Here is a 56,688-nt window from a genome sequence, read left to right on the forward strand (position 1 = left end):
TGGGCGTACCGCCGCCGGGACGTCACCGGGGCCTGACCTCTCGTCAGGACCGCTCGCGTCGCGTGTGAGCCGGCGCCCCACCAGGCATGCCCCGAGCCCCCGTGCCCAGAGGCCACCGCCGGCCAACTCGCCATGTTCCACATCCCTGATCGAGGAGGTACCCCTGACATGTCATGGGCACGAAGCATCGCCGCGGGCCTGACGACCCTCGGTGTGCTCACCGCGGGCCTGTCATCCGTCACCGCGCCCGGAGCGTCCGCCGCACCCGCTGGGCAGACCGGACAGAGCCGCATAGCGAAGGCCGGCCTCGCCGACGCCGTCCCCGGCAGCTATATCGTCACCCTCAAGGATTCGGTCGCTCGCGCCAACTCCGCAGCAGGCCAGGCGGTAGCCCGGAAGCACGGCGCGACCGTGAAGCGCACCTACCACCAGGCCGTCAACGGTTACTCGGTCCAGGCCTCCGAGCCGCAGGCCGAGCGACTTGCCGGGGACCCCGCGGTCGCGTCGGTCTCGGTCGACCGCGCCTTCCGCGTCAGCGGCACCCAGCCCCGCCCGCCGTCCTGGGGTCTTGACCGGATCGACCAGCGGAACCTCCCGCTGAGCCGGAGTTACACCTACCCGGGCAGCGCCGGATCCGGCGTGACCGCGTACATCATCGACAGCGGGGTGCGCATCACCCACCAGGACTTCGGCGGGCGGGCCTCCTACGGCTACGACGCCATCGACAACGACCATGTCGCCCAGGACGGAAACGGTCACGGCACCCACGTCGCCGCCATCGCCGCGGGCAGCCGCTACGGCGTCGCCAAGAAGGCGAAGATCGTCGCGGTGCGAGTGCTCGACGACGCCGGTTCCGGCACCACCGAACAGATCGTCGCGGGCATCGACTGGGTGACCCAGCACGCGATCAAGCCCGCCGTCGCCAACATGTCGCTCAGCGGCGGCGCGGACGCGGTGGTCGACCAGGCCGTCAAGAAGTCCATCGCCTCCGGAGTGACGTACACCGTCGCGGCGGGCAACGACGGCCAGGACGCATCCCTGCACTCCCCGGCCCGTGTCCCCGAGGCCATCACCGTGGGCGCCACCACCGAGCGCGACTCCCGCGACAGCCTCTCCAACTATGGTGCGGCGCTCGATCTGTTCGCCCCGGGGGAGTTCATCGCCTCGGCCTGGAACGCCAGCGACACCGCCACCATCAGCGACTCCGGTACGTCCATGGCAGCCCCGCACGTGGCCGGAGCCGCTGCCCTCTACCTGGCCGACCATCCAAGGGCGCGGCCCGGCCAGGTCGCCTCGGCACTGACTGCCTCGGCTTCGACCGGGCTCGTCACCAGGCCTGGTTCCGGCTCGCCCAACCGGCTCCTCAACATCGGGCGCTGACGCCACCGCCGCCCGCACACCCCTTGCCTGACGATGCGTCAGCTATGACGATGGGGCCACCAAGACATTTGACGGATCGTCAGATCAGGGTGGAGGCGGGCGTACGGTGCCGATACTGCCGAACGGGCGACTGGTGTACGGGATGCAGCTCCCCGTCCAGTCGCAGAGCACCATCTACGCGGAGCGGTGGGAGGCCGACGCGGGCCCGGCGGACCTGGCCGAGATCGCGCGGGTGGCCGAGCGCTCCGGCTTCGCCTATCTGGCCAGCTGCGATCACGTCGCCATTCCCCGTCGGCTCGCGGGGCCGATGAGCACCATCTGGTACGACCCGGTCGCCACCCTCTCCTTCCTCGCCGGGGTCACCCAGCGGGTCCGGCTGATGAGCCACGTGGCCGTCGTCGGGCTCCGGCACCCCCTCGTCACCGCCAAGCAGTACGCGACCCTGGACCACCTCAGCGGCGGGCGGCTGATCCTGGGGGTCGGGGCCGGGCACGTACGGGAGGAATTCGAGGCGGTCGGGGCCGACTTCGAGCGGCGGGGGCCCGTGCTCGACGAGACCATCGATGCGCTGCGGGCCGCGCTCGGGCCGGAGGAGTACCCGTCCTTCCAGGGCGAGCGGTTCGCCTTCAGCGGGCTCGGGCAGCGGCCCCGGCCGGCCCAGGTGCGCGTACCGATCTGGGTGGGCGGGTCGTCCCCTGCGGCGGTCCGCCGGGCCGCCCTGCGCGGGGACGGCTGGCTGCCCCAGGGGGATGCGAGGAGTGAACTCCCCTCCCAGATAGCCAAGTTGAAGGGCATTCGGGAGGACGCCGGGATCGTCGACCCGATCACCATCGGCGCGATCACCGAGGCGCTGTACGTCGGTGAGCCCGGCTGGGAGACCGGGCGGCGCACCCTCGTCGGGAAGCCGGAGGCCCTCGCCGAGTCGCTGCGCGCGTACCGGGCGATGGGCGTCGATCAGATCCAGGTGCGGTTCCGGTGCCGGGGGCGCGATGAGCTCACCGACCAGATGGCCGCGTTCGGGGCCGATGTCGGGCCCCACCTCAATGACTAGGACACCTCAATGACCAGGACACCTCTACGGCTGGGAGTACGGCATGGGCAAGCTTGATGGGCGGGTCGTCTTCATCACCGGAGGGGCGCGCGGGCAGGGCGAGCAGGAGGCCCGGCTGTTCGTGGCCGAGGGGGCCAGGGTCGTCATCGCCGATGTGCTCGACGAGCAAGGGGAGGCGCTGGCACAGGAGTTGGCGAAGCAGTCGGGGGAGGACGCTGCCCGCTTCGTGCATCTCGATGTGAGCCGGGAGGAGGAGTGGGTGGCCGCCGTCCGCGCCGCCAAGGATGCCTTCGGGAAGATCGACGGGCTGGTCAACAACGCGGGGATTCTGCGTTTCAACGCGCTCGTCGACACCCCGCTGGACGAGTTCATGCAGGTCGTGCAGGTCAACCAGGTCGGCTGTTTCCTCGGGATCAAGACCGTGGCGCCCGAGATAGGTGCCGCGGGCGGCGGCACCATCGTCAACACCGCCTCGTACACGGCGATGACCGGCATGAGCGCGGTCGGCACGTACGCCGCCACCAAGCACGCCATCCTCGGGCTGACCCGGGTCGCCTCGATGGAGCTCGCGCACCTGAAGATCCGGGTCAACGCGGTGTGCCCGGGGGCCATCGACACCGCGATGTCCAACCCCGCCCAGCTGGACCCGACGGCGGACGCCTCGGAGACCTCCGCGGCCCTCGACGAGCTCTACCGCAAGCTGGTGCCGCTCGGCCGGGTCGGCAGGCCCGAGGAGGTGGCCGCGCTCGCCCTGTTCCTGTCCACCGAGGACTCCTCCTACATCACGGGGCAGCCGTTCGTCATCGACGGGGGGTGGCTGGCCGGGGTGTCGCTGTTCTGAGGCCGGAGCCCTGCCTGACTGTGCGTCAGGTATTGACGGTCCCTGCGGCCGGTGGAACAGTCGAGCCCGTCACAATCTGACGATGCGTCAGAAACTCGTGATATCTCATGAAGGAGAAGTCCCTTGGAATTCGGACTCTTTGTGCAGGGATACGTGCCGGCAGCACGGTCCGCGGTCGACCCCATGGCGGAGCACAAGGCGCTGATGGAGGAGACGAAGTACGTCATCCAGGCCGACAAGTCCGGCTTCAAGTACGCCTGGGCCTCCGAGCACCACTTCCTGGAGGAGTACTCGCACCTCTCGGCCAACGAGGTCTTCCTCGGCTACCTCGCCCACGCCACCGAGCGCATCCACCTCGGCTCGGGCATCTTCAACCCGCTGGCCCAGGTGAACCACCCGGTGAAGGTCGCCGAGAAGGTGGCCATGCTCGACCATCTCTCCGAAGGGCGCTTCGAGTTCGGCAGCGGGCGCGGCGCCGGGTCGCACGAGATCCTGGGGTTCATACCGGGCGTCACCGACATGAACTACACCAAGGAAATCTGGGAAGAGACCATCGCGGAGTTCCCCAAGATGTGGCTCCAGGACGAGTACCAGGGCTTCCAGGGCAAGCACTGGTCGCTGCCGCCGCGCAAGATCCTCCCCAAGCCGTACGGCAAGTCGCACCCGGCCATGTGGTACGCCGCCGGGTCCCCCTCCTCGTACGCCATGGCGGCGAAGAAGGGGCTCGGGGTGCTCGGCTTCTCCGTGCAGAAGGTCTCCGACATGGAGTGGGTCCTGGAGCAGTACAAGACGGCCATCCAGGAGGCCCAGCCGGTCGGTGACTTCGTCAACGACAACGTGATGGTGACGTCGACGGCGATCTGTGCGCCTACGCATGACGAGGCGGTCCAGATCGCTGTGAACGGTGGGCTCAATCGGCTTCAGTCGCTCGTGTTCCGGTACCACGACACCTTCCCCCGGCCCGAGGGGATTCCGGAGTGGCCGGAGACCCTGCCGGAGTACAACGCGGAGATCATCGAGCTGCTCATCGCCGAGGAGCTGATGATCTGCGGCGACCCGGACGAGGTCACCGCGCAGTGCAAGCGGTGGGAGCAGGCGGGGGCGGACCAGCTGTCGTTCGGGCTGCCGATCGGGGTGCCGTTCGAGGACACGCTGCAGACGATTCGGCTGATCGGGGAGCATGTGATTCCGAAGATCGACACGGATCCGGTCCACCGGTCTTCCCGCTTCCGAGCAGCGGCGGGGGGCTGACGCCCCCGGGCCCTGGGCGGGTGGGCCCGGCGGTCGCTGCTGGGGCTCCGCCCCAGACCCCGGATGGCCCCACCCCGCCCCTTCCCGAAACCCGCCGGGGGTGAGATGTCTGGGTGCGGCCCGGTGGTCGTGTCCTGGGGCTCTGCCCCAGACCCCGTTCGCGCCTGAAGGGCGCTCGTCCTCAATCGCCGGACGGGCTGAAGATGCCAGTACTGGTCGGCACCAGTCCTGTTAGGGGCGCGGGGAACTGCGCGAGCAACCACGCACGGCCCGCAGGCGAAGGCGGGTTTGGGGGGTGCGGGGGCGAAGCCCCCGATGGGGTCTGGGGCGGAGCCCCAGGGCTGGACCTTTCCCATCCCCGTCACGGGCGGGCGGGCAACCCGTGGGGTCTGGGGCGGAGCCCCAGAAAGCCAGCCCATTCCACGCTGAGCAACGGGCGGGTGGGTGGGCAAACCCCCCGGGGTCCGGGGCGGAGCCCCAGGAGGGCCCGGGCCATCCGATCCCGCGCATACGGGGGGCGGGTGGGCACCCCCCCCCGGGGGCCCGCCCCAGCCCAGGGGGTGCTGGGGGCAGAGGCCCCCGGGCTGAAAGACGCGGGGTGGTGTCTTCCCGGACCGCCGCCCCGTAACCGGCCCCGGCCGGAGGCCATTCGCGGCGGCCCCCGGCCGGGGCAGCCCCGCGTACGCCGACAACGGGGGCGGGGCCCTGCGTACCCAGAACCGCCCCCGGCAAGACGAAGCCGCCCCGCACCCAGGAAAGGGACCCCATGCTCGACCACCTGATCAAGGGCGCCACCCTCGTGGACGGCACCGGCGCCCCCGCCCGGCCCGCCGACGTCGGCATAAGGGGCGGCCGGATCGCCGTCATCGCGGACCCCGGCACCGTGGCGGAGGCCGCCGCGAGCACCGAGGACGCCACCGGGCTCGTACTCGCCCCCGGGTTCGTCGATCCGCACACCCACTACGACGCCCAGCTCTTCTGGGACCCGTACGCCACGCCGTCGATGAACCACGGCGTCACCACCGTCGCCGGCGGCAACTGCGGATTCACCCTCGCCCCGCTCAACCCCGACCGCCCCGAGGACGCCGACTACACCCGCCGCATGATGTCCAAGGTCGAGGGCATGTCCCTCAAAGCCCTTGAGGAAGGCGTCAGTTGGGGCTGGGCGAGCTTCGGCGACTACCTCTCGTCCCTGGACGGCCGCATCGCCGTCAACGCCGGATTCATGGTCGGCCACTGCGCCCTGCGCCGCCACGTCATGGGCCCGGACGCGGTCGGCGGGCAGCCCACCCCCGAGCAGCTCGACGCCATGCTCGCCCTGCTCCACGACGCCATGGACGCCGGGGCCTGGGGGCTCTCCACCACGCAGTCCTCCACCCACTCCGACGGCGACGGAAAGCCCGTCGCCTCCCGGCACGCCCTGCCCGCCGAACTCCTCGCGCTCAGCAAGGCAGTCGGGGAGCACGAGGGCACGCAGCTGGAAGCGATCGTCGCCGGGTGCCTCGACCAGTTCGCGGACGACGAGATCGACCTGCTCGTCGAGATGAGCGCCGCCGCCGGGCGTCCGCTCAACTGGAACGTCCTCACCATCGACGCCGCCGTACCCGAACGCGTACCCCGCCAGCTCGTACCGAGTGAGCGCGCCCGCAAGGCCGGTGGCCGGATCGTCGCGCTGACCATGCCGATCCTCACGCCCATGAACATGTCGCTCGGCACCTTCTGCGCCCTCAACCTCATCCCCGGCTGGGGCGACATCCTCGCCCTGCCCGTCCCCGAACGCATCGAGCGGCTGCGCGACACGGACGTACGGGCCGAGATGCTGCGCCGCGCCGACAGCAAGGAGGCCGGGATCTTCCGCCGCCTCGCCAACTTCGGGCGGTACGTCATCGGCGACACCTACAGCCCCGAGAACGAGGGCCTGTCGGGGCGGGTCGTCGGCGACATCGCCGCCGAGCGCGGGCTCGACCCGTTCCACTGCCTCGTCGAGATCTGCGCCAACGACCGGCTGCGTACCGTGCTCTGGCCCATGCCGACCGACAACGACCCCGCCACCTGGGCGCTGCGCCGCGAGACGTGGGAGCACGAGGACGTCCTGCTCGGCGGATCCGACGCCGGGGCGCACCTCGACCGGATGTGCGGCGCCCCGTACACCACGCGCTTCCTCGGGGACTGCCTGCGCGGCCGCAAGCTCGTCCCCCTTGAGCGGGCCGTGCAGATGCTGACCGACGATCCTGCCCGGCTGTTCGGACTCCGTGAGCGCGGCCGGATCGAGGAGGGCTTCCACGCCGACCTCGTCCTCTTCGACCCCGAACGCATCGAGGCCGGCCCCGCCACCCTCGTGCACGACCTGCCCGGCGACAGCCCCCGGCTCGACTCCAAGGCGATCGGCATCGTCTCGGTCCGGGTCAACGGCATCGAGACCCTCCGCGACGACCGGGTGACGGGGGCCGTGCCCGGCACGGTGCTCCGTTCCGGCCGCGACACCAGGACGGTGAACACCAAGTGAGTCAATCTCAACTGCCCGGCCCTGAGCGGAAGTTGTTCATCGGTGGCGATTGGGTCGAGCCCGACGGCGGGCACTACCCCGTGCTCGACCCCGCCACCGAGGAGGTCGTCGGGCTCGCGCCCGAGGCCAGCCGCGAGCAGGTGTACCGGGCGGCCGCCGCCGCGCGTGAGGCCTTCGCCTCCTGGTCGCGTACGCGCCCCGAGGAGCGGGCCGCGATCCTCGACCGGGCGGCCGACCTCATGCAGCGCGACTTCGCCCCGAACGCGGAACTCGCCCGCGCCGAGACCGGCGCCACCACCGCCACCGCGCGCGGCATGCAGGTGGGGGTGGGGGTCTCCCGGTTCCGCCGGTACGCGAAGGGCGCCCTGGAGCCGGTGGAGGAAGCCCTCGTACCGCAGATCAACGAAGCGGGACCCATGGGCAGGGCCGGGGTCTTCGGCGCGCTCGCCGTGCGACAGCCGGTCGGCGTCGTCACGTGCGTCACCTCCTACAACAACCCCTGGGCCAACCCGGCCGGCAAGGTCGCACCCGCGCTCGCCATGGGCAACACGGTCGTGGTGAAACCCGCCCCGCAGGACCCGCTGTCGGTGTTCAAGATGGCCGAGGCGCTGGCGGAGGCGGGGGTGCCGCGCGGGGTGGTGAACGTCGTCACCGGGTCCGCGCCGGCCGTCGGCGAGGCGGCGGTCGACTCGCCGGACGTGGACATGGTCAGCTTCACCGGCTCCACCGCCGTCGGACAGCGCATCGCCGAGGTGTGCGGCCGCGACATGAAGCGGCAGCTGATGGAGCTGGGCGGCAAGGGCGCGGCGCTCGTCTTCGACGACGCCGACCTCGACTCGGCGGTCATGGGCATCGGCACGACCTTCGCCTTCTACAGCGGCCAGATCTGCACCGCGCCCACCCGCGTCCTGGTGCAGCGCGCGGTCCACGACCAGCTGATCGAGAAGCTCAAGGGGTACGCGGGCTTCCTGAAGGTCGGCGATCCGACGGCGCGGGACACGGTGGTCGGCCCGGTGATCTCGGCCGCCCACCGGGACCGCATCGAGTCGTACGTGGAGCTGGGCAGGAAGGAGGGGGCGACGGTCGTGGCAGGAGGCGAACGCCCGACGCGCGACCGGGGGTTCTATGTCGCGCCCACCCTCCTCGCGGACTGCACCAACGACATGCGGGTCGCCCGGGAGGAGATCTTCGGCCCGGTCGTCGTGGTCATCCCCTTCGACGACGAGGAGGAGGGCATCGCGCTGGCCAACGACAGCGAATACGGCCTGCTCGACTACGTCTGGTCCGGGGACGTGGCCCGCGCCTTCCGCGTCGCACGGCGGCTGCGCGCGGGCGGGGTCGGCGTGAACACGATCGGCCGCAACATGGAGGCGCCGTTCGGCGGCTTCAAGAAGAGCGGGGTGGGCCGGGACGTCGGCTCGTACGCCCTGCACGCGTACAGCGAGCTCCAGTCGATCGTCTGGCCGGGCTAGCCGGCTACTTCTCGCTCGGCTGCTTCTTGCCCGGCTACTTCGGGGACAGCTACTTCGGGGACAGCTCGGCCATCTTGTTCCAGCCCTGGCCGGGCACCTCGACGTTGATGATCTCGGGGGTGGCGGCGATGGCGCCGGCCATCGACTCCATGCCCGCGCGGAAGTGGTCGGAGTCGACGTGCGCCGCCCCCGCGGCGGCGTCGGCGAAGCCTTCGAGGAGGGTGTACTGGGTGGGGTCGTCCACGCTGCGGGACCAGTCGTAGAACAGGTTGCCGGGCTCGGCACGGGTGCCACGGGTGAAGTCGTCGACGATGGCGAGCCAGTTGTCGGCGTGCTCGGGACGGACGGTGAACCTGACGGCGATGAAGATCATGCCTCTACGGTGCGGGGCGGGCGGGGCCGGTGCAAGCGGGGATGCGGCCGATTCCGGCTCCCTCGGAATCCGGGCCGGACCTGTCGCAGCCGGGCCGCTCAGGCCCCCGGCACCAGCTCGGCAGCCGCCCGGGCCACGGCGCCCCGGATCGCCCGGTGCCGCTTACGGAACTCGGCGGTGGCGAGCGACACCGACACGGCGTGCACGCTCCCGTCCGCGCGCGGCCCCGGCAGGGCCACGGCGAGACAGGTGTACGCCGGATCGGCCTCCCCCATGGACACGGCGAACCCCTGCCCGCGGACCCGGGTGAGCTCCGCCTCGAACCGCTCGGCGGCGGTGATCGTACGGTCGGTGAACCTGGCCATGCCGTGCTCGTCGAGGTAGCGCCGGCGCACCGGCCGGGGGAGCCCGGCGAGCAGCGCCTTGCCGTGCGCGGTGGCGTGGGCGCGGACCTCGGGGCCGGGGGTGAAGGGGTTGGCGGTGTCGGTGACGGGGGCGGTGCTGTCGACCACGGTGATCAGCCCGCCGCGGTAGGCCGTGTAGTACGCCTCGGCCCCGGTCGCCCGGCGCAGCCGCCCGAGCAGCTCACCGACGCCGGGGTCGAGCCGCAGATGCCGCTGGAAGGCCCGGTGCAGAACGGGCACGCGCGGCCCGGGAACGTACCCCTGGGAGGTCCGCGTGAGATGCCCGCGCGCGGTGAGCGCCCCGAGCAGGTGATAGACGGTCGACAACGAACACCCGACCCCCCGCGCGAGCTCCTTGGCCCCCACCGGCCGGGGCGCATCGGCCACGGCATCGAGAATCGCGAGCGCACGGTCGACGGACTGGGGGGTGCTGCTGGTCATGGGGCGAGGGTACGGGCGCCGGTCACTCCCGGGGGAATTCGTCCGTGGAGAAGACGAGGCCGACGACCGTGTCCGTCAGGTCGAGCTCGTCGCCGAAGGTCACCCGGAGCTCGCTGACGTAGTCACCCTTCTTGGGCTGGGTGTAGACGTGGCACCTGCCCTGGTACGGGTCGGCGATCAGGTAGACGGGGATCTCGGCCTTCGCGTACGCGATCCGCTTGGGAAGGTAGTCGTTGTGGCCGGTGCCCTTCGAGATGACCTCGGCTACGAACTCGACGTCGTTGTGGACGAAGCGCCGCGCGCCGTGCTCGACCGACGCCTCGGACACGAGGGTGATGTCGGAGCAGAAGCCGTTGAGGTGCCCGGGATAGTCGATCCGGACATCAGAGAGGATTCGTTTCCGGGGGAACTTCTTCCTCATTTGTTCAACAATGTCCAAGGTGATGTCCCAGTGGATGCTCCGCTGCGGCGTCATGAAGATGTCCCCCTCGACAATGTCGATCCGGTAACCGTCGGGGGCGGTCTTCTCCAGCCACTCGAACAGCGTGTCGAGCGTGTGCTCGCTGTCCCTGTGCTCGGCCATCTCGATCCTGTCGTCGGTCCTGTCGTCCGTGATCCGGTCGTCGACAACGGTCGTCGTGGCACTCCTCCCCGGCCGTCTCTCGAACGAAAACGGCCGCGCAGTACAACGATAAGCACGGACGCGGGGCCACGTCCGGTTACCGGGCGTCCAAGAACACCGGATTCGTAAATGCCGCCAGCGGCCCCGGCAGCCCCGGGACGATCGGGGCGTGGCGGACCTCGGCCCGGATGTACGTCGCGTACTGCGGGGTCGTCTGCCACCGTGCCGTGCCCGTGCCCGACGCGGGGAGCTGGGTCGTGTACAGGGTGCCCTGGTCTGTCACGAAGGCCACCGAGCAGCCGGGCGCGCCCGTCACCTCCAGGTGGGCCGTCACCGGCTCGTCGGCGGCGGCCCGCAGGCGTTCGCCGATGCCCGCGTGCTGGCCGTGGCCGCCGGACACGGTGAAGGACAGCGACACCGCCGCCGACTCCGCCACGTACGAGTGGCCCGCCTTCAGGCCCGCCTGGATCGCCTCCCGGCTCAGCTCGTCGGCCAGGACCACCGTCTGGGGGCCGCCGATGCGGTCCGGGTCGCGGTGGGCGTCGCTGTTGCCCATCGCAGGGGTCCATGCTTTGCCCGAACGGGCCGAGACCGTAAGGGAGTTGTCCCACTCCTGGAGGGTCACCTCGTCGTCCGGGGTGTACGGGCCGTTCCACACCTCCACCGCGTCCGCCTCGCCGAAGCCGAACTTCCAGCCGCAGCCGACGCACGTGGCGTGCGGGTGGGCCGGGACCACGATGCCGCCCGCCGCGCGGACCGCGCGCGCGAAGTGGCCGAAACGGTTGTCCCGGGCCCGGTAGCGCCAGTCGATGAACGTGCCCGGGTCGGTTCCGAGCGCCACCACGTGGCCGTTGCGGGTCGTGATCTCCTCGCCCGTCATGATCAGCAGGTCGTCGCCCCACAGGCCCTGCCACGCCCGGTGCGCCGAATTCGTGTTGTGCTCCGAGGTGTTGATGAAGTCCAGGCCCGCCGCCCGGGCGAGCGCCGCGATCTGGGCCGGGGTGCGGCCGCCGTCCGAGTACACCGAGTGCATGTGGCAGTCGCCCCGGTACCAGGCCCGGCCCCGCCCCTTCGCCCGCGTCGGCGGGTAGACCGGCGCCGGTGTCGTGCCGGGCTCGCCGTACTTCAGCGTGACCGTCACCGTGTACGGCAGGCCCTGCGGCGCCACCGTGTACGGGCCCAGCGCGACATGCCAGGTCCCCGCGCGCACCGGGCCGCGCAGATAGCCCGGGGTCGCGTCGTCCGCGCGGATGAAGAACTCCGTGCGTGCCCCGCCCGACCAGCCCCGGAACCCCGCACCGCCGAGCCCCGTACCCCGCTCGTCGAAGATGCCGATGTCGAGCGCGTTGCCCTGCGTGCCAGCCGGCTCCGACGGCTTCTCGTACGTGTACGAGACCGCCAACTCCCTTACCCCGTGCGGCACTTCGACCGGCAGGTACACGAAGTCGGGCGAGCCGGGCGGCAGCGTGCCGCGCACCACCCTGGTCTCGTCGGGGCGGCCGCCCGCGCCGCCGCCGGGTGCCGCGTTCGCGAAGCTCACGGTTCCCAAGGTAAGCGCGGTCGCCGCGCCCGTCACGATGAGACCGCGTCTGCCGATGGATCCGGATCCGTTCTCGGCCATGAGCTCAGCTCCAAATGAGTCGAGAGAGTCGGGAAGGTCGGGAGGGTCGGGGGAGTCGGGGGAAGGGGCGAGATATTTCCACGGGGCGATGCCCCTCCCGGGGTGCCTGTTCACTCTCGTACCCCCGTGTGAACGCGGGGAGTCGGGGAGTTGAGGGGTTGAGGGCCTGTGGCCGATTCCGGCGAGGCTCGGACGCCGGCTCCTGGCGTCCCTTGCGGCTGCGCCCCGCTGGAGATAGGAAGTGATCCCCACCGCAGACCGACCGGAAGGTATGCCGATGCGCATCGCCGTCACCATCTTCCTGACCGACCAGACGATCACCCCCGTACGCCTCGCCCGCGAGCTGGAGGAGCGCGGGTTCTCCGGGCTCTACCTGCCCGAACACACCCACATCCCCGTGGAGCGGGTCACCCCCTACCCGGTGGGCGGGGAACTGCCGCCGGAGTACGGGCGCACCCTCGACCCGTTCGTCGCGCTCGGCCAGGCCTCGGCGGTGGCCGAGAACCTCGACCTCGGCACCGGGATCACGCTGGTCGCCCAGCGCGACCCGATCGACCTCGCCAAGCAGATCGCCACCCTCGACCACCTCTCCGGCGGCCGCTTCACCCTCGGGCTCGGCTACGGCTGGAACAAGGAGGAGGCCGCCGACCACGGCGTCGAGTGGGCCACCCGGCGCGAACTCGTCCGCGACCGGATGGCTCTGATGCGTGCCCTGTGGGCCGATCAACCCACCGCATATGAGGGTGAGTTCGGGTCTGTGAAGGCTTCGTACGCCTTCCCCAAGCCCGTCCGCAACGGCGCTCCCCGCACCCTCATCGGCGGGGCCGCCGGGCCGAAGCTGTTCGCGGCCATCGCCGAGTACGCGGACGGCTGGCTGCCCATCGGCGGGCGCGGCCTCACCGAGTCGCTGCCCGTGCTCCGCCGGGCGTGGGAGGACGCCGGGCGCGAGGCGCGCGACCTCCAGATCGTCCCGTACGCCGTGCTCCCGGCCCCCGGCAAGCTCGCCCACTACGCGGAGCTCGGCATCGAGGAGGTCGTCCTCCAGCTGCCGCCCGCCGACGAGACCGGGGTGCTCAAGGTTCTGGACGAGTACGCCTCGTATCTCTGACCAGCAGGTCGGGGCGGCCCGTCGCCGAGCCGCCCCGACCCGTCCTCAGTTCAGCGGGATGTCCAGGTACGACGGGTCCTCGTCGGGCGAGGTGATCGTGATCGTGCCGGGGGTCTTGGCGGGCTCGCCGTAGAACGGGTCCACCGAGTCCACGACGAGCATCAGGCGGTGGCCGGCCCGCACGTCGTACCCGGTGACCTGGAGCGCGATGTCGACGGTGGCCGGCGTCTTCGGGACGCCGCCAAGGAGCGTGTACGGCGCGTGCGTGATGATGCGGGCCACGCCGAGCGCGTTGACGTCGAAGAGGTACGCCACGAACGTCGTGTCCGGCTCGCTCGGCGCCACCGTCAGCCGCAGCCGTGGCACGCCGCGCAGCTGGTGGCGGGAGGGCAGGGGGGCGCTCGTCCACACCCCGGCCGCGTTCCGGTCGATCTTCCCCGTCCGGTACGCCTTGGGGAGCCCGGCCAGTTCGGCGTAGCCGGTGAGCAGGATCTGGTCCGCGACGGTGGCCGGGGTGTCGGTGCCGGTGGTGAACGTGGTGTGCCAGCCGTTGGTGGGCTTGTCCAGGAGCCCGCCGTCCTTGGCGCCCTCGGAGGGGCCGGTCAGATAGAACCGCTCGGGGGTGCCGGTCGCCGCGTGCCAGGTGGCCCGGGATTCCAGCGCCCGGCCCCACATGATCTCGCTGACGACCTGGTCCTCGGCGCCGGACTCGGAGTCGAACGCGGCGGCCGCGGCCTCGTCCCCGTTCACTTCGAGCAGGTGGCGGTCGAACCAGCGGTGCGCCTCCTGCCAGATCCGGTTGGGCAGCCCCAGCATGCCGGTCATCTCGGGGCCCGAGTGGTCGCCGATCGACCAGAGCAGCCGCTTGGGGCCGCTCAGCGCGTTGAACATCTTCAGCGTCTGGTTGCCCGGGAACAGCGTCTCGTGCCAGGCCTGCGCGAACAGCACCGGCACCGGGCGCTCATTCAGCTTGTCGACGCGGTGGTAGGGCGAGCGTTCGGCCGCCCACTTCAGCGTCTCCTCGACGTTCTCGTTGGCCAGTACGTCGTCGAAGGCCTTCTGGGTGCGCGCGCTGAGCCGGGCCGTGGCGGCGGCGCCGAGCAGCGTCCGCACGGAGGCCACGTGCCGGGTGTTGTTCTCGTAGAACGCCTCGCCCAGGTCGCCCCAGGTGCTGAGCGCGACCACGGCGTGCACGCGGGGGTCCTCGGCGGCGACCAGCTGGCTGATGCCGGAGCCGTACGAGTCACCGAGGAAGCCGACCTTGCCGATCGAACTCGGGCCGCCCGCCTGGGAGATGAGGTGGTCGAGGGCCTTGATGCCGTCCGCGATGTCCTTCTTGCCGGCCACCTCGACCTCGCCGCCGGACTCGCCGAAGCCGCGCGTCGTGTAGGCCAGTACGTGGTAGCCGCGGCGGGCGAAGCGCATCGCCTGCACGGTGTAGACGGTCCAGCCCTGCTTGGCCCACGGCGAGGGCATCACGATCAGCGGGTGCGACCCCTCGCCGTTGTGCAGCCATAACGCGGCGTCGAGCTCGACGCCCTCCTCGACGGGCACTTTCACGCCGTCCAGGAAGGTCGCCGCATCCCGCGTCTCGGCCACCTCGGCCGCCCGCGCGGGGGCGAGCTTGGAGGTGTCGCCGGTGCGCAGCGCCTGCACGACCTGTACGAGTGCGCCTTCGTCCAGCTCCGGGTAGAGGCTCACCACGGCGGCCGGTTGCGTTCCCTTTGAACCCTTTGAAGTCACGTCGGTCCCATCCCAGTTCGTCGAACTTGTACGGAACGTGCACGGGTGTCACCGCTCGGGCCCGGAGCGACCCCCAGTATCGACGCGGACGCGCTGTGTAGCGATGTGCTTTCGCGCGGAACGGCCGGAAATGTACGGCGGCTTGATTCCCGGGGGCTGGTGACGATGCCCACGGCCCCCGGGCGAGCGCACGCTCGTATGCTCGGTGGATGACTTCCAGCACGCAGCCCCCGCAGGCAGAAGGACCGGGCCCTGCCTCACCGCAGTCCGCCGCACCGACCGCCAACTCGATGCGGCGCGCGCTGAAACGCGCCAGGGACGGCGTCGCGCTCGACGGCGGCGAGGCGGCCGTGCTGCTCCAGGCCCGCGGCGCCGACCTCGACGACCTCACCGCCTCGGCCGCCCGGGTCCGCGACGCGGGCCTGGAGGCGGCGGGCCGGCCCGGGATCATCACGTACTCCAAGAGCGTGTTCATCCCGCTCACCCGGCTCTGCCGGGACAAGTGCCACTACTGCACCTTCGTCACCGTGCCGGGCAAGCTGCGCCGGGCTGGGCACGGCATGTTCATGTCCCCCGACGAGGTGCTCGACATCGCGCGCAAGGGTGCCGAACTCGGCTGCAAGGAAGCCCTGATCACGCTGGGCGACAAGCCCGAGGACCGCTGGCCCGAGGCCCGCGAGTGGCTCGACGCGCACGGCTACGACGACACGATCGCGTACGTGCGCGCCATGGCGATCCGCATCCTGGAGGAGACGGGCCTGCTCCCGCACCTCAACCCGGGCGTCCTCTCGTGGACGGACTTCCAGCGCCTGAAGCCGGTCGCACCCTCCATGGGCATGATGCTGGAGACGACCGCGACCCGGCTGTGGTCCGAGCCCGGCGGCCCCCACTACGGCTCCCCGGACAAGGAACCGGCCGTGCGGCTGCGGGTGTTGGAGGACGCGGGGCGCTCGTCGGTGCCCTTCACCAGCGGGCTGCTGATAGGGATCGGCGAGACGTACGAGGAGCGCGCGGATTCGCTGTTCGCGCTGCGCCGCGTGTCGCGCTCGTACCACGGCATCCAGGAACTGATCATCCAGAACTTCCGCGCCAAGCCGGACACGGCGATGCGCGGCATGCCGGACGCCGAGCTCGACGACCTGGTGGCGACGGTCGCGGTCGCCCGGCACATCATGGGCCCGGCCGCCTGTCTTCAGGCGCCGCCGAACCTGGTGGCGGGGGAGTACGAGCGGCTGATCGGCGCGGGGATCGACGACTGGGGCGGGGTGTCCCCGGTCACGATCGACCACGTGAACCCGGAGCGCCCGTGGCCCCAGATCGACGAGCTGGCGGATCGTTCGAAGGAGGCCGGCTTCTCCCTCCGTGAGCGCCTCTGCATCTACCCGGAGTTCGTACAGCGCGGTGAGCCGTGGCTCGACCCCCGGCTGCTGCCGCACGTACGCGCGCTCGCGGACCCGGAGACGGGCCTGGCGAACGAGTCGGCCGAGGTGCGCGGCCTGCCGTGGCAGGAGCCCGACGAGGGCTTCGCGGCGTCCGGCCGCACGGACCTCCACCGCACCATCGACACCGAGGGCCGCACCGGCGACCGCCGCGAGGACTTCGACTCCGTGTACGGCGACTGGGGCGCCCTGCGCGAGGCGGCGGCCCCGGGCATGGTGCCGTCCCGCATCGACGCGGACGTACGTCAGGCCCTTTCGGTGGCCGCCGACGACCCGACGAAGCTGACCGACGCGGAGGCGCTGGCGCTGCTGCACGCGGACGGCGAGGCGCTGGACGCGCTGTGCCGGGTGGCGGACGACGTGCGCAAATCCATGGTGGGCGACGACGTGACGTACATCGTCACGAGGAACATCAACTTCACCAACGTCTGCTACACGGGCTGCCGCTTCTGCGCCTTCGCGCAGCGCCGCACGGACGCGGACGCGTACACGCTGTCCCTGTCCCAGGTCGCGGACCGGGCCGAACAGGCCTGGGACGTGGGGGCGGTCGAGGTCTGCATGCAGGGCGGCATCCACCCCGACCTGCCGGGCACGGCCTACTTCGACATCGCGAAGGCGGTGAAGGAGCGCGTCCCCGGGATGCACGTCCACGCGTTCTCCCCCATGGAGGTCGTGAACGGCGCGACCCGCACCGGCATGTCGATCCGCGAGTGGCTGACCGAGGCGAAGGCGGCGGGCCTGGACTCGATCCCGGGCACGGCGGCGGAGATCCTGGACGACGAGGTCCGCTGGATCCTGACCAAGGGCAAACTCCCGACGGCGACGTGGATCGAGGTCGTAACGACCGCCCACGAACTGGGCATCCGCTCCTCCTCCACGATGATGTACGGCCACGTGGACCAGCCTCGCCACTGGCTGGGCCACTTCCGCACGCTGGCCCGCATCCAGCAACAGACCGGCGGATTCACGGAGTTCGTGACGCTCCCGTTCATCCACACGAACGCTCCGGTGTACCTGGCGGGCATCGCCCGCCCGGGCCCGACGGCGAGGGACAACAGGGCGGTAACAGCCATGGCTCGCCTGCTCCTCCACCCGTACATCCCCAACATCCAGACCAGCTGGGTGAAGCTGGGCCAGGAGGGCGCGGCGGAGATGCTGCGCTCGGGCGCGAACGACCTGGGCGGCACGCTGATGGAGGAGACCATCTCCCGCATGGCGGGCTCCAGTTACGGCTCGTACCGCTCGATCAAGGACCTGGTGGCCATCGCGGACGCGGCGGCCCGCCCGTCCCGCCCGCGCACGACGCTGTACGGGGAGGTGCCTCAGGAGCGGGTTACGGCGGCCCATGCTTCGGACGGGCATCTGCCGGAGTTGTTGCCTGTGGTGGACTAGCGCGCTGCGGGGGTGCGGGTACGCGGGCGACCCGGGTCGGGTCTAGACGACGTTGAGGTCCCGGCGCGCACGGCTGATCAGGTTCTGGGCGTCGGTGCCGAAGACGGCGGACTCCCGCAGGGTCCTCCAGGTGCGCAGGTACAACGCGATCGAGTCGTCGTCATCGATCCAGAGCTCGGCGTGCCAGACCTCGACCATGACGAGGCGTTCGTCATGCACCCAGAAGCCTCCCGTCGGCGGGATCTTCAGCGAGGCCGTGAACGGGATGACCCCGAGCCGGACCGTGTCGAGACCGATCAGCCCGGCGAGGCGATCGAGCTGCGCCGCCAGCACCGAGGGCGGACAGATCAACGACCTGAGGGCAGTCTCGCCGATCAGGATCTCGAAGTGCTTGCCGGCGTCGTAGAGGAGCTCCTGACGCTTGACGCGTGCGCGCACGGCCGCCTCTGTGTCGCGGGGTGAACGCTGGAGCTCGGCATACCGGTTGAACACGTGCCGGGCGTAGTCGGCGGTCTGGAGGATGCCCGGCACGGTGACGCTCTCGAAGCCGTGCACGAGGACTGAGCGCTGGTACTCGGCGGCGATCCCCTCCTGGACCGGCTGATGCCCGGCGGCGAGCTGGCGTCGCCAGGAGCGGATGTGGGACTCGAATCCCCGGAGCCGGGCCAGGAGCTCGCCGTACGCCTGCGGCTGGCCGGTCGCATCTGCCCACGCCTGGAGGTCTTCCGGCGTCGCGGTCTGCCTGCCGTTCTCAAGCTTCGAGATCTTGGGCTGTGGCCAGCCGAGGAGCTGCGCGAGCCGGGTACCGGTGAGACGTCCCTCCGGGGCAGACATGCGAAGCTCCCGCAGGCGCACCCCGAGCGCCTCCCGTGCCTGCTGATAGTCCGTCGTCACCGGTACCCGTCTCGTCGGTCAGTTCGTCGCAGCCGCGGTCAACTGCTCGCAGGGCACGGCGTGATCGCTGCGCACGGCGTGATGCCAGGCCGCGTCTCGAAGCATCGCGTACCTGATCACCTCGGCCGGTTCAGTGATCAGCTCCACGTCGACGAGCTCGTCGTCCTCGGTGAAGTTGAGCCGGGCGACCAGGCGTGAATCGAAGATCCAGAAGTCTTCGTTGCCCAGCCGCAGGCGGTCGCTCTCTTCCCGGCGCAGGGTCCGGATGTCCTCCCCGAGTTCGGTGTTCCGTTCAGCGTTGATCTTCAGGTAGCGCTGACCGGTGGTCGCCGGGTCGTCGATCACCCGGACGCGGGCAACCGTCTTCCCGGCTGCTGTCGCCCGACGAATCGTCTCGCAGTATCAGGAGGTCAAGTCCCAGTCCACGCGCCCCTCGGCGAGGAACTGCGCGTAGGTTTCCGTCGACTCGTCGGACGCGTAGCGGCTCCGGGTCTCCAGTCGCCAGGCGGTGTGCTCGAAGATCTCGAACAGCCGGTTGAAGGCGGCGAGATCGATCACGCGAGCCTGCCGGGTCGTGCCCTTTGGGGCCCAGTCGGTGATCAGCTCACGGGGGACGACCACGGCCACCTCGTCGGGGCCCAAGTGCTGTAGCTGAGCGACATCCTCGGGGTCGGTGAGCGGCGGTCCGTGCACGATCACCTGACCCGTGTCGACGTCCTCGTGGATCGACGGGCAGCCGGTGTCGCCACTGCCGGTGCCGTTGAAGCGGATGTTGCGCGCCATGCGTCCTCCCTCGTCGGGCCGTGCTCCGTGCTCTGATCGTGTCGCCGGGGCGGACAGCCCGGCTATGGACTCCCTGACGCTGCGCGAGAATCCCCGGGTATAAATCGTTGTTACCCGAGAATATCGGCGAATAACTGCTATCGGGAGCAACTGCCGTGGACCAACGCTGAGTTCATGACCACTGCATGGAGACAGGGCAAGATCGAAGCCGCCGACGCAGCCGAGGCACTGCGGGAAGCGCTGGCGACGGCGGGGATCGTCCTGCCGTCCCTGGGGACCGACGCAGGTTCCCCCTACCTGAACCTGATCAGTCTGGGACGGGTGCGCGCCGATGTCGCGCTGAAGCTCGCCGACGTGATTCGCCGGGGGTGCGCATGAGCGCGTACGAGCCGGAGATCGGCGATCTCGTCTATGACGAAGCGACTCGCAGGATTGGTGCGGCTGTCGACCGCGTCGGGCCGCGCTGGCAGCTCAAGCCGCCGGGCGGCGGCCGCGAGTGGGACGCTCACGGCCCGCTGAGGGCCGCTACGCAGGAGGAGCGGCTCTCCTGCGGGGTGGCACTCGCCAACGCCCGGAGCCGGGGCGAGTGGCCGTGAGTACGCCGACCGCCGCCGTCACCCTGTCGGCAGAGTGCACGCTCGCGAAGCAACGCGGCTATGAAGATCTGCACTCGGCGTGCACGCAGATCAAAGACATCGCACTACCGCACTCGAAGGGCATCCTTCTGGCCCGCCATTGCGGCTGTACGTGCCACCGAGTGGGCGCTGCGAGATAGACCAACAGGGCGGCCAGGGTGCGGTGTTCACCTTGGCCGCCCTGTCCAGCGCCATAGTCGTCGGGCCCTGCCCTTACCGTACGAGCAGATCGAACCCCCGCACCGGAGGTCAGCGTGAGCGCCCAGCCAGACGGCCCGTACGGACCGCTGATCCCCATGCCAGACCTCACCCCTGACGCCCTGCGGGCCCGCCGTCGCGCGCATCGCGCCCAGCCGGGTCCCGGCGCTCACTCAGCACTTGTTCGAGGCGACGACCAACGCACAGCAGGCGCAGAGCCTCGCCCCGCTCCGGGCCTTCGTCCATTCCTGGGGCGTGTTCGTGGCGATCGGGCGGCACCCGGCGCGTGCCGCCCGGCTGCGCGAGCTGGAGCGGATCGTGGATGCGGGTGAACAGGATCCGGCGGACACGATGACGGAGACCCGCCGGATCCGGGAAGCGGCTGAGATGGAGGCCCGGCTATGACGGATGGGGCTTGGGGCGGCGCTGCCTGAAGGGCACCTCTGCCTGGCGGCTCCGGCTCAGTCCAGCGCCATAGTCCCCCGCGTATACCGCATCCCGTACTTCTCCCCCAGCGAGTTGACCTTCTCCAGGTCCATCGCGCCCTCGGCCGTGCGGATCGCCGGGCCCGCTTCGAACATGTCCTCCACGAAGCGGTCCCAGCCGCCCGGGGTCGAGATCTGCAGGGCGCGGACCGGGGGCTGCGAGGCGTTGCGCATGGCGTGGGGGACGCCGTGGGGGAGCAGGGCCGACATGCCTGCGGTCAGGCGGTGCGTCGTGCCCCGGTAGTCGATCTCCATCTCGCCCTCCAGTACGTACACGAACTCGTCCATCAGCTCGTGGACATGGGGCGGGATGTCGACGTCGAGGCGGTTCTCCAGGACGGCCAGGCGGCCCTCGCTGTCGGTGGTGGTGACCTTCACGCCGAAGCCGGGTGGCAGCGGGACGCGGGTGGGGCGGGTCTCGCCCGGCTTGAGTACGAAGAAGCGGTCCTCGGGCATGTCGGATGCAGCGGGCATGGCTGTGCCTTTCTGTGCTGCGGCGGGTGCGCCGTGGCCGGTAGCTCCACCACCGTACGCGCTATGTGGAGGAAAAGCTCCAGTTACTTCGCGGCGCCTAGCATGTTCCGCATGACAGGACTGCGTGCCGATGCCCGGCGGAACCGGGAGAAGATCCTGGCCGCGGCCCGGGAGCTGTTCCGTGAGCGGGGCACGGCCGTCGCCCTCGACGACATCGCGCGGCGGGCCGGGGTCGGCATCGGGACGCTCTACCGGCGCTTCCCCGACCGGGACGCGCTCATCACGGACGTCGTCCTGGAGGGGTTCGAGGCGGGGCTCGCCGCCGTCGAGGCGGCCCGCGCGGCCGGGGGCGGTGCGGTGGCGGTGCTCGACGAGATGTTCCGGCGCGTCGTCGAGCAGCGCGAGCGGCTGGTCATGCCGTTGATCGGGGGGCCCGTCGTGCGCGACCCCCGCGTACGGAAGCTTCAGCGGGCGATCCTGGGCGCGTTGGAGGAAGTGCTCGCCGAGGGGCGGGGCGAAGGGGTGCTGCGGGCCGACATCACGCCGTTCGACCTGGTCGGGGCGGCGGCGATGGCGTGCCGGCCCATGCCGCATCTGCCCCGCGACGCGGCGGGCGCGCTCGCCGCGCGGCATGTCGCCGTCTATCTCCACGGGCTGCGGCCCCACGGCGCTCTGGCGCTGCCCGATATGGTCGACCCCGGGGAGTATCTCGGTCTCGGCTGACGGGGGTTGGGGGGAGTGGTGGGAGGCGTGCAGCCTTCGATGCAGGAGCTCATCCGGCGCCGCAAACGCGCCGGGTTCGTGGGGCGGCGGGATGAACTCGCCGAATTCCAGCGGAACTTCGACGTTCCCGTCGACGACGAGCGGCACCGGTTCGTGTTCCGCGTGCACGGCAACGCCGGGGTCGGGAAGACCTTTCTCGTACGGGAGTTGGAGCAGGCCGCCCTGGAGCGCGGGGCGCTGACCGCCTACACCGACGAGGGCGTCGACAGTGTGCCGGAGGCCCTTGGGGCGATCAGTGCGCGGTTCGCCCGGCAGGGGTGGCCGCTCAAGGCGCTCGACAAGATCCTGGCCACCTACCGCCAGCGCCGCTACGAGGCCGAGGCGGCCGGGGCCGGGGCCGGGGCCGGCTCGGGGCCCTCGGCCGGGGCGGTCGTCGCGGCCCAGGCGGGGCTCGCCGGGGTGGGCCTCGTACCCGGGGTCGGCGTGCTCGCCTCCACCGTCGACCCGGTCCAACTCGCCGAGGGCGCCGAGCGGTTGAGGGCCGCGCTCAGCGCCCGGCTCGGGCGGCAGGAGGACGTGCAGCTCGTCCTCGACCCGCTGCGCGTGCTCACCCCCGTCTTCGTCGAGGAACTGGGCCGGGTGGCCGCCCACGTGCCTTGGGTGGTCCTTTTCTTCGACACGTACGAACGCACCGGGGCGTTCCTGGACGGCTGGCTGCGCGATCTGGTCACCACCGACCGGTACGGCGGGCTGCCCGCCAACACGGTGCTCACCCTGTCCGGCCAGGGCCGGCCCGACCCCCTGCACTGGCCCGCCGCCGCGGACTACGTCGCCGACCTGCCCCTCGACCCCTTCACCGAGGAGGAGGCCCGCCAACTCCTCGCCAGCAAAGGGGTGTTGGACGAGGAAGTCGTACGCGACGTGCTGCGGCTCTCCGGGCGGCTGCCCGTACTCGTCAGCACCCTCGCCGGGAGCCGGCCCGCGACGCCGGGCGACATCGGCGACCCCAGCGCCACGGCGGTGGAACGCTTCCTGAAGTGGGAGCCCGACCCGGTGCGCAGGTCCGCCGCGCTCGAAGGCGCGCTGCCGCGCCGGCTCGACGAGGACGTGTTCCGCGCGGCCGTCAGCGGGGACGCGGCCGGCCTCTTCGACTGGCTGCGCTCGCTCCCGTTCGTACGCGACCAGGGCGGCCGCATCAAGTACCACGACGTCGTCCGCGCCCCCATGCAGCGCCTCCAGCGCACCGCCTCGCCGCAGCGCTGGCGGGCCGGGCACGAGCGGCTCGCCGCCTGGTACGCCCAGGAGCGGGCCGCGGCCGGCGAGGGGCGCTGGCGCGACGAGACCTGGCGGGAGCCGCGCCTCGAAGAGCTCTACCACCGGCTGTGCGCCGACCCCGCCGGCGCGTTCGGGGACGTGCTGCGCGACGGCATCGAGGCCTGCCGTCAGGGCACGGTCACCGCCCGGCGCTGGGCGCGGGTGATCGCCGAGGCCGGCGAGGACGCCAACCGCGAACCGCTGCGCAAGTGGGGCGCCGCCTGCCTCGCGGCGCTGGAGGCCGAGCGCCGCCACGGCATCGACGTCCTCGGCATGATGCTCGCCCGGCCCGAACTCACCGACGAGGACCGGGTCGCCGTGCACATCGCCCGCGCCTGGGGCTACTTCAGGACCGAGGCGTACGAGGAGTCCCTCGCGGACTACCGCCGGGCGCTCACCCTGGACGCCTCCAGCGCGGACGCGTACCACGGGCGGGCCGTCGCCCACCGGGCCGTCGGCGACCACGCGGCCGCCCTCGCCGACCTCGACCGGCTCGAAGAGCTGGAGCCGGGCCGCCCGCGCGCACCCCGCGAGCGCGGCGAGACCCACCGGCGCGCGGGCCGCTACGACGAGGCCGTCGCCGAACTCGGCCGGGCCCTCGCGCTCGACCCCGGCGACGCGCTCATCCTGGGCAGCCGGGGCCAGGCGAAGGCCCAACTCGGCCGCGCCGCCGAGGCGTTGGGGGACTTCGACCGGGCGCTGCTCATCGACCCCGACTACGGCTGGGCGCTGGTGCGCCGGGCCCATGTGCGGGGCCTGCTCGGCGACACCGAGGACGCGCTCGCCGACCTCGACCACGCCGAGCGGCTCTCGCCGTCGTGGGCGTGGGTGCTCGGCGAGCGCGGCGACGTGTACCGGTTCGCGGAGCGCTACGAGGAGGCCGTCGCGGCGTACGGGCGGGCGCTCGCCCTCGACCCCGGGTACGCGTGGGCGCTGGGCAGCCGCGCGGTGGCCCTCGCGGAACTGGGGCGCGCCACCGAGGCGCTGGCCGACCTGGACCGGGCCGTCGCACTGGTGCCGGGCTATGTGTGGGCGTACCAGCAGCGGGCCAGGCTGCACCGGGCGGAGGGCCGCGAGGAGGCGGCCCTCGCGGACCTCGCGCGGGCGGCGCAGGCGGGCACGGCCCAGGGCATCCCGCGCGGCCCGCTCCCGGCGGACGAGGGCGACCCGGCCTACCCGGGCGTCCCGCCGGAGCCGGGGCCCACGCCCAGACCGTAAAGGGTTTCACGCAGGGTCGGTCAATTTGCCCTCTTAAACGGGCGCATCCGTTCAGGTACCGTGCTGCCGCATGAGCGCAGCAGCCGGAGCCACCGCACCCGTCTGGGGTCGGGCCGAACAGCAGGACTTCCGTAGCCGGGTACGGGGTTGTCTGCTCGGCGGGGCCATCGGGGACACGCTCGGCGCGGGCGTCGCGGGGCTCGCCCTGGCCGAGATCCGCGAGCGGCACGGCACGGACGCGCTGGGCGACCTCGTCCCCGCGTACGGCCGCGCGGGCGCGGTGAGCGCGGCCACCCAGCTCACCCTGTTCACCGTCGACGGGCTCATACGCGCCCAGGTGCGCCGCGACACCGGCGCCTGGCACCCGCCCACCGATGTGCACCGGGCGCATCTGCGGTGGGCCGCGACACAGCGCGACTGGGGGCCCGACGAGCGCCGCGAGGACAACGGCTGGCTGGCCCGCGAGGAGTGGCTCTACGCCCGCCGCGACCCCGCCAAGGCCTGCCTCGTAGGGCTCGGCGACGACGTCATGGGCACCCTGGAACAGCCCAAGAACCCGGGCGCCGACGACCCTGCCGCGCTCACCCGGTCCGCGCCCTTCGGCCTTCTGGTCGGCTGGGAGCCGCAGTTGGTGCTCCAGCTCGCCGTGGAGTGCGCGGCGCAGACCCACGGCGACCCGGCGGCCTACCTGTCGGCGGGCGCGCTCGCCGTCGTCGTGCACGGCCTGGCCCGGGGCGAGTCCATGGACGGCGCCGTCCAGCGGGCCCTCGCGCAGCTCGCCGTGCGCCCCGGGCACCAGCCGGTCACCGAGGCGCTCAAGCACGCGCTCGGCGCGGTACGGCAGGGCATGCCGAGCCCGAGCCTGGTCGCCACGCTCGGCACCGGGCACACCGCCCCCGAGGCCCTGGCGATCGGCGTGTACTGCGCGCTGGTAGGCGAGGACATCCGGCACGGCCTGCTGCTCTCGGTCAACCACGACGGGCCCTCGGACGCCACCGGCACCGTCTGCGGCAGCCTGCTCGGCGCGATGCACGGCGAGACCGCGCTGCCGCCCGCCTGGCTCGCCCAGCTCGAAGGAAGATCCACGCTGCTCGAACTCGCCGACGACTTCGCGATGGAGATGACCCAGGGCCCCGCGCTGCACGGTCCCGCCGTCAACACGGCGAGTTGGCTGCTGCGCTATCCGAGGGGCTGAAACCACTCGTGCGGGCGGATGGCGGGCTCCAGAACCGCGTGTCCCTCGCGCGCGCACGCGTGAGTTCGCCAGGGTCGTCGTCATGACCCCCATCCCCAAGGCCCGCACCGCGTACTCCCGCGGCCTGTCGGCACGCTGGTTCACGGCCCCGCTGGTCGCCCTCGTGCTGCTCGGCAGCGGCGCGGGCACCTCGATCGCGGCCCCGGCCGACGACGCAGGCCACCAGCAGTACGTCCAGTCCGAGGAGGAGCCCGCGTTCACCGAACCCTCGGCCCGCGAGGGCGACCTCCCGCCGTACGACGCCCGGGACGCCCAACAGGCCGTCGACGACATGGTGATGGACGAGAACGAGGACGACGGCCAGCACTGCCCGCCGCAGAACGACGACGCGAAGCTCCTCCGTTACGAGCGCTGGGGCCCGCACCGCGACGACGCCTATCCAGCCAACGGCGGCGACGCCCGGCGCGAGCCGGGGATCGTCGGCTGAACCCCGGCGACGTGTTGGCCCGCGCCCGTCGGGGAGCCCGGGGCGGGCCGTCACACCCGTACCACCGAAGGTCAGTCGGCCGTCGCCACCTTCGTGTCCCCGGCCTCCGGCTGAGCCGGCACGGACGCCGCGGCGGACGCCGAACCCGGGCCGTCGTCATCGGAGTTGATGCGGGCGAGCAGCGCGTCCCGCTCCGGGGTGTCCTCCGGCCTGAGCAGGCCGATCACGACGTACAGGACGAGCGAGATCGCCAGCGGCACCGACACCTGCCACTGCAGCGCCACCCCGGTCTTCTGCGAGCCGTCCAGGTCGTAGTTCACGAAGAAGAACGCGAGCAGCCCGGCCGCCCAGCTGGTGAGCGCCGCCGTGGGGCCGGACTTCCGGAAGGTCTTGAGCATGCCCAGCATGAACGGGATCGCGATCGGGCCCATGAGCCCGGCCACCCACTTGATCACGACGGTGATGATGTCCTTGAACGCGGGTGAATTGACCTGCGTCGCGACCGTCATCGACAGGCCGAGGAAGACCAGCGTCGACAGGCGCGCGGCGACGAGCCCCGCGCGCGAGTTCCAGGCCCGGGCCGACTTCGACAGGACGGGCATGATGTCCCGGGTGAAGACGGCCGAGATGGCGTTGGCGTCCGAGGAGCACATGGCCATGGTGTGCGAGAAGAAGCCGACGACGACCAGGCCGAGCATGCCGTGCGGCAGCAGCGTCTCGGTCATCAGGGCGTAACTGTCCGACCCGTCCGGCTTCTTGGCGTGGACCAGGAGCGGCGCGCACCACATCGGGAAGAAGAGCACCGTCGGCCAGACCGCCCACAGAATCGCCGAGAGCCGGGCCGAACGGGTCGCCGAGCGCGCCGAGTCGGTGGCCATGTAGCGCTGGGCCTGGTTCCACATGCCGCCGTTGTACTCGAAGGTCTTGATGAACAGGAACGCCATCAGGAACGTGACGGTGTACGGGCCCGCGGTGGGGTGCGCGTGGCCGCTGGGCAGCTTGTCCCAGACCGTCCACAGCGTGGAGAAGCCGTCCAGCTTGCCCATGACCGCGATCAGCATCGCGAGCCCGGCGAACAACTGGATGATGAACTGGCCCAGTTCCGTCAGCGCGTCCGCCCACAGCCCGCCGACCGTGCAGTACACCGCGGTGATGCAGCCCGTGATGAAGATGCCTTGCGTGATCGTGATGCCGGTGAACACCGACAACAGGGTGGCGATGGCAGCCCACTTGGCGCCCACGTCGACGATCTTCAGCAGCAGCCCGGACCAGGCGAGGGCCTGCTGGGTCGAGACGTTGTAGCGGTTCTTGAGGTATTCGAGCGGGGAGGCCACGTGCAGCTTGGAGCGCAGCCGGTTGAGCCGGGGCGCGAAGAGCTTCGCGCCGATGCCGATGCCGACGGCGATGGGGAACGACCAGGTCACGAAGGACGTGACGCCGTACTGGTAGGCGATGCCCGCGTAGCCGGTGAACATCACCGCGCTGTAGCCGGACATGTGGTGCGAGATGCCGGACAGCCACCACGGCATCCTGCCGCCGGCGGTGAAGAAGTCGGAGACATTGTCGACCCGCTTGTGGGACCAGATGCCGATCGCGACCATCACGCCGAAGTAGCCGATGAGCACGGCCCAGTCGAGACTGTTCATGTGCCCCCTCCAAGGGGTCCGCCTTGTGAACGTCACTGCGCGACGTCAATGGACTCGGATGCTCTTCGTCAGTACGTCCGGCTCAGCGGCGCCCCGTGCGGGAGCGGGGACTTCGGGGATTGAACCCCTTGTCGGAGGGGGTGGTCAAGACATCTCGCGATCACGGATATGAACGCCGATCAGAAAGTAGAACGATTTTGCCGCCCCTTTGCTTCGAGGGGTGTTGTCGTGCGCGTGACGGGGGCCACACCATGGGGGCACTTCGTCAGGCTCCGTACATCGGACTCCATGCATAGGACTCCCTGCATCGGGCTCCCTGCACACGCGAACGACCGCACGGGATGCGGGTCCCGTGCGGCCGAAAGAGTCAGGTGCAACTGCCTGGTTCTGTACGTGAGTTGATGGGCCGGGCTACCTCATCAGCTCGCCCGCGTTCACCAGCAGCGACTGGCCGGTGATCGCGCGGGCCCGGTCCGAGGCCAGGAAGATCACGGCGTCCGCGACATCGGCGTCCGTGGCCAGCTCCGGCAGGGCCATCCGCTCGGTGAGCCGCCCGAGCACCTCCTCCTCGGGCACCCCCTCGGTGTGCGCGGTGAACTGGACGTACGCCTGCACCGGCGGCCCCCACATCCAGCCCGGCAGCACCGTGTTGACCCGGATCCGGTCCGGTCCGAGCTCGCGCGCCATGGAGTACATCGCGGACGTCAGCGCCCCCTTCGAGGCCGCGTACGCCGCCTGCCAGACCTGCGAGGGCGCCGCCACCGACGACTGCGTGCCGATCACGACGACCGAGCCGCCGCGCGCCTTGAGCGCGGGCAGGCAGGCGCGCGTCATGCGCAGGGTGCCGAGCAGATTCACGTCGATGACCTGCTGCCAGGTGGCGAAGTCCGCGTCCTTAAGGCCGCCGAAGTAGCTGTCCCAGGCCGCGACGTGGACGACCGCGTCGATCCCGCCGAAGCGCTCCACGGCGAGCGCCGCGAGCGCCTCGCACTGGGCCTCGTCGGTGATGTCGGTCGGCGCGTGCGCGGTGTGGGCGCCGTCCGGGTCGATCTCGGCCGCCGACTTCGCGAGGTTGGCCTCGGTGCGCGCGCCGAGCACCGCGTTGCCTCCGTCGCGCACGACGGCCGCGGCGACCTGGTGCCCGAGCCCGGCCCCGACCCCGGACACGATGACGGTCTTCCCACTCAGCAACATCCGGTCGCCTCCCGGCTCTGGCACTTCGTCTGACGGGGCGTCAGAGTAAGTCCGTCCGGTGGTGGAGGGAAGGGATGCGGCATGACGGAGGACACACGGCCCGAGGCCTACGCGGAGCTGGCGTCGGTGGGGCCCTACGGGGTGCGCCCGGGGCACGCGCTGATCACCATGGTGGAGCCGCACCCGGGCCATGAGTACGCGTACAACCGCTGGTACGAGGACGACCACTACTACGCCGGCGCGATGGCCATGCCCTGGATGTACGCGGGGCGCCGCTGGGTGGCGACCCGCGAACTCCAGGAGCTGCGCTACCCGGAGAAGTCCGCGATCGCCCAGCCGGTGAACGCGGGCTGCTACCTCTCCACGTACTGGATCACCGACGGGCGCTACGGCGAGCACATGAAGTGGACCGTCGGCATCAACAAGCGGCTCAACCGCGACGGGCGGGTCTACCAGGACCGCACCCACGTCTTCACCGCGTTCCAGGACCACGAGGCGACCGTCTACCGCGACGGCGCGGCGGGGCCGCGCGACTACCACGCCCTGGACCACCCGTACGCGGGCCTCGTCCTGGAGGTCATCGACGCCGAAAGCACGGAAGCACGGGCCGAGTTGCTGGAGTGGCTGCGCTCCCGGCAGCTGCCCAAGCGCCTCGCCGGGGGGCCCGCCGCGATGGTGACGGTGTTCCGGCCGACGCCGCTGCCGGGCGACCGCATGACGTACGTGAAGCAGGTCGAGGGCGTCGGCACCCGGCTCACACTGCTGTGGTTCCTGGAGCGGGATCCGCGGGAGGTGTGGGCGGACCACTTCACGGGTCTTGACGCCGAGATCGCCGGAACGGGCCTGGGGAGGCTGGAGTTGGCGGCGCCGTTCATTCCCACCGTGCCGGGCACCGACCGCTACGTGGACGAGCTCCGGTAGCCGTCGGGGGCGCGGACGTGGCCGAGCCCCCTCGGCCGGGACGGCGGACCAGTCGAGAGGGCTCTTGTCGGTAATGCGGGTATCACGTCGGCTGTCGTGGTGGTCAGCTGAGGGAATCCCGGGTCACCTCGGCCACGAACGCGTTCCACGCGCCGGGGGCGAAGGCGATCGAGGGGCCCTCGACGACTTTCGAGTCGCGCACGGCGATGGCGTGCGTCTCGGGGGACTTGACTTCGACACATGCGCCGTTTCCGGTGGAGTACGAGGACTTGGTCCAAGTGTCCGTGGCGCCCTGAAGAATGGCCATGTTCGCTCCGGTTCTTGCCAGTTGGTCGTTCTCGGCCAACGTTCTTCGTTGGCGTGATCGACGCTACTCGCAGGTCCCGGGGTACGAGGTGGCCATTCACTCGACCGGATGGCATATTCCGGCCGGGCCTTCCATCGCAGTGGGCGAGGGGTGTACGGTGCCGCGCTTCAGTCCTCAGCCGGCCGTGCCGCGGGCGTAGTCCTTCGCGATCCCGGTAATGAATTCCCGGGTCTGGTCCACATTCAGGGCCTGCGCACGCAGGTGCTCGTACATCACGCTGTATTTCTGGACATCATTGGCCTTTTCCAGGTAAAGGTCGCTGGTGACGCCCTCGATGTAGACGACGCTTGAGTCCGAGGCGTCCGGAAATTCCAGAATCGCGTACTGGCCGTTGATTCCCGGATGCGCGCCCATGCTGAACGGCAGTACCTGCACGGTGACATGGGGCAGTTGGGACCGCTCGATGAGGAACTCCAGCTGGTCGATCATCAATTGCTTGTCGCCGACCCGGCGGCGCAGCGCCGCCTCGTCGATGACCACCCACAGCCGCAGGGGGTTCTCCGCCGCCCGTACCCGCTCCTGCCGCCGCAACCGGACGTTCACCCGTTTCTCGACGTCCGTGGGGGCTGTCTCCGGGAGCGCCCCCGCGATGAGGGCCTCCGCGTACTGCGGGGTCTGGAGCAGGCCCGGGACGACCTGCGGATCGTAGACGCGCAGGCTCGCGGCGTCCGTCTCCAGACCGATGTAGACGCTGTACGGGATGTCGCCGAAGGCGTGCCACCAGCCCTGCTGGCGGGAGTCCTTGGCCATCTGCATCAGCGAATCGACGATGCGGTGGTCCTCGACCTCGTACACCCCGCACAGATCGCGCACGTCGCGCTGGCTGATGGAACGGCGGCCGTTCTCAAGGCGGCTGATCTTCGACTGGGACACCAGCAGGCGTTCGGCCACCTCTTCGGCGGTCATGCCTTTCAGCTCGCGGAGTCTGCGCAACTCCTGGCCCAGTCGGCGCCGCCTGACGGTGGGATTGACATTGGACGCCACGGGAAACGCACCTCCGGCTCACGGCTTTTCTGTTCTTCTGCTCTGCAGACTGCCACCAACATCCGGGCGCGCGCTGGAAAACGGCCACACACAGCGACTACGCAAACGCGCGGGGCTGTTGGGACAGCCCCGCGCGTTTCATGGTGCGGCTCCCGAACCGGGTCATGGGGACGACGGTGCGGCGGTATTGCGGTGCGACTGGTGATGCGGATTCTGCCGGTGCTGCTAGTGGTGGGCCACGGCCCTCGCCATCGCCCCGTGGTGCGGCTGCATCGGGACGCCGGCCGCCGCTGCGTGGCGGCTTCCGTTGTCCGGCGCGGCGCCGGGGCCCTGGCCGCCTCGGCGTGGCTGAGCGGCCACACCGTTCTGGACGTCCATCACGGCGTGCGCGACGAGACCGCCCATCGGGTCGTGCCTGATCAGGTCCCTGAGACGGGAGCGCGATGACCGCCCCTCGTTGCCGGGGTACAGGTGCTTGCCGAGCCCGACTGCGTGGGCCAGCGCGGCAAGCGCCGCGGTCCGCGGGTCCGGCGGTACGCCGGTGCGGATCGCACTGTCCAGCCGGGCCCTGATGTCCCGGCTGATCGCTGTCTCCGTCGCTTGGTAGCGAGTCGTCGGCAGCACCCCGCACATCTGGCCCGACACGGCATGGACCATGCCGCACCGCTCCAGGTGCGCGAGGTAAATCTGGCGGAGCCCGAGGCGGGGCCCGCCGATCCAGTGGACGGCCCGAACCGGGCTGCCGCGCCTGCGCAGCAGTTCCAGTGCGGAGTCCAAGGTCGGATCTCCTGTCGGCCGTGCCATCACCACGGCGATACGATCCCCGTCTGGGGCTATCCGTCCTGCCAGAGCCAGCTCCACTAGCTGGGCTCCGGCGAGGCCGAGGTCGAGCGACTGCGGCTGCGCTGTGGTACCCGTGGCCGGGTCCAGAGCGAGCAGCAACAGCTCTTCCGGAATAGTTCTGCGGCTCCTGCCCATCCATGCCTCCCCGCGTGGATGAATGACAGGGTGACCCCTCTCACATTCATCTGTCGAGAGCGCCTGGGTGGTTCGTACGGGAACCGACAGGTATGTCGTTCTCGTCTAGCCGGGGGGTCCTACCCGGCACACGGGACACTGGTACATGGTTCGGACAGTTTCGGATGACGCCACCCGGCGTCTGGAGGAGGCATCGGTGGCGGGCGAGTCCCCCGACAAGTCGGAGCAGAAGCAGTCGTCGGGGGAGACGACTACGAGCGAACGCGACCCGCGTATCGCTGTCTCCCACTCCCCGTCCCCCTCCGGGGCCCCTGCCGGAGTGGACGGAGCCAAGGCGGCGAACGGTTCCGGCTCCGGTGCCGGTACGGGTTCCGGGCCGGCCTCCGGTTCGGCTTCGACCGCTGCGGCTTCCGCGGCGGGCGGCGTCGATCAGGCGACCGCGGTCTTCCGGGCCCCGCGCCAGGAGGACGGCGACTCCCGGCTCCGCGCGGCGGTCGCGGCATGGGTCGACCAGGAGGCGGACCCGAAGGGCGAGGCGGCGTCCGAGGGCGCGGCTTCCGAGGGCACGGCTTCCGAGGGCGCGGCTTCCGATCGCGCGGTTTCCGAGCCGGAGGCGGCCGCTGAGCCGGCCAAGCCGGGGGACGCCGCGAAGGCCGAGGCTCCGAAGGCAGAGGACGCCAAGCCCGCCAGCCCCGAGTCGGCCGCCGAGTCGGCCGCCGAGTCGGCCACCGAGTCGGCCGCCCCCAAGGCGGATCAGGCCAAGCCGGAAGCGTCCAAGGACAGCGGCACCGGTACCGACACCGAGGCAGCCGCCCCGAAGCCGGACGGCGCCAAGCCCGCGCCCGCGCCCGCGACCTCCGGCACCGAGCCTGAGCCGTCCGACAACGCTGCCACCGCCGCTGACGCGGAGCCCGGCGACGCCAGGGCCGACCACGCCAAGCCGGACGACGACCGGGCCGACGACGACCGGGCCGACGACGAAGGCGCGGCCCCCGGCGCGCGAGCCACCTCTTGGGGAGCCAAGGCGACTCCCGCCGAGGCCGGCGGATCGACCCCCGCCGAGCCGAAGGCGAGCCCCGCGAAGGCCGAGTCCAAGGCAGCGCCTTCCGACCCCGAGGCCGACGGATCGAGCCCGTCCGAAGCCGGTGCGAAGCCTGCCGAGCCCAAGGGGATCGACCAGCCCACCGCCGTCTTCAAGGCCCCCGCGCCGCCCGCCGTCGACCAGCCCACCGCGATGCTCAAGCTGCCCGCGCCCAAGCGGGAGCCCGCCGGTGAGGGGACCGGCAAGCGGTCCAGCCAGTTCATACCGCTGCGCTCGGACGACGCGGGCGCGGGCACGGCCGCCCCCGCCAAGAACCTCAACACCCCGGCGAACGGCCTCGACGCCCCCGTCAGGAAGCCCGAGGCGCCGAAGGTCACCCCGCCGCCCGCCGCCGGCCCCGGCCCCGCCGCGGCCATCCCCGAGCGTGCCGAGCGGACCCGGCAGCAGCCGCTCCCGCCGAAGCCCCCGCTCGATCTGCTCGCCGAGCTGACGAACACCCCGCCCCCGCCGCAGACCCCGGTCCGCACCACGGTGCGGCGGTTCAAGATCTGGACCCCGCTGGTCCTGCTCCTCCTGATCGTCTTTGCAGTCGTACAGATCATGCGGCCGCTTCCGGAGCCGAAGCTGACCCTGACCTCGGCGGCGACGTACACCTTCGACGGCGGCGCGCTGAACCTGCCGTGGCCGGCCGAGGGGCAGTCGGCGGTGTCCGTGGACGGGGTGGGCAGCCTCGGTACGCACGGGGAGCAGAAGCCCGCGCCGCTGGCGAGCGTGGCCAAGACGATGACCGCGTACGTGATCCTCAAGGGCCACCCGATAACCGGGAAGCAGGAGGGCGAGAAGATCACGGTCGACCAGCAGGCCGAGGACGACGCGAAGAAGCCCGACGAGTCGACGGCGCCGATCCGCAAGGACCAGCAGTTCACCGAGAAGCAGATGCTCGAACTGCTGATGATCCCGTCCGGCAACAACGCCGCCCGTCTGCTGGCCCGCTGGGACGCCGGATCCGAGGAGGCGTTCATCGCGAAGATGAACGACGCCGCCAAGGAACTCGGCATGACCAGCACCACGTACACCGACCCGAGCGGTCTGAAGGAGACCACGGTCTCCACGCCGACCGACCAGCTCAAGCTGGCCCAGGCCGTCATGCAGAACGACGTGTTCCGCGGCATCGTCAACACGCCCCAGATCAAGATCCCGGGCATCGACACGATGATCTACAACAACAACACGATCCTGCTGAAGCCGGGTGTCAGCGGCATCAAGACCGGCTCCTCGACCCCGGCCGGCGGCAATCTGCTGTGGTCGGCCGACACGGTCGTCGACGGCAAGAACCAGCGGATCTACGGCATCGTCATGGGCCAGCGCACCGGCACCACCCTCGACAACAAGCTGAAGGCCGCGATCAACAACAGCTACACGCTGATCCAGGCCGTGCAGAAGGCCGTCACCTCGGCGACGGTCGTCAAGAAGGGCGACGTCGTCGGGTACGTCGACGACGGGCTCGACGGGAAGACCCCGCTGGTCGCCGCCAAGGACCTCAAGGCGGTCGGCTGGCCGGGCCTGAAGGTGGACGTCACGCTGGGCGCGGGCGGCAAGCCCGTCCCGCACTCGGCGAAGGCCGGCACCGTCGTGGGCGAGCTGTCCATCGGCTCGGGCAACGGCAGGCTGACCGCGCCGGTCGAGCTGAAGAGCGCCCTGACCGAACCGGGCACGGGCGACAAGCTCACCCGACTGGGCTGACCGGCCCCGATCGCATCGAGGGCGCCCCGACCTGCGGGGCGCCCCCGTGCTAGCTTCGGGCAACTGAGGACGCGGGGACGGCGTCCTTGGAATCAGGGGACAATCTCGGGGGAGAGCCCTGGGGGAGAACCTCGGGGAACCCCGCGCGGACCGTGTGCAGATGCACACGGTCGCGCTTGCCAGGTGAGACAGCGTGAGGCGGGAGAGCCGCAGTGACCACCGCTGAGCCGACGCCCACCCGCGCCGACAGCACCGCGAGTACGAGCACCACGACCGAGGAGAAGACGGGGACGACATCCTGGTCCAAGGCGCGAATACGCCTGGGATTGGGAACGGGACCGGGAACGGGACCGGGGCTGAGCCCGGACTCGTGGCCGATGCGTCACCCCGTCGCGTTCGTGACGGCGGCCGCGGCCGTGACCCACGTCCTCTGGTTCTTCCTCTTCGCGAACAGCGGCGGAGACCTCGCGGCACAGGACGCCTGGGCCGAGTTCGTGGGCCGCCACCCGACGTCCGCGTACAACCTGGCCTGGTACGGCGGGATGCACCCGGTCTCGTACAGCGTGGTCTCGCCGTATCTGATGACGGTGCTCGGTGTGCGGACGACGATGATGATCGCCGGGACCGTGTCGGCCGGGCTCACCGCGCTGATCCTGGTGCGCGTGAAGGCGGTCCGCAACCCGCTGGCCTGCTCTTTCGCCGCGCTGTTCGCGTTCTTGTGCAACGCGATGTCGGGCCGGGTGACGTTCGGGCTCGGCATGATGTTCGCGCTCGGCGCGGTGGCCGCGGTGTTCTGCTGGCCGCACAACAAGCGCGAGAACCGCTGGCCGAAGGCGGCCGTGGCCGCGCCCTGCGCCGCGCTCGCCACGGCGAGCAGCCCGGTCGCCGGGCTGTTCCTCGGCCTCGTCGCGGCCGCGCTGTTCCTGAACAAGCGCCGCCCGGGCGCGTACGTGATCGGCCTGCCGCCGGTAGTGGTGGTCGGCCTGTCGGCGTGGCTGTTCCCCTTCTCGGGCACGCAGCCGATGTCGCTGGCCACGACCTCCGGGCCCTTCCTCTTCGCGGTGCTGATCATCTTCCTCGTACCGAAGGACTGGCGGACGGTCCGCACGGCGGCGCTGGTGTACGGCGTCGCGGTGCTGCTGTGCTTCGCGATCCAGTCGCAGATCGGCTCGAACATCACGCGCATGGCGATGCTGTTCGCCGGAGTGGTGCTGCTCGCGGCCCTCCCGTACACGGTGCCGAAGTCCCGCAAGTGGTACGCGGTGCTGCTGGCCTTCGTCGGCCTCAACGGGTGGATCGGCTTCAAGTCGGTGGACGACATCGTGAGCACCGCCCCCGCCGCGACCTGGGCGCGCGATCTGGCGCCGCTGGTCGACCAGTTGCAGGGGCTCGACGCGGAGACCGGCCGGGTCGAGGTGGTCCCCGCCTCCAGCCACCGGGAGGCCTCCGCGTTCACCCCGTACGTGAACCTGGCGCGCGGCTGGAACCGCCAGGCGGACATGCAGCGCAACCCGCTGTTCTACGACGACACCCTGAACGCGGACAACTACCACGCCTGGCTGAACCGCTGGGCGGTGCGCTACGTGGTGCTGCCGCTGGGCCCGGCGGACGTCAACGGCGCCGTCCAGGAGGGCAAGCTCATCAAGGAGGGCCTGCCGTACCTGAAGCAGATCTGGTCGAACGAGCACTGGCGCCTGTTCGCGGTCGACAACCCGACCCCGCTGGCGGACCCGCCCGCCACGGTCAAGCACGCCGGCGAGGGCGAGGTCACGGTCGAGGTCCGCTCCCCGGGCAAGATCCTGATCCGCATCCCGTACTCGCCCTGGCTGAAGCTGGTCGACGCGAAGGGCAAGGGGGTCGTGCCGCCGCAGGAGACGCCGGAGTCCAAACTCCGCGGCCACGGCCAGAAGACGTACACGAACCCGAACGGCTGCCTCCGCAAGGCCCCGATGACGTCCTCGGGCGACGAGTGGACCGAACTCCTCGCCCCGAAACCGGGCACGTATTACGTGGCCGCGCCGTACAGCATTCCCCGGGGGACGGGGTGCCCGGAGGGGGTGGTCGAGCCGTGAGGGCTCCGCTCCTCCGGCAGACGTTCCGGGCCGGGTAGGAACTGCCTGCCGTCGGTCATCCGGACCAGGGTTGCCGGAAGTCTCCAGAAGCCTCCGAGAGGTCGCGGATCAGGCCTGCCCCCTGGGGCGGGTGAGCGTCTCGACTGCGTCCAGCGCGAGGTGCCAAGGGAATGCGGCCGGGTTTCCCCGCTTGGGCGGGTGCGAGGCGTACCCGGCCTTCCCGTCGAGGTAGGCCACACCCTGCGCCCGCAGGTCCGAGATGCTCCGGGCCACTGCGGGCTGGGCCCCCTGAGCCTGATTGAAGTACGGCATCGCGGCGACCGGCACACTCATGTGGACACCCTCGGAGACGAGGCCGAGTGCCAGCGTGTCGGCGATCCCCGCGCCCCACTTGTTGAGGCTCGTGCAGCTCAACGGCGCCACCAGCATGGCGTCGGCCTTCGGCAACGCATCGCTCTCGCCCGGGAGTTTGTACTGCGAGCGCACGGGATGCCCCGTCAGCTCCGCCAACTCGCCGAGACGCGGCTCCCACCAGCGGGCCGCCGCCGGAGTGAGCACGAGGCATGTGTCCCACCCCCGTGCCTGCGCCTGGCGCACCCCTTCCTCGACGAACTCGGCGGGCCCGGCGGCGCAAGCGATCAGGTACAGAACTCGTCGTGTCATGCCGGGAGTCCACAGCGCCCGGCCAATGCGCGCAAGCCGGAGTCCGGGGCGGCCGTCGCAGCCACCACGTCCTTCACCAGGCTGACGGTGGACGGGCGCCCATAGACCTCCTCCGGCGCGAGCCTGGCCGCCTCCTGCAGTGCCTTGGCCGCCTCTTCCTTGTGCCGTGTCACAAGTTGAGCGCGTGCCAGTGTGATGTGGTGCTGTGCGCGGCGCTCATATGTCAGGCCGGCCAGTACCCCGGGTTCCAGCGCAGCCCCGGCCTCCAGTGCCGACCAGCCGTCCTCGAAGCGCGTCAGCACGTCCACCCGGTGCATCTTCACGTTCGTCGGCCCGAACATCGTCCAGTCCTCGTTCAGGTCCGCACCCTGCTGGGCGGCGACGTCCGCAGCCTGGTCGACGTATTCAGTGGCCTGCCGCACCGCTTCCGGCGACCGCTGCACATTGGACGCCGCGATCGCGGCATTGAGATACAGCATCCCCAGCGTCGAAAGACCCAGTGGTCCACATGCCTTCAAGTCCGCTGTGAGCCGGTCGGCCGCATCGAGCGCGAACTCGACTGCTGCAAACGGCAGTTGCTGATACGTCAAGGACTTCGCCACGCGACGGGCTGCGGCCCCGATGGCAACCGGGTCCCCCGACCTCTCGGCCGCAGTCAGCGCGCGGTCGGCCACCACGGCTGCTGGAATCGCTGTCGACCGCCCGTACTTGTGCAGAAAGGAGGCCGCCAACTGCAGAGTGCGCGACAGCAGGACGTGTGCCTCGGCGGCCTCTCCCTCTGCCGCATCGGCGGCGGCTTGGGCGAGCACGATCAGCTGAGGCAGGTCCCGGCCCAGAGCCCCGTAATGGGAAGCCTGGAAGGCCTCACAGCAGTACGTGAGCCGCCGCTTGATGTCGGCGAGCTGCGGTGGCGGAACGTCATCACCCGGCCTGCGGTAGAGGGCGTCGATGACCGCACCAGTCTCGGCAGGCGCCACATCATCGGCGGGTGGCGGGGGCGGTGCATCGGACAGGAGCTGCTCCAGAGGAACGCGCAGGACCCTCGCCGCGCGCACCAGAACCGACAGGCGCGGATCTCGCTGGCGCTTCCCGCCCTCCAAGTCCTGCACCCACCGCGTGGCCTGCCCCATCAGGCGGCCGAAGTCGGCCTGGGTGAATCCGCGGCGTTCCCGCCAGCAGGCGATGCGGCGGCCGATGCGGCCAGCGTCCATGGCGCACTCCCGAGCAGGCCACGCACTCTGCGTGCCCGTCTCCGTTGTACCGCGCCCTACGGTGCAGCCACAGGCGATCACGCGCCGGGCCACACCTGTGAGGTACGGGATGACGGAACAGCCAGATCTTGGAGACCAGCGCCTGCTGATCGGCAGGCAACCCTGCTGCCACGACGGCGTGCTCACGGACGAGCCGGTCAAGATCGGTGAAGCCCATACGGCGGCAGGCGTCGGCGAGGACATCTACTGCTGCCGACAGCACCTCCCGCTGTACGGAGCAGACGCAATGACGCCGATGAGCCGCACCAAGTTCTGCGTCTCCTGCGACCAGCCAATTGAGGGTGCCGCCATCAAGGTCGCGGGCGAGAGTCACCTGGGCGCGTCGAGCGGGGCCAGAGGAGACGACTACCGGCATGTGAAGGGCGACCCGGCTTGTCGGCCGCGTGGCCGTTGATGCCGAGGACTTCGATGCCCCGGGCCGCTGGTGGCGCGAGGCGCTGGGCCGGACCGTGGGTGTTGAGTGCTGGGGGAGCGGCTCGGGGCTGGGGGGCGGATGGCTCCGGCGCCCTGATACGGCACGGGCAAGGCTGAGCCGAGGTCCCCGAGCGGTCAGACACAGGCTCTCAGAGCAGTCCCCGCACGTACGCGGCCTGGCCGACATGCTGGAGGTCGTCGCCCAGCACGCTCACCAGGCGGACGCCCAGCGTCACCGGCGGGTCCCAGCGCTCGTCCACGACGCGGTTGAGCGCATTGCCGTCGAGCTTGCCGAGGAAGCCGAGCGTCTGCTCGTGGACCGCGTCGTAGTAGTCGAGCAGCAGCCTGCCCGACGCCACCCGCACCTGGCCGACCTGCTTGGACGTGTGCCCGTATCCGGTGTCCGTCTTCACCAGAGGCAGATCGAAGCGGTCTGCCCAGCCCTTCGCCAGCCACACCTGCTCGATCCCGGCCGCGTCGGCGATGTGGTCGTCCTGCACCCGGGTGAGATGCCAGACGAGCCATGCGATGGAGTTCGCCTCGCCGTCCCCCGGCCGGGCGTGGAGATCGTCGACGGAGAGCCCGTCGACGACGGCGTGCACCTCTCCCTGGATGCGTCCGTAACCGTCGATGAGTACGTCCTGTGAGCGCATGCCACGCAGTCTCGTCCACGTAGGGGGTCTCGGCCAACGGGGCCGGGGGCGTTTTGCGACGAAGCAGGCTCTCTTTGATTCCGGGGGACTTCGGGAGCACCCTCGGCTGCCCTGGGTGTGAGGCTGTGCGGGGACGAGGTGCGCCGCTGAGTAAGCGGCGTCCAACTGCCTTGTGGGGTAGGTGAGTTCGCTGACGGAAGCCGCTTCGCTGTGGCTGCCTGCTGTTGGGCGTACGTGGCCTACGGGGCCGGGTCGCTGGTGCCGCGCGCCATGGAGCTTTCGCCCAGCCACTCCCCACGCTCCGCGCGACCCCGCGCGTGCCGTATGCGTGCGGAAAAACGCAGAGGCCCTGCCGCCCACTAGGACGACAGAGCCTCTGACCTGCTGCTTCGCTGGTGCCCCCGGCAGGATTCGAACCTGCGACACCCGCTTTAGGAGAGCGGTGCTCTATCCCCTGAGCTACGGAGGCGCGCTGCCGATGGCAGACCTGGACAGGGTAGCGGATGCGGGAAGGAGCTTGCTGGCGGGGCGGGGGAGCGGGGCCCGACGCCAGCGCGTGGCGTCGGCCGGGGTGCGGGTGGCGGGCCCATCGGCGGGCCGAGCCGCGTCGGACCGAGGCCCGCCCGGCCCCGCCTCGCCGGCCTCACCGTCAGTGCGTGGCGTCCGCCGACGCGCGGGTGCCCGGACGGCTGAGCCCGCCCAGGGGGCGTCATGTGAGCGCGCTGCCCGCCGTCCACGCCGGCCACGGCAGGTTCCAGCCGGAGAGGCCGTTGTCCGGGGCGACCGTGCCGCCGCCCGTCGAGTTGCGGACGACCACCACGTCGCCGAGCAGCGAGTTCGCGTAGAACCAGGCGCCGGGGGAGTCCGGGTCGCCGCCGCCCTGGGTGTCCTGGATGCCGATGCAGCCGTGGCTGGTGGCGTTCGCGCCGAAGGTGGAGGGCGCGGCCCAGTAGTTGCCGTGGATGAACGTGCCGGAGTTCGTGAGGCGCTGGGCGTGCGGCACGTCGGGGATGTCGTACTCGTCGCCGAGGCCCACCGTGGTGCTGTTCATCTTCGTCTGCCGGTCCTGCTCGCTGATGACCATCGTGCCGTTGTACGTGGCGTACTTGGGCTGGCCGGTGGAGACGGGCACCTTCTTGAGCGTGGCGCCGGCGCGCTGGACGGTCATCTCCTGGGTGGCCGCGTCCACCGTGGAGATCTGCTCGCGGCCCACCGTGAAGGAGAACGACTTGTCCTGAACTCCGTATATTCCCTTGGCCAGTTCGAGCCCGTCGAAGTCGAAGGCGACCGTGACCTTGGAGTCCGGCTTCCAGTAGTCCTGCGGGCGGAAGTCGATGCGGCGGTCGCCGAACCAGTGCCCCCTCGCCTGCTGGCCGCCGCTCGAAGTGATCCTCACGGCGGACTCCGCGGCCTTGCGGTCGGTCACCGCCTTGTCGAACTTGAAGGAGACCTCCATGCCGACCCCGACCGTGGAGGCGTCCTCGGGGGTGTAGAACGCGATCGCCGAGTTGCTCTCGGAGACCGTCGTGAAGCGCGCGGTCGCGGTCGCCGTCCGCCCGTCCGGGTCCTTCGCCTCGGCGGTCAGCGTGTACGCGGTGCCGCGGGTCAGGTTCGCCGAGGGGTGCCAGGCGTTGCGGGCCGGGGCCAGCGCGCCGGGTATCGCCTTGCCGCCTTGGGCCGTCAGGGTGACCGAGGTGAACGTGCCGTCCGCGACGCTCGCCCCGACGTCCTTGACGGTGATGCCGACATTGCCCGCGCCGTCCTTCGGCGTGGTGGCGATCCGAGCCTTCGACACCGTGGGGCTCGGGCTCGGCGAGGTGTCCTTGCCGCCGCCCGACGAGCAGCCGCCGAGCGCAAGCACGGCCACCGCGAACAGGGCCAGGAGCGGTGCGATCCCGGGGCGGCCGGGCCGTACGCGTCTGCCGGTCGCCGGGAACTTCGATGGGGACGTCGATATGGACGTCGACGGGGGCCTCGGTGTGGGCTTCAACTTGGACGTCTCCCCTCCGGCAGCTGCCAGCCTGGATGCCCGTTATGCGGGGTTGTGCACCTTTCTTGTAGTGTGCGGTAACGCCCTGTTTGTACGCATGCGGAATTCTGGGTCGCCGACGGACGGAGTCGATGGATGACGTACCGACCCCGTTGGAGGCGGATACCCCGGACGGGCCCGCCCACCCGTCCGCGCTCCACCCGCATACGTCTCCTGCTCTGTGCGCTCGCCGGGGTGCTGCTGCTCGCGGGCGGCGCGGCCGCGTACACCTGGCACCGGCTGAACGGCAACATCAGCAGCGTCGAGCTCGGCTCGCTGCTCACCCCGGAGGCCTCGGCCACCTCCGACCTCAACATCCTGGTCGTCGGCTCCGATTCGCGGGCCGGGAAGAACGCCACGCGGGCGGGCGGGGGCGACGACGTCGGGCGCTCCGACACCACCCTGCTGCTCCACGTGTACGGCGGCCGCAAGAAGGCGGCGCTCGTCAGCATCCCGCGCGACACCATCGTCGACCGCCCCGCCTGCGCCACCGCATCCGGCCAGAAACTGCCGGGGCACGAGGGGGTCATGTTCAACTCCGTGTACGAGACGGGCGGCGCACCCTGCACGGTCGCCGCCGTCGAGTCGCTGAGCGGCGGCATGCGGATCAACCACTACGTCGAGGTCGACTTCAACGGCTTCGCCGAGCTGATGGACGCGCTCGGCGGGGCCGACATCACCCTGGCCAAGCCCATCGACGACAAGGAGAGCGGGGTCCATCTCCAGGCCGGCAAGCACCACTTGAACGGCCAGCAGTCCCTCGACCTCGTACGCACCCGGCACGGCGTCGGCAACGGCAGCGACCTCGGCCGGATCCAGCTCCAGCACCAGTTCCTGGCGGCGCTGATCGACAAGACGGCCGGCCAGAACCTGCTCACCGACCCGGCCAGGCTCTTCGCCGTCGCCGACGCCGCGACGAAGTCCCTCACCACCGACTCCTCCCTCGCCCACGTCGACAGCCTCGCCTCGCTGGCGTACTCGATGAGGGGGCTCGGCGCCGGTGACGTCCAGATGGTCACCCTGCCGGCCCAACTGGAGCAGGGCGACCAGGACCGCCTCGTGCCGGACACCGCCCGCGGCAAGACGCTCTGGGCCGCCCTGAAGGCCGACCGCCCGGTTCCGGAGGACGCGCTCACCGGCACGGCGTCGCAGCCGAACGGAATCGGCCAGGTGGTGACGCCGGGCTGACCCCACAGGGCCGTTGTGTTTTACACCGACCTTGACCGGGGCGGGGCGGCGGCATAGCGTCGTGGACCACTGGGACTGAGCAGGCGCTTAGGAGGGTTTCCCGTGGAGACGACAGGCAGTGGGACGCGGGCGGCCGGGCCGCAGTCCGCTGGGATGCGGGCGGCCGGGGCGCACATCGAACCCGCTCGTGCCGAGGCGCTGCTCGCCGCACCCGGTGCGCCGTTCGCCGTTGTCCGCGGCGAGGGAGGCACCCTTGAGTACGCCTCCGGGCCGCGCACCCCGCGGGAGTTCGTCGAGACGGTCTGGGCCTTCGGGGAGCGGCCGTTCCTGATCGCCGAGAGCGGCACGTACTCCTACGCCGAGTTCTTCGCCGCCTCCTGCGCGCTGGCCCGCCGCCTCACCGACGTCTACGGCCTGCGCCCCGGCGACCGGGCCGCCATCGGTATGCGCAACCACCCCGAGTGGCAAGTCGTCTTCTGGGCCGCCCAGTTGGCGGGCCTGGTGGCCGTGCCGCTGAACGCGTGGTGGACCGCGGAGGAGTTCGCGTACGCCCTCGACGACTGCGCCCCACGCGTGCTGCTCGTCGACGGCGAGCGGCTTGAGCGGGTGGCGGGCTGGGCCGCCAGGCACGGCGTGCGCGGCATGGTCTGCCACCACGCGGGCGGGCTGCCCGACGGATTCGAGCGGTTCGACGACCTCCCTGAGCTCACCTCGCCCGACCCGGCCGCCGGGCCGCCCGACGTCGACGTCCTGCCGGACGCCGATGCCACCATCATGTACACCTCCGGCACCACCGGCCGCCCCAAGGGCGCCGTCGCGACCCAGCTCGCGCAGGCCGGGGCGGCCATGAACCCCCGCTACCAGGCGGCCATGTCGATGCTCGGCCGCGGCGTCGTCCCCGGCCAGGGGCCCGTCCCCGTCACCCTCATGACCTTCCCCTTCTTCCACGTCGCCGCCTTCACCTCGGTGTACGCGGCGATGGCCGCGGGCGGGACGCTCGTCCTGATGCGGAAGTGGGATGCGGGGCGGGCGCTCGGCCTGATCCGGGAGCATCGGATCACGCACTACGCGGGGGTGCCTGCTACTGCCCTGCAGCTGCTCGGCGCCGCGGCGGAGGCTGGGGATTCCCTGGAGAGCCTCACCGCGCTCAACACCGGGGGTGCGGCGGCTCCGCCCGGCCTCGTCGGGGGGCTCACCGCGCGGTACGGGTCCCGGATCGAGCCGCGCAACGGGTACGGGCTGACCGAGACGAGCGGGGGCGTCCTCGCCAACTTCGGTGCCGAGTACCGGAGTTGGCCCGACAGCGTGGGGCGGCCCACTCCCGTCACCGAGGTGCGGATCGCCGGGGCCGACGGGTCCCCGCTCGCCGACGGCGAGGTCGGGGAGCTGTGGCTGCGGGGGCAGTCTTTGGTGCGGGGGTACTGGAACGACCCGGCGGCCACTCAACTCGCCTTCCAGAGCGGGTGGTTCAGGACGGGGGACCTCGCGACGCTCCGTGACGGGCGGGTCGGGATCGTCGACCGGATCAAGGACATGGTGATCCGGGGCGGGGAGAACGTGTACTGCGTGGAGGTCGAGGGGGTGCTCCACGATCATCCTGCGGTGCTGGACGCGGCGGTGGTGGGGGTGCCGCATCCGGTGCTGGGGGAGGAGGTGGGGGCGGTGGTTCAGGTGCGGGGCGGGTCCGCGGTGTCCGCGGATGCCCTGCGGGCGCATGTCGGGGCGGTGCTGGCCGGGTTCAAGGTGCCGGCGCACGTTGTTCTGCGGGAGGAGGCTCTGCCGCGCAATGCGGCGGGGAAGGTGCTGAAGCGGGAGCTCCGGGGGGTTTTCCCCACCCCGCCCCTTCCCTAAAGCCTCCGGCGGTTGGAGGGGGAAGGGGGGTTTCCTGGGGCTGCGCCCCAGACCCCCTGCGGGGACTCCGTCCCCTGCACCCCTGTCGGGGGCTCTGCCCCCGGACCCCCGATCGCGCCTGAAGGGCGCTCGTCCTCAAGCGCCGGACGGGCTGGAAGTGGGCTGACGTCCGTACTCGCCGGACGGGCTGGAAGTGGGCTGACGTCCGTACTCGCCGGACGGGCTGGGGGGTGGGCTGATGCCCGCGACCGCCGGGCAGGGTGGAATGCGCGGTGGCCGGAATCGTCAAGATTTCGTCACCTTCACGTGATAGTTCCCCATCCCATCCACCCCCGTCACGGCTATCCGCACCCCATTCGGCTGGTCCACGAACGTCTCCCCCGTCGCGTACGGCGCGTCCGACAGTTCCGCGTTGACGTTCGGGCGGCGGGTGCAGCCGCCCGTGTTCGGTTTGCTGTCCGAGATGTTCACCGGGCCCCGGCCCGTGTCGACGGTTGCGTCCACGCGGTAGATCAGGACGCCGGGCTTGCAGACCGCCTCGTCGTTGCCGGACTGGGTGCGTACCTCGACCGCGTACCCGCTGTCCTTCGTCACCGGCACGAAGACCAGCTTCGGGCCGCCCTCCGTGGCCAGCGGGGTCAGGGCGTACTGGCTCGCGCCGCTGCCCGTCGCGCACGAGACCTGGCTGTTGTCGAGCCAGCCCAGCTTCCACTTGTGCCAGCCCAGCATGTCGTTGTTGGCGCCCCAGTCCTCGGACATGATGTCCCAGTGCCCGACGGCCCCGCCGCCCTGCGGGGTGTAGAGGTCGGGCAGTCCGAAGACGTGGCCGTTCTCGTGCGGCAGCACCCGGTAGCCGGTCTCCCCGTACGAGCCGGAGCCGTCGTCCTGGCGGCTGTAGACGAACGACGTGTTGGAGAGCGGCACCCCGTCCGCGTAGGGCGCGTCCTGATTGCCGGAGAACGTCACCGAGAGGACCGTGTCGAGGGCCGACGGGCCCGCGTTCGGGGTCACCAGCACGTTCACCAGGTCGTATTTCGAGAAGTTCACCCTCGGGCCGGCCGCCGTGATCATGTCCTGGACCAGGCGGTGGTAGCCGGGCTCATAGGGCGAGCCGCGGTCGATCCCGTACGCCGTGAACGCCTTCGGCATCCTCAGCCAAGTCGGGATCGGCGCCTCGGCGCGATAGTCGAGGCGGCCGTAGGAGGCGTTGCGGAACCAGTCGCTGGTCTGCGGGAAGAACTCCTTGTACCGGCTGAGCGCGTCGCCGGGGCCCACTGCGTCCGGGAAGTCGATCATGAGGGTGAGGGCCCGGACGATGCCGGTGGAGTGCGCGTAGCCGGGCGGGGTCGGCAGGCCTTCCGACATCTGCACGCCCAGCGCGGCCGGGATCCGGCAGGGGCCGAGCAGGGACTCGCCGGGGGCGGCCACCGGGCCCGCGGAGGCGCGGGTGGCGATCGACAGCGTGGTGGATCCGGTGGTCAGCGTGGCGAGCGCGACCGAGGCGAGGGCGGCGCCGAGGAGGGTGGTCCGGCGCCGGCGGGGTATCCGGCGGCCGGGCGCCCGAGCCGGGCGGGACTGGCTGGCGTCCTGCATGCGCACGCCCTCGCCTTCGGGTACGCGACAGCAGGCCGTTCCTTGCTGCGCTCGTCTGATCACCCTGTGTCGGGCGTGTCACGTGCGCGCGCTGGGTGGACCGAATGTGGGTTTTTCCCCATATGGGCTGGTGTGGCTCAGGTCACATGTCGGTCGGGAAATAAGCGGGGAAGGTTTCCCCGTTTGAACCTTCGTCCCCGCGAAACGGGGAATGCTTCCCCGCTTGGGTCAGGTCCCGGCGGAGAGCCCGACCGACCCGATCACCTACGAGAAGGAGCAGAGCCGTGCAGACTGCCGCCGCCCCCGTCGCCGCAGCGCCGCGCCGTGCCCCGCGTCCGCGGGCCGACGCCCTGCGCAACCGGGAGCGGATCATCGCCGCCGCGCGTGAGATCTTCGTCGAATGCGGTGCCGAGGTGCCGCTGGACGAGATCGCCCGCCGGGCCGGCGTCGGCAACGCCACGATCTACCGCCACTTCGCCGACCGCTCGGAGCTCATCACCAGCGTGGTGCTCCACGTCATGGACCGGGTCTCGGGCCAGGCCGAGGCGGCGGCCGCCGAGGAGGCGGACCCCTTCGACGCCCTGCGCCGCTTCGTGCACGCGGCGGCCGACGAGCGGATCGGGGCGCTCTGCCCGATGCTCTCCGACACCTTCGACCAGGACCAGGCGGAACTGAACGCGGCCCGCGAGCGCCTCGAACGCGACGTCGAGGGGCTCATGCGGCGGGCCCGCGCGGCCGGCCGGCTCCGCACCGATGTCGCCGTCGGCGACCTCATGGTCGCCCTCTCCCAGCTGACCAGGCCGCTGCCCGGCACGCCCTGCCCGAACATCGACCAGTTCGTCCACCGCCACCTGCAACTGTTCCTCGACGGGCTTCAGGCCCCGGCGCGGTCCGAGCTGCCGGGCAGTGCGGCGACCCTCGACGACCTCCGGAGGAGTTGACCGCCGCACCCGTTCAACTCCCCGTTCACCTCTTCAACTCCCCGGCCTGTCAACGTAATTCAGTCGTAGATCAGTTGTAGTTCAAGCATAGTTACAGCACTCCTCTCGGTAATCCGCGTCCCAAGGTGGCTACCCCCATGTCAAAAACAGTCGGTCTCGACAAGACGGGCCAGCTCTCGGCCCCCGACCCCAGTCGCTGGAAAGCACTCGCCTTCATAGCCCTGGCCCAGCTGATGGTCGTCCTCGACGCGACCATCGTGAACATCGCGCTGCCCTCCGCCCAGCACGCGCTGCACATCAGTGACGCCAACAAGCAGTGGGTCATCACGGCCTACGCGCTCGCGTTCGGCGGGCTGCTCCTGTTCGGCGGGCGCATCGCCGACCTGTGGGGCCGCAAGCGGACCTTCGTCGTCGGCCTGCTCGGCTTCGCCGCGGCCTCCGCGCTCGGCGGCGCCGCCACCGGCGAGGCCATGCTGCTCGGCTCCCGCGCGCTCCAGGGCGCCTTCGGCGCACTGCTCGCGCCGGCCGCCCTCTCGCTGCTCGCGGTGATGTTCACCGACGCCAAGGAGCGCGCCAAGGCGTTCGGCATCTACGGTGCGATCGCCGGTGGCGGTGGCGCGGTGGGCCTGATCCTCGGCGGCTTCCTCACCGAGTACCTGAACTGGCGCTGGACCTTCTTCGTGAACATCCCGTTCGCGATCGTGGCGGCCCTCGGCGCCTACCTCGTCATCCGCGAGCCCTCGGGCACCCGCAACCGCTCGCCGCTGGACGTGCCCGGCGTGATCCTGTCCACCACCGGTCTGGTCGCGCTCGTCTACGGCTTCACCCGCGCCGAGTCGGCCGGCTGGTCGGACGCGCTGACCATCTCGATGTTCATCGCCTCGGCGGTGCTGCTCGCCGCCTTCGTCACCCTTGAGGCCAAGGTGCGGCACCCGCTGCTGCCCCTGCGCGTCATCACCAACCGCAACCGCGGCGGCGTCTACCTCTCGCTCGGCCTCGCGATCATCGCGATGTTCGGCCTGTTCCTCTTCCTGACCTACTACCTCCAGGTCGTGAAGGGCTTCTCGCCGGTCAAGACGGGCTTCGCGTTCCTGCCCATGATCGCGGGCATGATCACCGGCTCCACCCAGATCGGCGCCCGCCTGATGACCCGGGTCCCGCCGCGCCTGCTGATGGCCCCCGGCTTCCTGACCGCCGCCGTCGGCATGCTGCTGCTCACCCAGCTCGACATCGACACGTCGTACGCCGGCGTGATCCTGCCCGCGCAGATCCTGCTCGGCCTCGGCATGGGTACGGCGTTCATGCCCGCCATGTCGCTGGCCACCATCGGGGTCGAGCCCCGGGACGCCGGTGTCGCCTCCGCGATGGTCAACACCTCGCAGCAGGTCGGCGGCGCGATCGGCACCGCCCTGCTGAACACCATCGCCGCCTCGGCGACCACGGCCTACGTCACCGGCCACATGGCGCTCGGCGCCAAGAACCCCGAGCTCCTGAAGCTGGAGGCCATGGTGCACGGGTTCACCGCCGCCATCTGGTGGGCGGTCGGCATCCTGGCGGCGGCCGCCGTCATCGCCGCCACCCTCATCAACACCGGCCGCCCCGGCGGCAGTTCGGTCTCCGGATCGAGCACCGGTGAGGACATCGAGGACGAGGTGCGCATCCCGGTGGTCGCCCACTGACGCCCCGGTAGCACCCCGGACGCACGACCTGCCCTGGCCCCGCTGACCTCAGCGGAGCCAGGGCAGGTCCGCTTTGACGTCCGTGGGCTGGAGGCCCTGTGCCATCACGCGCATGATCTCGCCGAGCTGGTCCACCTGGGCCGGGGACAGCCGGTCGAACATCGCCTGCCGCACGGCGGCCACATGCCCCGGCGCGGTCCGCTCCAGGACCTCGTAACCCGCGTCCGTGAGGATCGCGAGCTGGCCCCGCTTGTCGGAGGGGCAGTCCTCGCGCCTGACCCAGCCGTTGTTCTCCAGGCGCGCGACGGCGTGCGAGAGCCGGGACCGGGTGATCTTCGAGTTCTTGGCCAGCTCGGTCATCCGCAGCCGGCGCCGCGGCGCCTGCGAGAGCTGGACGAGCAGCCCGTAATAGATGTGCGGCATCCCGGCGTCGCGCTGGAGCTGTCGGTCGAGGTGGTCTTCGAGGAGCCGGGTGGCGTGGAGGTAGGCGCGCCAGGTGCGCTGCTCCTCGTCGCTGAGCCAGTTGGGTGCCGAGGTCATACATCTACTGTACGGACACTTCTTGAAAGTTGAACTAGGTCACGTTATGGTGGGCCTCATAGCTTGAGACTTCAAGTAATGGCTGATCGCTCGATGCCCGATGGCCGGGCCGGTCGGTCAGACTGTCAGTGAGTGAGTCGGAGAGTCGCCATGACCGTCGCCCGCGCCGAGCGCATGCCCGCCCTGTACCTCTCCCACGGTGCCCCGCCGCTCGCGGACGACCCGCTGTGGCCGGGCGAGCTCGCGGCCTGGTCCGCCGACCTGCCCCGGCCGAAGTCGATCCTGATGGTCTCCGCCCACTGGGAAGAGGCCCCGCTCGCGCTCGCCGCCACCGAGACCGTGCCGCTCGTGTACGACTTCTGGGGCTTCCCCGAGCGCTACTACCAGGTGCGGTACGCAGCCCCCGGCGCCCCCGAACTCGCCGACTCCGTACGCAAGTTGCTGCGCGCGCCCGGCGTGCCCGTGCAGGACATCCCGGACCGCGGGCTCGACCACGGCGCGTACGTCCCGCTCGTCGAGATGTTCCCCGCCGCCGACATCCCGGTCCTCCAGATCTCCCTGCCGACCCTCGACCCGCGCGAGCTCTACGACATCGGCCGCAAGCTGGCGCCGCTGCGCGACGAGGGCGTGCTGATCGTCGGCAGCGGCTTCTTCACCCACAACCTGGCCGCGCTGCGCCACACCGGCGGCCAAGTGCCCAGCTGGTCGGCCGAGTTCGACGACTGGGGCGCGCGGGCGCTGGCCTCCGGCGACCTCGACGCGCTGCTCGACTTCGAGCACAAGGCCCCAGGGGGGCGGCTCGCCCACCCCCGCACCGAACACTTCGCCCCGCTGTTCGTGACGATGGGCGCGAGCGAGGGCGAGCCGGGCGGCGCGCGCAGCGTCATCGACGGGTTCTGGCTGGGGCTCGCCAAGCGATCGGTGCAGTACGGCTGAACGGGCGTGCGGGGAAGGGGGGTTGGGCCGCTTTCTCGTGAGGCCCGGCCCTTACGTCTCCCCGAGTTCCTTCTCGTACCAGGCCACGTCCCAGTACCGGCCGAACTTGCGGCCGACTTCCCGGTACGTGCCGATGTGGGTGAAGCCGAAGCGTTCGTGCAGCCGGAGGGAGGCCTCGTTCGGCAGGGCGACCCCGGCGTACGCCCGGTGCACGTCCTCCCCCGCGAGCGCCTCGAAGAGCGAGCGGTACAGGAGGGTGCCCACGCCCCGGCCGGTCGCCTCCGGCGCGCAGTACACGCTGACCTCGACGGACGTCGCGTACGCGGGCTTCGGGCGGAAGGGGCTGCTCGTCGCGTAGCCCAGAATGCCGGCCTGGCCGACAAAACGGTCATCGTGAGCAACCAGAAGGCGGTGCGGGCCGTCTTCAGGGTGGGAGTGCAGCCACGGACGGCGCTGTTCGGTGGTGAAGGCGGCCGTATCGAATGTGATGGCGGTCTCACGGATGAAGTGGTTGTAAATGTCCGTGAGGGCCCCCAGATCGGCCTCGGCACCAGGCCTGACCTGCACCTCTGTACGTTCCTGCGGCACCTGAACCCCTCCCGTGGCGGCACAGGGTACTGCATGATCACGAAAATCGATGGGCGGGACGGGAATTCTGTCCGGATTCCAGCCGTTGTTTCCATCGGATGCAGGGCACCCGGGAGGGTGTCGCGACCCACTCAGTAAGGGAGCACGCATGGCAACCCGCGCCGTCGCCCGCCGACAGTCCGCCTCTGGCGGTTCGGAGTCGGGAAGCAGGGTCCGCGCAGTCAGCGGTGAGATCGCCGACCGCGACCTGGTCGGTATGTACCTCGACGAAATCGCGCGTACGCCGCTGCTCGACGCCGCCAAGGAGGTCGAGCTCTCGCAGACCATCGAGGCCGGTGTGTACGCGCGCCAGATCCTCGACGGACAGGTAGAGAGCAAGGCAGGGGACGCTTCGCGCGAGGAGCTGGAGGCGCTGTACGCCGCCGGTGAGCGCGCCAAGGACCTCTTCATCCGATCCAACCTCCGCCTTGTCGTAGCCGTGGCCCGCCGCTACCCGAGGGCCGGTCTGCCGCTGCTCGACCTCATTCAGGAGGGCAACGCGGGCCTCGTGCGCGCGGTCGAGAAGTTCGACTACGCCAAGGGCTTCAAGTTCTCCACGTACGCGACGTGGTGGATCCGTCAGGCCATCACCCGCTCCATCGCCGACCAGTCCCGCACCATCCGGCTGCCCGTCCACCTGGTGGAGGAGCTGGGCCGCATCCGCCGGGTCCAGCGCGAGTTCAACCGGGAGAACGGGCGCGACCCCGAGCACACGGAGATCGCCGCCGAGCTGGGCTCCACGCCCGAGCGCGTCGGTGATGTCCTGGACTGGGCGCGCGACCCGGTCTCGCTGAACATGCCGGTCGACGACCAGGGCGAGACCCAGTTCGGCGACCTGCTCGAAGACACCTCCGCCGTCTCGCCCGAGCAGTCCGTGCTCACGCTCCTTCGCAGTGAGGAGCTGGACGATCTGATCTGCAAGCTCGACGAGCGCACGGCCTCCATCATCAAGATGCGCTACGGCATCGACGACGGCCGTGAGCGTACGCTGACAGAGGTGGGCAAGGAGCACGGCCTGACCCGCGAGCGGATCCGCCAGATCGAGAAGCACGCCCTGCTCGAACTGAAGAAGATGGCCCGCGACACGGGCTTCGACGCGGCGGCCTAGACCCCGCCCCCAAGACGAGCTCCGGCACCTTCCCCCCCCTGGTGCCGTGGGCTCCCGGCCCCGGCACCTCTCCCCCCCCTGGTGTCGGGGCCCCTCTCATTCCCCCGGCCCGGGCGCGGTAGCCCGCGTGAGGCGCTCGCCCAGCTCGTGCAGATAACTGGTCATCGCCTGCGGCCCGTTGACGGTGAACTCGCAGTCCACCAGGGCCAGGCGCAGCGCCACCCACTCCAGCGAGTCGGTGCACGAGGTGCGCAGCCGGCAGCGCCCGGCGTCCAGCGGCTCGGGCGCGCCCATCGACGTGGGCAGCCGGGCGGTCACGAAGTCGGCGGGCGCCTCGAAGGTGACGTCGATGTCCAGGACGGGCTGGAGCCGGTTCATCGAGTTGCGCACGAACTCGGCGGCGTTCGCCTCGGGCAGCTCGCGCGGCGCGAACCGGGCGCCGGTCGCGAACGGCTCGGCGACCCGGTCGACCCGGAACGTACGCCAGTCGCCGCGCTCCACGTCGTACGCCACCAGGTACCACCGGCGGCCCGTCGAGACCAGGCGGTACGGCTCGACCAGGCGCTTGGTGGCGGTGCCGTCGCCGGAGACGTAGTCGAAGCGGAGCCGCTCCTGGCCGGTGACGGCCGAGGCGAGCGTGGTCAGGGTGCGCGGGTCGACCGTCGCGCCGTCGCCGCGCCAGGGCCCGGACAGCGGCATCGTGGCGGCCTGGAGGCTCGCGACGCGGTGGCGCAGGCGGGAGGGCAGGACCTGCTCCAGCTTCGCCAGCGCCCGTACCGAGGCCTCGTCCACGCCGTCGACCGCGTGGCCCGCGCCCGCGCGCAGGCCGACCGCGATGGCCACCGCCTCCTCGTCGTCCAGGACCAGGGGCGGCATCGCCTTGCCCGCGACCAGCCGGTAGCCGCCCTCGGCGCCGCGCGCCGCCTGCACCGGATAGCCGAGCTCACGAAGCCGGTCGATGTCGCGGCGCACCGTGCGCCGCGACACCCCGAGCCGGTCGGCGAGCTCGCCGCCGGGCCACTCGCGCGGGGTCTGGAGCAGGGAGAGCAATTGCAGCAGCCGTGCCGGGGTATCGGTCATGCACCCAGGATGCCGGGCCAAAGAGGACACTCTCTGACCTATAAGGGGTCTAACTTTCTTCTCATGACCTCCACAACGACCAGTAGCACCACACCGGAGTCCGCGGCCGTCGCCGCAGCAGACCGCCGCCGGTGGTTCGCCCTGGCCATCGTGATGACCGCGGCCTTCATGGACCTGGTCGACGTCACGATCGTCAACATCGCCATTCCGTCCATCCAGAAGGACACCGGGGCGAGCTTCTCCTCGATCCAGTGGATAACGGCCGGCTACGCCCTCGCGTTCGCCGCGGGCCTGATCACCGGCGGCCGCCTCGGCGACATCCACGGCCGCAAGAAGCTCTTCCTCATCGGCATCGGCGGCTTCACGCTGGCCTCCGCCCTGTGCGGCTTCGCCGCGAACCCGGAGATGCTGGTCGCCTCCCGCATCCTGCAGGGTGCGATGGCCGCCATGATGGTGCCGCAGGTCCTCTCGATCGTCCACGCCACCTTCCCCGCGCACGAGCGCGGCAAGGTCTTCGGCCTGTTCGGCGCGGTCGTCGGCCTCGGCGCGGTCTCCGGGCCGCTGCTCGGCGCGCTGCTCACCGAGTGGAACCTGTTCGGCCTGGAATGGCGCCCGATCTTCCTGATCAACCTGCCGGTCGGCATCGCGGGCCTGATCCTCGGCGTCAAGTTCATCAGCGAGTCCAAGGCGCCCAAGGCCCTCAAGCTCGACCTCGTCGGCATGGTCCTGGTGACCCTCGGCCTCCTGATGCTGCTCTACCCGCTGACCCGCGGCCGCGAGCTCGGCTGGCCGCTGTGGGGCTACCTCTCGATGGCCGGCAGCGTCCTGGTCTTCGCCGGCCTCATCGCGTACGAGCGGATGAAGGCGCGGCGCGACGGCTCCCCGCTCATAGAGCTGTCGCTGTTCAAGGTGAAGAGCTTCGCGGCGGGCATCGCCGTGCAGGCCACCTTCGGTGTCGGCCTCGGCATCTTCTTCCTGGTGTGGACGCTCTACATGCAGATCGGCCTCGGCTGGAGCGCCCTGCGCGCGGGCCTGACCGGTGTGCCGTTCTCGATCGCGGTGTCGGTGGCGGCCGGCATGTCCGTGCAGAAGCTCGTCCCGCGCTTCGGCCGCAAGGTCCTCCAGGCGGGCGCCCTGACAATGGTCGCCGGACTGCTCATCTACATCTGGGAGGCCGACCACTACGGCATGGGCATCGCCTCCTGGCAGATGGCGCTCCCGCTGGTCGTGATGGGCCTCGGCATGGGCCTCATCGTCGCCCCGCTCACCGACGCGGTGCTCTCCGAGGTCCCCAAGGAGCACTCGGGTTCCGCCTCCGGGCTCATCAACACCGTGCAGCAGATGGGCAACGCGCTCGGCCTCGGCCTGGTCTCCGTCGTCTTCTTCGGTGGGGTCGGCGACGACCTCGTACCGCCGCAGCTGAACCAGGCCTTCGTGGACGGCTTCCAGCATTCGCTCTGGTACGTCGCCGGAGTCCTCGCGGTGATCTTCCTGGTGATGTTCGCGCTGCCCGCCAAGCCGCAGCAGCACGTCGAGGGCGCGGTGGACGAGGCCGGGTTCCTCGACCTGACGAAGGACGCGCAGCCGGTCGGCTGAGCCCGCCTCCCTTCGCGCGATGGCCCCGCACCTTTCCGAGGTGCGGGGCCATCGGCTTGTCCGGGGGTCGGCCCCCGCGGGGCCCGGCTCCGGGGGCTGCGCCCCGGACCCCTCGATTTCTGCCGCGGGCCGTACGGGGCTGGTCGCGCAGTTCCCCGCGCCCCTAAAAACCCTGTCCATCCGCGGACCGTGCGTGCTTGCTCGCGCAGTTCCCCGCGCCCCTGGCAGCACTGGTGCCGGGCCGTCGGCCCGTCCGCGGCCGGGTCGGGTGGCTCCCGGTCGCAAGGACCTAAGTCCGTTTGTGTCCGCAGAATGCCCGAATCGATTTACTTCAGGGAAGCTCGGTCGTAACCTGGCGGTGTAACCGCAGGTTCGGGCATGGAAACGGACGTAAACAGACATGTATGCACCGGAGCGGCAGCAGGAGATCCTGCGGATCGCGCGGGAGAGCGGGCGCGTGGACGTGCTCTCGCTCGCCGAGACCTTCCAGGTCACCGCCGAGACCGTACGGCGCGATCTGAAGGCACTCGACCGGGCCGGCCTGGTGCGCCGCGTGCACGGCGGGGCCATCCCGGCCGGGCGGCTCGACTTCGAGCCCGACCTCGCCGAGCGCGAGTCCACCGCCGCCGACGAGAAGGACCGCATCGCGCGGGCCGCGCTCGCCGAACTGCCCGCCGAGGGCAGCGTCATCCTCGACGCCGGATCGACCATCGCGCGCCTGGCCGCCGAGCTGCCCCTGGACAGCGGGCTCACCCTCGTCACCCACGCGCTGCCCGTCGCAGCGAGGCTCGCCGACCACCCCGCCATCGACCTCCACCTCGTCGGCGGGCGGGTCCGCCACCGCACCCGGGCCGCCGTCGACGCCTGGGCGCTGCGCGCCTACGGCGAGATCCGCGCCGACGTCGTCTTCCTCGGTACCAACGGGTTCTCCGTCGCCCATGGCCTCACCACCCCCGACCTCGCCGAGGCCGCCGTCAAGCGGGCCGCGATCGGCGCCGCCCGGCGCGTGGTGCTGCTCGCCGACTCCGCCAAGCACGGCCAGGAACACTTCGCCCGCTTCGGCGACATCGCCGACGTCGACCTCCTCATCACCGACAGCGGGCTCGCCCCCGACAGCGTCGCCGCCATCGAGGCCGCCGGCACGGACGTGATCACCGTATGAACATCCTCACCGTCACCCCCAACCCCAGCCTCGACCGCACCTACGAGGTCCCCGGCCTGACGCGCGGCGACGTGCTGCGCGCCACCGGCGAGCGCGTGGACCCCGGCGGCAAGGGCGTCAACGTCTCCCGCGCCGTCGCCGCCGCCGGACACCGCACGGTCGCCGTCGTGCCGCTCGGCGGCGCCCCGGGCGCCCTGGTCGCCGAACTCCTCGGCGCCGAGGGCATCGAGGTCGCCCCCGTCCCCGTCGCGGGCCACACCCGCTCCAACATCTCGGTCGCCGAACCCGACGGAACCCTCACGAAGATCAACGCACCCGGGCCCCAACTGACCGCCGCCGAGAGTGAGTTGCTGCTCGACA

At 71.0% G+C, this 56,688-nt stretch carries 49 protein-coding genes, 1 tRNA gene and 1 pseudogene (2 of these 51 running past the window's edge); 29 read left to right on the top strand and 22 right to left on the bottom strand.

Annotated features, from left to right (window positions below; translation table 11 throughout):
* The 7 genes from OHA17_RS22980 to OHA17_RS23010 form a co-directional block, all read left to right on the top strand.
* Positions 1–36, top strand: partial view of a hypothetical protein gene (locus OHA17_RS22980; RefSeq protein WP_406508162.1) — the end only. Its footprint begins 876 nt before the window's first position; only the last 36 of its 912 coding nucleotides appear in the window; its start codon lies beyond the left edge, outside the window; the stop codon is at positions 34–36.
* Between the two features lie 132 nt (positions 37–168).
* Entirely contained in the window at positions 169–1,380 is a 1,212-nt protein-coding gene (locus OHA17_RS22985) for a S8 family peptidase (protein ID WP_406508163.1), read from the top strand.
* Positions 1,381–1,486: 106 nt separating this feature from the next.
* Positions 1,487–2,431: an LLM class F420-dependent oxidoreductase gene (locus tag OHA17_RS22990; protein ID WP_406508164.1), complete on the top strand. Its 945-nt coding sequence runs from the start codon at positions 1,487–1,489 to the stop codon at positions 2,429–2,431.
* Positions 2,432–2,474: 43 nt separating this feature from the next.
* On the top strand, positions 2,475–3,272 hold the full coding sequence (locus OHA17_RS22995) for an SDR family NAD(P)-dependent oxidoreductase (protein WP_406508165.1): 798 nt from the start codon (positions 2,475–2,477) through the stop codon (positions 3,270–3,272).
* A 123-nt stretch (positions 3,273–3,395) separates the two neighbouring features.
* Positions 3,396–4,523: an LLM class flavin-dependent oxidoreductase gene (locus tag OHA17_RS23000; RefSeq protein ID WP_406508166.1), complete on the top strand. Its 1,128-nt coding sequence runs from the start codon at positions 3,396–3,398 to the stop codon at positions 4,521–4,523.
* A 766-nt stretch (positions 4,524–5,289) separates the two neighbouring features.
* Complete coding sequence (locus OHA17_RS23005) at positions 5,290–7,029, top strand: amidohydrolase family protein (RefSeq protein WP_406508167.1); 1,740 nt, start codon at positions 5,290–5,292, stop codon at positions 7,027–7,029.
* Positions 7,026–8,501 (top strand): aldehyde dehydrogenase family protein, encoded by a 1,476-nt coding sequence (locus tag OHA17_RS23010; RefSeq protein ID WP_406508168.1) that lies wholly within the window; start codon positions 7,026–7,028, stop codon positions 8,499–8,501. Before OHA17_RS23005 ends, OHA17_RS23010 begins: the two co-directional genes overlap by 4 nt.
* A 49-nt stretch (positions 8,502–8,550) precedes the next feature.
* On the opposite strand, the gene OHA17_RS23015 is transcribed toward OHA17_RS23010, so the two are convergent.
* The 4 genes from OHA17_RS23015 to OHA17_RS23030 form a co-directional block, all read right to left on the bottom strand.
* A complete protein-coding gene (locus OHA17_RS23015) occupies positions 8,551–8,874 on the bottom strand; it encodes a putative quinol monooxygenase (protein WP_053727317.1) in 324 nt (107 codons plus the stop codon).
* A 98-nt stretch (positions 8,875–8,972) separates the two neighbouring features.
* Positions 8,973–9,719 (bottom strand): IclR family transcriptional regulator, encoded by a 747-nt coding sequence (locus tag OHA17_RS23020; RefSeq protein ID WP_406508169.1) that lies wholly within the window; start codon positions 9,717–9,719, stop codon positions 8,973–8,975.
* A 22-nt stretch (positions 9,720–9,741) separates the two neighbouring features.
* Positions 9,742–10,302 carry a Uma2 family endonuclease gene (locus OHA17_RS23025; RefSeq protein WP_406508170.1) on the bottom strand — a complete coding sequence of 187 codons (561 nt, stop codon included), beginning with the start codon at positions 10,300–10,302 and terminating at the stop codon, positions 9,742–9,744.
* A 136-nt stretch (positions 10,303–10,438) separates the two neighbouring features.
* Positions 10,439–11,962: a CehA/McbA family metallohydrolase gene (locus OHA17_RS23030; RefSeq protein WP_406508171.1), complete on the bottom strand. Its 1,524-nt coding sequence runs from the start codon at positions 11,960–11,962 to the stop codon at positions 10,439–10,441.
* 277 nt (positions 11,963–12,239) lie between these two features.
* Here OHA17_RS23030 and OHA17_RS23035 point away from each other — a divergent pair, with 277 nt between their 5' ends.
* Positions 12,240–13,070: a TIGR03619 family F420-dependent LLM class oxidoreductase gene (locus OHA17_RS23035; RefSeq protein ID WP_398876081.1), complete on the top strand. Its 831-nt coding sequence runs from the start codon at positions 12,240–12,242 to the stop codon at positions 13,068–13,070.
* 45 nt (positions 13,071–13,115) lie between these two features.
* Here the strand turns inward: OHA17_RS23035 and OHA17_RS23040 are convergent, their stop codons facing one another.
* A complete protein-coding gene (locus tag OHA17_RS23040; RefSeq protein ID WP_406508172.1) occupies positions 13,116–14,774 on the bottom strand; it encodes a CocE/NonD family hydrolase in 1,659 nt (552 codons plus the stop codon).
* Positions 14,775–15,022: 248 nt separating this feature from the next.
* Between OHA17_RS23040 and OHA17_RS23045 the strand changes: the two genes are divergently transcribed.
* Positions 15,023–17,644 carry a bifunctional FO biosynthesis protein CofGH gene (locus OHA17_RS23045; protein ID WP_406508173.1) on the top strand — a complete coding sequence of 874 codons (2,622 nt, stop codon included), beginning with the start codon at positions 15,023–15,025 and terminating at the stop codon, positions 17,642–17,644.
* Positions 17,645–17,686: 42 nt separating this feature from the next.
* Here OHA17_RS23045 and OHA17_RS23050 read toward each other — a convergent pair whose 3' ends face one another.
* Positions 17,687–18,538 carry a helix-turn-helix domain-containing protein gene (locus OHA17_RS23050; protein WP_406508174.1) on the bottom strand — a complete coding sequence of 284 codons (852 nt, stop codon included), beginning with the start codon at positions 18,536–18,538 and terminating at the stop codon, positions 17,687–17,689.
* An 18-nt stretch (positions 18,539–18,556) separates the two neighbouring features.
* Positions 18,557–19,321 (bottom strand): annotated as a pseudogene (locus tag OHA17_RS23055) (DUF6879 family protein).
* 174 nt (positions 19,322–19,495) lie between these two features.
* On the opposite strand from OHA17_RS23055, the gene OHA17_RS23060 reads away from it, so the two are divergent.
* The 3 genes from OHA17_RS23060 (at position 19,496) to OHA17_RS23070 (ending at position 20,559) form a co-directional block, all read left to right on the top strand.
* On the top strand, positions 19,496–19,699 hold the full coding sequence (locus tag OHA17_RS23060) for a hypothetical protein (protein WP_406508175.1): 204 nt from the start codon (positions 19,496–19,498) through the stop codon (positions 19,697–19,699).
* Positions 19,696–19,917, top strand: a complete 222-nt coding sequence (locus OHA17_RS23065; RefSeq protein ID WP_406508176.1) for a hypothetical protein — start codon at positions 19,696–19,698, stop codon at positions 19,915–19,917. Before OHA17_RS23060 ends, OHA17_RS23065 begins: the two co-directional genes overlap by 4 nt.
* Positions 19,918–20,334: 417 nt before the next feature.
* On the top strand, positions 20,335–20,559 hold the full coding sequence (locus tag OHA17_RS23070; protein ID WP_406508177.1) for a hypothetical protein: 225 nt from the start codon (positions 20,335–20,337) through the stop codon (positions 20,557–20,559).
* Between the two features lie 56 nt (positions 20,560–20,615).
* Here OHA17_RS23070 and OHA17_RS23075 read toward each other — a convergent pair whose 3' ends face one another.
* Positions 20,616–21,113, bottom strand: coding sequence for a cupin domain-containing protein (locus OHA17_RS23075; RefSeq protein ID WP_406508178.1), 498 nt, complete (start codon positions 21,111–21,113; stop codon positions 20,616–20,618).
* A 111-nt stretch (positions 21,114–21,224) separates the two neighbouring features.
* On the opposite strand from OHA17_RS23075, the gene OHA17_RS23080 reads away from it, so the two are divergent.
* The 4 genes from OHA17_RS23080 (at position 21,225) to OHA17_RS23095 (ending at position 26,050) form a co-directional block, all read left to right on the top strand.
* Positions 21,225–21,836, top strand: a complete 612-nt coding sequence (locus OHA17_RS23080; protein WP_406508179.1) for a TetR/AcrR family transcriptional regulator — start codon at positions 21,225–21,227, stop codon at positions 21,834–21,836.
* A gap of 39 nt (positions 21,837–21,875) precedes the next feature.
* Positions 21,876–24,368, top strand: a complete 2,493-nt coding sequence (locus OHA17_RS23085; protein WP_406508180.1) for a tetratricopeptide repeat protein — start codon at positions 21,876–21,878, stop codon at positions 24,366–24,368.
* A 70-nt stretch (positions 24,369–24,438) separates the two neighbouring features.
* Positions 24,439–25,563 (top strand): ADP-ribosylglycohydrolase family protein, encoded by a 1,125-nt coding sequence (locus OHA17_RS23090; protein ID WP_406508181.1) that lies wholly within the window; start codon positions 24,439–24,441, stop codon positions 25,561–25,563.
* An 82-nt stretch (positions 25,564–25,645) separates the two neighbouring features.
* Positions 25,646–26,050, top strand: a complete 405-nt coding sequence (locus OHA17_RS23095; RefSeq protein ID WP_406508182.1) for a hypothetical protein — start codon at positions 25,646–25,648, stop codon at positions 26,048–26,050.
* A gap of 71 nt (positions 26,051–26,121) precedes the next feature.
* Here the strand turns inward: OHA17_RS23095 and OHA17_RS23100 are convergent, their stop codons facing one another.
* On the bottom strand, positions 26,122–27,696 hold the full coding sequence (locus OHA17_RS23100) for a sodium:solute symporter family protein (protein ID WP_398876074.1): 1,575 nt from the start codon (positions 27,694–27,696) through the stop codon (positions 26,122–26,124).
* 411 nt (positions 27,697–28,107) lie between these two features.
* Positions 28,108–28,890 carry an SDR family oxidoreductase gene (locus tag OHA17_RS23105; RefSeq protein ID WP_406508183.1) on the bottom strand — a complete coding sequence of 261 codons (783 nt, stop codon included), beginning with the start codon at positions 28,888–28,890 and terminating at the stop codon, positions 28,108–28,110.
* 81 nt (positions 28,891–28,971) lie between these two features.
* Here OHA17_RS23105 and OHA17_RS23110 point away from each other — a divergent pair, with 81 nt between their 5' ends.
* The gene (locus tag OHA17_RS23110) at positions 28,972–29,811 is read left to right on the top strand and encodes a hypothetical protein (RefSeq protein ID WP_406508184.1); all 840 of its coding nucleotides are present in this window, start codon (positions 28,972–28,974) and stop codon (positions 29,809–29,811) included.
* Between the two features lie 103 nt (positions 29,812–29,914).
* Here OHA17_RS23110 and OHA17_RS23115 read toward each other — a convergent pair whose 3' ends face one another.
* The 3 genes from OHA17_RS23115 to OHA17_RS23125 form a co-directional block, all read right to left on the bottom strand.
* Positions 29,915–30,118 (bottom strand): DUF397 domain-containing protein, encoded by a 204-nt coding sequence (locus OHA17_RS23115; RefSeq protein WP_406508185.1) that lies wholly within the window; start codon positions 30,116–30,118, stop codon positions 29,915–29,917.
* Positions 30,119–30,292: 174 nt separating this feature from the next.
* Entirely contained in the window at positions 30,293–31,162 is an 870-nt protein-coding gene (locus OHA17_RS23120; protein ID WP_053727303.1) for a helix-turn-helix transcriptional regulator, read from the bottom strand.
* A 225-nt stretch (positions 31,163–31,387) separates the two neighbouring features.
* Complete coding sequence (locus OHA17_RS23125) at positions 31,388–32,140, bottom strand: GPP34 family phosphoprotein (RefSeq protein ID WP_406508186.1); 753 nt, start codon at positions 32,138–32,140, stop codon at positions 31,388–31,390.
* Positions 32,141–32,285: 145 nt separating this feature from the next.
* On the opposite strand from OHA17_RS23125, the gene OHA17_RS23130 reads away from it, so the two are divergent.
* Entirely contained in the window at positions 32,286–34,925 is a 2,640-nt protein-coding gene (locus tag OHA17_RS23130; protein WP_406508187.1) for a serine hydrolase, read from the top strand.
* A 212-nt stretch (positions 34,926–35,137) separates the two neighbouring features.
* Positions 35,138–36,997, top strand: a complete 1,860-nt coding sequence (locus OHA17_RS23135) for an MFS transporter (RefSeq protein ID WP_406508188.1) — start codon at positions 35,138–35,140, stop codon at positions 36,995–36,997.
* Positions 36,998–37,105: 108 nt separating this feature from the next.
* Here the strand turns inward: OHA17_RS23135 and OHA17_RS23140 are convergent, their stop codons facing one another.
* Together OHA17_RS23140 and OHA17_RS23145 are read right to left on the bottom strand one after the other, a co-directional pair.
* A complete protein-coding gene (locus OHA17_RS23140) occupies positions 37,106–37,660 on the bottom strand; it encodes a flavoprotein (RefSeq protein WP_406508189.1) in 555 nt (184 codons plus the stop codon).
* Positions 37,657–38,871 carry a helix-turn-helix domain-containing protein gene (locus tag OHA17_RS23145; RefSeq protein WP_406508190.1) on the bottom strand — a complete coding sequence of 405 codons (1,215 nt, stop codon included), beginning with the start codon at positions 38,869–38,871 and terminating at the stop codon, positions 37,657–37,659. The genes OHA17_RS23140 and OHA17_RS23145 overlap by 4 nt, the downstream gene beginning before the upstream one ends.
* A gap of 109 nt (positions 38,872–38,980) precedes the next feature.
* Here OHA17_RS23145 and OHA17_RS23150 point away from each other — a divergent pair, with 109 nt between their 5' ends.
* Positions 38,981–39,325: a hypothetical protein gene (locus tag OHA17_RS23150; protein ID WP_406508191.1), complete on the top strand. Its 345-nt coding sequence runs from the start codon at positions 38,981–38,983 to the stop codon at positions 39,323–39,325.
* Between the two features lie 169 nt (positions 39,326–39,494).
* Here OHA17_RS23150 and OHA17_RS23155 read toward each other — a convergent pair whose 3' ends face one another.
* The 3 genes from OHA17_RS23155 to OHA17_RS23165 all read right to left on the bottom strand — a co-directional run bounded on the left by OHA17_RS23155 (position 39,495) and on the right by OHA17_RS23165 (position 41,988).
* Positions 39,495–39,998: a DUF664 domain-containing protein gene (locus tag OHA17_RS23155; protein WP_406508192.1), complete on the bottom strand. Its 504-nt coding sequence runs from the start codon at positions 39,996–39,998 to the stop codon at positions 39,495–39,497.
* A 393-nt stretch (positions 39,999–40,391) separates the two neighbouring features.
* Positions 40,392–40,467, bottom strand: a tRNA-Arg gene (locus OHA17_RS23160).
* 240 nt (positions 40,468–40,707) lie between these two features.
* Positions 40,708–41,988: an Ig-like domain-containing protein gene (locus OHA17_RS23165; RefSeq protein ID WP_406508193.1), complete on the bottom strand. Its 1,281-nt coding sequence runs from the start codon at positions 41,986–41,988 to the stop codon at positions 40,708–40,710.
* A 135-nt stretch (positions 41,989–42,123) separates the two neighbouring features.
* On the opposite strand from OHA17_RS23165, the gene OHA17_RS23170 reads away from it, so the two are divergent.
* A complete protein-coding gene (locus OHA17_RS23170; protein ID WP_406508194.1) occupies positions 42,124–43,215 on the top strand; it encodes an LCP family protein in 1,092 nt (363 codons plus the stop codon).
* Positions 43,216–43,368: 153 nt separating this feature from the next.
* Positions 43,369–45,066, top strand: a complete 1,698-nt coding sequence (locus OHA17_RS23175) for a class I adenylate-forming enzyme family protein (RefSeq protein ID WP_406510789.1) — start codon at positions 43,369–43,371, stop codon at positions 45,064–45,066.
* Positions 45,067–45,351: 285 nt separating this feature from the next.
* Here OHA17_RS23175 and OHA17_RS23180 read toward each other — a convergent pair whose 3' ends face one another.
* Entirely contained in the window at positions 45,352–46,659 is a 1,308-nt protein-coding gene (locus OHA17_RS23180; RefSeq protein WP_406510790.1) for a M6 family metalloprotease domain-containing protein, read from the bottom strand.
* Positions 46,660–46,943: 284 nt separating this feature from the next.
* Here OHA17_RS23180 and OHA17_RS23185 point away from each other — a divergent pair, with 284 nt between their 5' ends.
* Positions 46,944–47,600: a TetR/AcrR family transcriptional regulator gene (locus OHA17_RS23185; protein ID WP_053727277.1), complete on the top strand. Its 657-nt coding sequence runs from the start codon at positions 46,944–46,946 to the stop codon at positions 47,598–47,600.
* A 137-nt stretch (positions 47,601–47,737) separates the two neighbouring features.
* Positions 47,738–49,279 carry an MFS transporter gene (locus OHA17_RS23190; RefSeq protein ID WP_406508195.1) on the top strand — a complete coding sequence of 514 codons (1,542 nt, stop codon included), beginning with the start codon at positions 47,738–47,740 and terminating at the stop codon, positions 49,277–49,279.
* Between the two features lie 48 nt (positions 49,280–49,327).
* Here OHA17_RS23190 and OHA17_RS23195 read toward each other — a convergent pair whose 3' ends face one another.
* On the bottom strand, positions 49,328–49,819 hold the full coding sequence (locus OHA17_RS23195; RefSeq protein ID WP_406508196.1) for a MarR family winged helix-turn-helix transcriptional regulator: 492 nt from the start codon (positions 49,817–49,819) through the stop codon (positions 49,328–49,330).
* A gap of 150 nt (positions 49,820–49,969) precedes the next feature.
* Between OHA17_RS23195 and OHA17_RS23200 the strand changes: the two genes are divergently transcribed.
* Positions 49,970–50,755 (top strand): dioxygenase, encoded by a 786-nt coding sequence (locus OHA17_RS23200; protein ID WP_406508197.1) that lies wholly within the window; start codon positions 49,970–49,972, stop codon positions 50,753–50,755.
* 51 nt (positions 50,756–50,806) lie between these two features.
* Here the strand turns inward: OHA17_RS23200 and OHA17_RS23205 are convergent, their stop codons facing one another.
* Complete coding sequence (locus OHA17_RS23205) at positions 50,807–51,343, bottom strand: GNAT family N-acetyltransferase (protein WP_406508198.1); 537 nt, start codon at positions 51,341–51,343, stop codon at positions 50,807–50,809.
* A gap of 148 nt (positions 51,344–51,491) precedes the next feature.
* Here OHA17_RS23205 and OHA17_RS23210 point away from each other — a divergent pair, with 148 nt between their 5' ends.
* Entirely contained in the window at positions 51,492–52,490 is a 999-nt protein-coding gene (locus tag OHA17_RS23210; protein ID WP_406508199.1) for an RNA polymerase sigma factor RpoD/SigA, read from the top strand.
* A 96-nt stretch (positions 52,491–52,586) separates the two neighbouring features.
* Here the strand turns inward: OHA17_RS23210 and OHA17_RS23215 are convergent, their stop codons facing one another.
* The gene (locus tag OHA17_RS23215) at positions 52,587–53,570 is read right to left on the bottom strand and encodes a helix-turn-helix transcriptional regulator (RefSeq protein ID WP_406508200.1); all 984 of its coding nucleotides are present in this window, start codon (positions 53,568–53,570) and stop codon (positions 52,587–52,589) included.
* A gap of 63 nt (positions 53,571–53,633) precedes the next feature.
* Between OHA17_RS23215 and OHA17_RS23220 the strand changes: the two genes are divergently transcribed.
* From OHA17_RS23220 to pfkB, 3 genes are all read left to right on the top strand, one after another.
* The gene (locus tag OHA17_RS23220; protein ID WP_406508201.1) at positions 53,634–55,166 is read left to right on the top strand and encodes an MFS transporter; all 1,533 of its coding nucleotides are present in this window, start codon (positions 53,634–53,636) and stop codon (positions 55,164–55,166) included.
* A 400-nt stretch (positions 55,167–55,566) separates the two neighbouring features.
* Complete coding sequence (locus OHA17_RS23225; protein WP_053727269.1) at positions 55,567–56,328, top strand: DeoR/GlpR family DNA-binding transcription regulator; 762 nt, start codon at positions 55,567–55,569, stop codon at positions 56,326–56,328.
* Positions 56,325–56,688, top strand: the 5' portion of a protein-coding gene (gene pfkB / locus OHA17_RS23230) for a 1-phosphofructokinase (RefSeq protein WP_406508202.1). Its footprint extends 587 nt past the window's final position; the window shows 364 of its 951 coding nt (coding positions 1–364); the start codon lies at positions 56,325–56,327; the stop codon falls past the right edge of the window. Before OHA17_RS23225 ends, pfkB begins: the two co-directional genes overlap by 4 nt.

Source organism: Streptomyces sp. NBC_00212 (assembly GCF_045206365.1).
In the GTDB taxonomy this organism is placed as follows: domain Bacteria; phylum Actinomycetota; class Actinomycetes; order Streptomycetales; family Streptomycetaceae; genus Streptomyces.

Bases quoted from the DNA above. Each gene is read 5' to 3' on its own strand.
- OHA17_RS23180 (WP_406510790.1), bottom strand. From the start codon at position 46,659: ATGCAGGACGCCAGCCAGTCCCGCCCGGCTCGGGCGCCCGGCCGCCGG.
- OHA17_RS23155 (WP_406508192.1), bottom strand. From the start codon at position 39,998: ATGCGCTCACAGGACGTACTCATCGACGGTTACGGACGCATCCAGGGA.
- OHA17_RS23220 (WP_406508201.1), top strand. From the start codon at position 53,634: ATGACCTCCACAACGACCAGTAGCACCACACCGGAGTCCGCGGCCGTC.
- OHA17_RS23170 (WP_406508194.1), top strand. From the start codon at position 42,124: ATGACGTACCGACCCCGTTGGAGGCGGATACCCCGGACGGGCCCGCCC.
- OHA17_RS22985 (WP_406508163.1), top strand. From the start codon at position 169: ATGTCATGGGCACGAAGCATCGCCGCGGGCCTGACGACCCTCGGTGTG.
- OHA17_RS23020 (WP_406508169.1), bottom strand. From the start codon at position 9,719: ATGACCAGCAGCACCCCCCAGTCCGTCGACCGTGCGCTCGCGATTCTC.
- OHA17_RS23045 (WP_406508173.1), top strand. From the start codon at position 15,023: ATGACTTCCAGCACGCAGCCCCCGCAGGCAGAAGGACCGGGCCCTGCC.
- OHA17_RS23110 (WP_406508184.1), top strand. From the start codon at position 28,972: ATGACGGAGGACACACGGCCCGAGGCCTACGCGGAGCTGGCGTCGGTG.
- OHA17_RS23080 (WP_406508179.1), top strand. From the start codon at position 21,225: ATGACAGGACTGCGTGCCGATGCCCGGCGGAACCGGGAGAAGATCCTG.
- OHA17_RS23130 (WP_406508187.1), top strand. From the start codon at position 32,286: ATGGTTCGGACAGTTTCGGATGACGCCACCCGGCGTCTGGAGGAGGCA.
- OHA17_RS23200 (WP_406508197.1), top strand. From the start codon at position 49,970: ATGACCGTCGCCCGCGCCGAGCGCATGCCCGCCCTGTACCTCTCCCAC.
- OHA17_RS23090 (WP_406508181.1), top strand. From the start codon at position 24,439: ATGAGCGCAGCAGCCGGAGCCACCGCACCCGTCTGGGGTCGGGCCGAA.
- OHA17_RS23085 (WP_406508180.1), top strand. From the start codon at position 21,876: ATGCAGGAGCTCATCCGGCGCCGCAAACGCGCCGGGTTCGTGGGGCGG.
- OHA17_RS23065 (WP_406508176.1), top strand. From the start codon at position 19,696: ATGAGCGCGTACGAGCCGGAGATCGGCGATCTCGTCTATGACGAAGCG.
- OHA17_RS23060 (WP_406508175.1), top strand. From the start codon at position 19,496: ATGACCACTGCATGGAGACAGGGCAAGATCGAAGCCGCCGACGCAGCC.
- OHA17_RS23190 (WP_406508195.1), top strand. From the start codon at position 47,738: ATGTCAAAAACAGTCGGTCTCGACAAGACGGGCCAGCTCTCGGCCCCC.
- OHA17_RS23140 (WP_406508189.1), bottom strand. From the start codon at position 37,660: ATGACACGACGAGTTCTGTACCTGATCGCTTGCGCCGCCGGGCCCGCC.
- OHA17_RS23075 (WP_406508178.1), bottom strand. From the start codon at position 21,113: ATGCCCGCTGCATCCGACATGCCCGAGGACCGCTTCTTCGTACTCAAG.
- OHA17_RS23100 (WP_398876074.1), bottom strand. From the start codon at position 27,696: ATGAACAGTCTCGACTGGGCCGTGCTCATCGGCTACTTCGGCGTGATG.
- OHA17_RS23035 (WP_398876081.1), top strand. From the start codon at position 12,240: ATGCGCATCGCCGTCACCATCTTCCTGACCGACCAGACGATCACCCCC.
- OHA17_RS23210 (WP_406508199.1), top strand. From the start codon at position 51,492: ATGGCAACCCGCGCCGTCGCCCGCCGACAGTCCGCCTCTGGCGGTTCG.
- OHA17_RS23015 (WP_053727317.1), bottom strand. From the start codon at position 8,874: ATGATCTTCATCGCCGTCAGGTTCACCGTCCGTCCCGAGCACGCCGAC.
- OHA17_RS23225 (WP_053727269.1), top strand. From the start codon at position 55,567: ATGTATGCACCGGAGCGGCAGCAGGAGATCCTGCGGATCGCGCGGGAG.
- OHA17_RS23115 (WP_406508185.1), bottom strand. From the start codon at position 30,118: ATGGCCATTCTTCAGGGCGCCACGGACACTTGGACCAAGTCCTCGTAC.
- OHA17_RS23105 (WP_406508183.1), bottom strand. From the start codon at position 28,890: ATGTTGCTGAGTGGGAAGACCGTCATCGTGTCCGGGGTCGGGGCCGGG.
- OHA17_RS23195 (WP_406508196.1), bottom strand. From the start codon at position 49,819: ATGACCTCGGCACCCAACTGGCTCAGCGACGAGGAGCAGCGCACCTGG.
- OHA17_RS23095 (WP_406508182.1), top strand. From the start codon at position 25,646: ATGACCCCCATCCCCAAGGCCCGCACCGCGTACTCCCGCGGCCTGTCG.
- OHA17_RS23175 (WP_406510789.1), top strand. From the start codon at position 43,369: ATGCGGGCGGCCGGGGCGCACATCGAACCCGCTCGTGCCGAGGCGCTG.
- OHA17_RS23145 (WP_406508190.1), bottom strand. From the start codon at position 38,871: ATGGACGCTGGCCGCATCGGCCGCCGCATCGCCTGCTGGCGGGAACGC.
- OHA17_RS23150 (WP_406508191.1), top strand. From the start codon at position 38,981: ATGACGGAACAGCCAGATCTTGGAGACCAGCGCCTGCTGATCGGCAGG.
- OHA17_RS22995 (WP_406508165.1), top strand. From the start codon at position 2,475: ATGGGCAAGCTTGATGGGCGGGTCGTCTTCATCACCGGAGGGGCGCGC.
- OHA17_RS23025 (WP_406508170.1), bottom strand. From the start codon at position 10,302: ATGGCCGAGCACAGGGACAGCGAGCACACGCTCGACACGCTGTTCGAG.
- OHA17_RS23030 (WP_406508171.1), bottom strand. From the start codon at position 11,962: ATGGCCGAGAACGGATCCGGATCCATCGGCAGACGCGGTCTCATCGTG.
- OHA17_RS23005 (WP_406508167.1), top strand. From the start codon at position 5,290: ATGCTCGACCACCTGATCAAGGGCGCCACCCTCGTGGACGGCACCGGC.
- OHA17_RS23215 (WP_406508200.1), bottom strand. From the start codon at position 53,570: ATGACCGATACCCCGGCACGGCTGCTGCAATTGCTCTCCCTGCTCCAG.
- OHA17_RS23125 (WP_406508186.1), bottom strand. From the start codon at position 32,140: ATGGGCAGGAGCCGCAGAACTATTCCGGAAGAGCTGTTGCTGCTCGCT.